Genomic DNA, 55,422 nt, shown 5'->3' on the forward strand with positions numbered 1-55,422 from the left:
TCTTCGTTGCGACCGAAGTACAGCGATACGCCACGGTGCGAGCAGAACTCACTGATCAGGCAGCGCCATCGACGCGGAGTTGATCAATAAGCTGCACACGAGCAGCTTCACCGACTCGGCCCACAACGTGGTCTTCATCGGCGGTCCTGGGACCGGCAAGACGCACTTGGCTACAGCCCTGGGTGTTCAAGCCGTGCACCGCCACGGCAAGCGGGTGCGCTTCCACTCCACGGTGGAGCTGGTCAACGCGCTGGAGATCGAGAAAGCCCAGGGCAGAGCCGGGCAGATCGCACACCGCCTGATGTACGTGGACATGCTCATCCTGGACGAGCTGGGCTACCTGCCGTTCAGCCAGTCGGGCGGTGCGCTGCTCTTCCACCTGCTCTCCAAGCTCTACGAGCACACCAGCGTGGTCATCACCACCAACCTCAGCTTCGGGGAGTGGAGCCAGGTCTTCGGCGATGCCAAGATGACCACTGCGCTGCTCGATCGCCTCACGCATCACTGCCACATCGTGGAGAATTCCCTTTTTCGCGTGCGCCCGTGCGTGCGCGCGCGTTTTTTTATTTAAGGGTGTCCACCAACACACCTCGATGGCTCGCTACCGCAACATTTTTGAAGCACGCGCAGCGGGCCCAGGCCCTGAGACAGTTTCAGCCCCGCCTACCCCCACCGCCAGCGAGTCTGAGGCCCCTGCAGTGCAGGGGCTTTTTTGTTGGGCGAACGCGTGAGGCCTGGCGCTGAGTTGCGCAGGGCTTGAGCGTTTGTCCCGGCGCTCAAAAGTACCGGAGCGGAGAGGTGCTCGATCCGGACGAAGCGGCAAGCAGCGTCAGCTTTTCATGGGGGGTGCCGTGAACCCGACGCATTGACTTGCAGGGCGTTAGACAGGCCCTCAACGCCGGCACAGCTTCACCGGCCCCAGCCCCTGGCAGCCCCGGCGCTGGGTTTCCACGCTGCACTTCAGGTCGTAGGCCGAACCCTTCCACGCCCACACCGGCTCGCAGAAGCCCGCCGTGCCGATGCGCAGGTCCCGCCAGCCCTGGCTTCGTGTCGGCAATGGCGTGACGCTCGCGCCGGGAAAACCCAGTTGCTGCGCATAGCGGCCCTGCGCGTCTTTCACGAACAGGAACACCGAGGAGCCGGTGTGGCCCGAGGTGCAGCCATTGCCCGCGATCACCAGCACCTCGGGCACGCCGTCGCTGTTGAGATCCAGCACCTGGGTCTCGTGCGCGATCTCGCCGCAATCGGGCGCGATCAAGGCCTTGCCGCCCGGGGCGATCCGGTAGTCGAGCAGGCGGAAGATGGCCTGCTGATCGGCCTCGGGCAGCCGGCTGGCCGCGTCGCCGAACAACAGGCGCGGCCCCGCCGGCTGGGCCCAGGCCGCCGCAGCGGTGGTGAACCACAGCGCGGCCAGCCAGCGCGAGCGCCATGCCACGAAGCGCTCCTCAGAGCTTGGGTGCCGCACCGCGCGACAACCGCGCCTTCACGGCCTCTTGCCGTTGCTGCTCCACCCAGTCCCTGGCCTTCTGGTGCGTGCCGGCCCAGGCGCCGTAGTCCACCAGCCGCACCGTGAGGTTGTGCACCGGCTCGCCGGCCATGCTGGCGGCGGCGGCCAGCCCGCAGGTCGAGGGGTCTCGCGGCACATAGCCCTTGTCCTGGCCGCGTTTGAGGCCGCTCAGGATGTCGGATGCTTCGCCCACCCCGATCACCGTGGTGTTGGGCGTGCTGCGCCAGCACATGGGTTTGCCGGGCTCCCCCCAAACGAAGTTGGTGGTGGTGTTGCTCTTGCCGCTGGTGGTGGGCGAGCCGTAGCGCTGCGCCAGCTGGGCACCGAGCTGGGCCTGCGTGGGAGGAGACTTCAGGCTCACCTGACGCGTCATGCCGAGCACACGCGACGCGCTGGGCGGCGGTGCGAAGTAGAGCCGGAAATCCTCGCGGCCTTGCGCGTCGTCGAAGGTCACCCACAGCTCGTACAGAAAGGGCGGCGTGTTGAGCTGTTGCACGCCGTCGCTGTAGTTGTAGGTCATGTTGCGCTTCTGCACGCGCATGCCGGGGCGGTGTGCGGTGAGCGCGGCCATCGCTTCGGCTTCGCTCATGCCCGGGCGCAGGCCCACGATGTCAAACGACGGTTGGGCCGCGGCGGGCTGGCACAGCGCGGCGGCCATGGCGAGCAGCCCGGCCGAAGCGCGCCGGAAAACGGCGTAACGCATATCGACTGTCCTCGGTTGTGATGGGCCCATGCTAGGTCGCGCGGGCATGCGAGGCACCTCCCAAATGGGAGGTGCGCCCATGGGCGGTGCGAGGCGCGCGGCGATGCCGGGCGGGGTCACGACCTCAGTGCATCTGCAGCGGCCAGGCCGACTGCGTGACCCGCACCAGCAGCGCGATCAGTTCGCTCTGTCGCGTGGACCCGGTTTTCTGGAACAGGATCTTCAGGTACCAGCGCGCGGTGGCATAGCTCATGCGCGCGCGCGAAGCGGCTTCGCGCAGCCCTCCCCCGTCCATCAGCGACAGCGCCAGCCGCGCTTCGGCCCCGGTGAGTCCGAACAGCGCGGCCAGCGTCTCGCGCGCCTGTGCGACCGGCGGCGCCAGCGGTTCCGACAGGCTCACGAGGACGGCCGCCTGCGGCGACACGAACACGCTGCGCGTGCTGCGCAGGGGCGTCATCTGCAGCACCAGCCCCTGAACCACGAGCGCGGCCGGCTGGAGCGGTTCGGCCCAGGTGCTGCCGGCCGTGCAGGCGTTCAGCAGGGCATCGAGACGCGCCTGGTCTTGCGGCTCGCGCGCGGCGAGCCGGCCGCCGCGCAAACAGAAGCCCTTGCCGCGCGCGAGCAGCCGCAGCGCCGCCTGGTTGGCCTGCAGCAAGGCCCCTTGCGCGTCGAGCACGGCCATGCCCTGCTCGATCCGATCGAGGGCCGTCGTGCTGTCGCTGCAACGCTGCGTCAGCGTGTCGAGCTTCACCACCATGCGCATGGCGCGCTCCATGTGCCTCGCGAGCCGATCGAGGCGGCGCTGCTCGGCGAGGCCGAAGCTGCCGCGACCGGGCTCGCGCAACAGGCTGAAGTTGAGCACCAGGCCCTCCTGCACCCACGGCGTGATGCCCATGGTGTGCGCGAGGCCCTGCGGCCGCAGCCACTCGTTGAAGTAGGTCGAGCGCCGCAAGGCCGCCGGGTCACCCAGGTGAGCGAGCATGCGTTCCTCGGTGCGGACCACGCCTGGCCGGTGCAGCTCGGGCGTTTTCAGGCAGGGGTTGTCGGGCAGGTAGAAACTGGCCGAGAAGCGCTTGATGTGTGCCCGATCGACGCCTTCGATGCGAACGGGCCGCAGAGCGCGCGCGCGCAGGTCCAGGCAGTACAAGGCTTCCACCCGCGAATGGAACAGGGCACGCAGCGCCCGCATGGCATCGTCCCAGGCGGCTGGGTCGATCACGGCGTCGTACAGGGCCTCGGTGGCCCGGTGCATGAGGACATCGGGTCGGGACATGCCGGCGTTTTAGCCGATATCGGCACTCGGCCGGCGCGTCCGACGGGCGCCGCAGGACCGCTCAGCCGGCTCGGCCGGATGCCGCCAGTTGCTCGCGCAACTGCGCCTTGAGGATCTTGCCGGCCGCGTTCTTGGGCAGCTCCGCGGCCTGCAGGTAGCGCTTGGGTCGCTTAAAGCGCGCGATGTGCTCGATGCAGAGTTGGTCCAGTTCCTGCGCCGTGGCGGCCTCGCCGTCGCGGCAGCTGTAGACGGCCACCACCGATTCGCCCCAATCGGCGTCCGGCATGCCGAGCACGCACACCTCGCGGATTGCGGGGTGGCGCAGCAACACCTCCTCGACCTCGCGCGGGTAGATGTTGGTGCCGCCACTGATGATCACGTCCTTGCTGCGGTCCTTCAGCGTCAGCAGGCCGTCCGCGTCGAAGGCGCCGACGTCGCCCGTGTACAGCCAGCCGTCCCTGAGGGTCTTGCGGGTCGCGTCTGGCAGGTTCCAGTACCCCAGCATGACCGTGGGCGCGCGCACCACGATCTCGCCCGTCTCGCCCACCGGCAGGGCCTCGCCGCGGTCGTCCAGGATGCGGATCTGCACGCCGGTCTGCGCGTAGCCGCAGGACGCCAGGCGCGCCTGCAGCCGGGGGTGGCCGCGCTCGTGCTGCGAGCGCGTCAGCGAGCTGATGGTCATGGGCGTTTCGCCCTGGCCGTAGATCTGCGCCAGGCGTTCGCCAAAACGGTCCATGGCCTGCACGCAATCGGCCACGTACATCGGCCCGCCGCCATAGACGAGCGTCTGCAGGCCGGGCAGGTCGGTGGCCGCCGACAGCGTGAGCCGGGTGACCATGGTCGGCGCGGCGAACATCGACACGCCCCGGTGCACGGCCATCAGGCGGTCGATCTCGTCGACCTCGAAGCCGCGCGACTCGGGGCAGATGTGCAGCGAGCCGTGCAGCACGTGCGGCAGGATGTACAGGCCCGAGCCGTGCGACATGGGCGCGGCGTGCAGGATGGCGCGGCCCATGCCTTCGGGCTCGACGTCGTTGGTGTAGGCGCTGGCCATCGCCAGCAGGTTGGCGTGGCTGAGCATGGCGCCCTTGGGCCGTCCGGTGGTGCCGCTGGTGTAGAACAGCCAGGCCAGGGCGTCCGGTGCCACCGGCTCGGGCGCCATCGGGGGCGCGCCCAGCAGGCGCTGGTAGTCGGCACCTCCGACCGCGATCCCGGGCGTGCGCGGCACCAGGCCGAGCGCGTCCAGCGCGTCCTGGTGGCCCGGGTCGTGGAACAGCGCGCGCGCCTGGCAGTCGTCCAGGATGAAAGCCAGCTCGCGCGCGTGCAGCTTCACGTTGACCGGCACGACCACCAGACCACGCGCCCAGCAGCCGAACATCAGGGCCAGCCACTCGGGCTGGTTCTTCATGAAGATCACCACCCGGTCGCCGGGCCGGCAGCCCAGGCGGGCCAGCCCGGCCGACACGTCCAGGGCACGCTCGAGCAGATCGCCGTAGCGCGCCACGACCCGTTCGCCCAGGGCCACGGCCGGGGCCTGGGGCCGCTGCGTGGCGGTGCGCCACAACAGGCCGAAAACACCGTGATTGAAATGCATGGGAACCCTTTCAGCGCCGCGGCATCGGCTGGTAAGTCTGCCAGCCGGAGCCCGCCAGCCAGCCGCAGTCCACCACCAGGGTGGTGCCCGTGACCGCGGCGGCCTGGTCGGACAGCAGGAAGCGCACGCTCGCGGCGATCTCCTGGGGGGTCGCGAAGCGGCCCATGGGCACTTGCGACAGGATGGCGTCCGCGTCGCGCAGGCCGGCGTCGATCTTGTCCTGCAGCGCCTGCGTCAGCGTGAAGCCGGGCGCCACGGCGTTGATGCGCACACCGTGCGGCGCGTAGGCCACGGACAGCGAGGCCGTCAGGTTCTCCAGCGCCGCCTTGGCGGGACCGTAGGCCAGCAGCGGCGTGGCGCGCTGCGCGGTGACCGAGGACACGGTGACGATGGCGCCGCGCCCGGCCACCCTCATGCGCTCGCCCCACAGGCGGCAGCAGTGGTAGCTGCCGTGGTAGTTGATGCGCCAGACCCGCTCGTGCACGGCCAGGTCCAGCGTTTCGATGCCGTGCATGGGCTGCAGCACGCCGGCGGCCAGCACCATGTGCTCGACCCGCACGCCGCGCGCGTCGAGATCGGCGGCAATGGCCTCCAGCGCGGCCGCGTCGGACACATCGACCTCGCGCGTCTCGACCGCCACGCCCAGCGGGGACAGGCGCGAGCGCGCCGCCGCCAGGCCGGCTGCGTCCACGTCCAGCAGCACCAGGGCGCTGCCTTCTTGCGCTAGCGCCTGCGCGCAGGCCAGGCCGATGCCGCTGGCACCGCCGGTGACGAGGGACCAGCGCCCCCCGAATGCTTGTGTCTCAGCCAATCCAGGCCCCTCCGTTGACGTCGATGACCTGGCCCTGCACGTAGCTGGCCGCCGGGCTCATCAGAAACGCGATGATCCGCGCCACCTCCACCGGCTCCGCGGCCCGCCCCAGCGGGATGCGCGAGGCGTCGTACGAGCGGCCCTCGATCATGGGGGTCAGCGTGACCCCGGGCGCGACGGCGTTGACGCTCACGCCGCGCGGCGCGGCGCGCTGCGCCAGCCAGCGCGCCGCGGTGTGCAGGGCGCCCTTGCTCGCCGCGTACTGCCCGCCGGCCAGCAGGCCGCCGTTGCGCGCCGCCATGGACCCCACGAGCACGATGCGCCCCCGGCCGCGCGCGGCCATGGCGTCGAGCATGCGCAGGCTCAGCCGCAGCGGGGCCGCCACGTTGATGCGGAACACGGCCTCGAAGCTCTCGTCCCATGCCGCGGACGCGGGGTCGAGCCCGGACTCGTCCGGGCACACCGCGCTGGTGATGGCCAGCGCATCGACGTCGCCGCACAGCGCCAGCAGGCGGTCCTGCTCCGAGGTGTCGGACAGGTCCATCGCCAGCCACCGGTGCGAGGCCGCCCCGCACAAGGCGTTTCGCAGGTCCTCGCCGGGCAGCTGCCGGTCGACCAGGGTCAGGCGCGCGCCGAGGGCCGCGCCGATGCGCGCGAGCGCCCAGCCGATGCCGCCCACGCCCAGGATCAGCGCGTGCTGTCCCCTCAGGTCGACGCCCAGCGCGTCGATGCCTTCTTCCGGGTTCATCGTGTCGTCTCCCTATCGAAACACCGCGTCGCGCAGCGTGAGCGAGATCTCCGGCACCGCCGAGATCAGCCCCAGGCAGAGGATGACCACGCCCACGAACGGCAGCAGCGGCTTGACGAGCTGGTCCAGGGGGATGCGCGCCACCGCGCAGGCGGCGAACAGGTTCACCCCCACCGGCGGCGTGATCATGCCCAGGGCCAGGTTCACGATGACGATCAGCCCGAAGTGCACCGGGTCGATGCCGAAGAAAACCGCCACCGGGGCCAGGATCGGCGCCAGCACGATGATGGCCGCCCCGGTCTCGACGAACATGCCGATCAGGAACAGCGCGAGGTTGACGCCCAGCAGGAAGTTCATCGGCGTCTTGAGCGTTTCCTGCAGGTAGTGGCCCAGGGTCTCCGGGATACCAGCGTAGTTCACGAGGTAGGAGAACAGGCCCGCGTTCATGATGATGAACATGATCACCGAGGTGGTGACCGCCGACTGGCGCAGCACGCGCGGCAGCGCGCGCCAGCTCAGCCCCTTGTAGACGAACAGGCCCACGAGCACGGCGTAGACCACCGCCACCGCCGAGGCCTCGGTGGGCGTGAAGATGCCGCCGTAGATGCCGCCCAGGATGATCACCGGCATCATCAGCGCCCAGAACGCGTTGCGCCCGGCCACCCAGAGGGCCAGCCGGCCCTCGCCGTCGCGCTTGCCCATGCCCGTCACGCGCGCCCAGATGAGCACGTAGAGCATCAGCGCCCCCGCGATGAGCACGCCCGGGCCGATGCCGGCGACGAACATCTCGCCGATCGAGACCTCGGCCGCGACGCCGTACAGGATCATGGGCACCGACGGCGGCACGATCACCCCCAGCTCCGCCGAGGTGGCCTGCAGCGACGCCGCCCAGTTCGTGGGATAGCCCATGCGCACCAGGGCCGGGATGAGGATGGAGCCGACGGCGAACGTGGTGGCCACGGACGAGCCCGACACCGCCGCGAAGATCAGGCAGGTGAGCACGCAGCTGAGCGCCAGGCCGCCCTGGATGCCGCCCACCAGCGCGCGGGCGAACTCCACCAGGCGCTGCGAGATGCCGCCCTCTTCCATCAGCTTGCCGGCCAGGACGAAGAAGGGCACCGCCAGCAGCGGAAACTTGTCGAGGCTGGAGAACATCTCCTTGGGCACCACCACCAGCGGCAGGCTGCCCGACATCAGCACGCCGCCCAGGCTGGCCAGGCCGATCGACACGGCCACGCTGACGCTGAGCGCGAAGCACAGCAGCATCGTGCCGAACATCATTCCTGGCATGCCATGCCTCCAAACTCGCGCCGGCCCGGCGTGTCTTGCGACGGGGCGATGAACTGGGCGACCAGGGCGATGGCGGCGAAGGCCGCGCCCACCGGAATGGCCGCGTAGGCCCAGGTCATGGACAGCTCCACGCTGGCGAAGCTCTGAAAGCGAACCCGCCAGGCCATGTCGGTACCGATCCAGGCGACCGTCACCAGGAACACCAGCGAGAGCAGGAACACGCTCGATCGCACGAAGGCCCGCAGCCAGGCCGCCCGCACGCGGTTGATGACATCGACGCAGATGTGCGCGCCGTAGCGAAAGCCGATGGACAGCCCGATCGCCACCAGCCAGATCATGGCCCGCCGCAGGAACTCCTCCGACCAGGGCGAGGGTTCATGCAGCACGAAGCGCGTGGCCACCTGGAAGAAACCCAGCAGGGCCATCGCACCCATCAACACAGTGAGCGCGAGCGCGCACAGGCGCTCGCACCCATTGGCAAACCCCAGGTAGGCGCGACGCACGTTCGGGCTCACTGCACGCGCTGGATGGCCGCGATGTCGGGGCCGAACTGGGACTCGAACTTCTTGAAGGTCGGCGCCAGCGCCTTGCGGAACTCGGCCGTGTCCGGGCGCGTGATGCTCATGCCTTCTTTCTCCAGCAGGGCCACGGCGGTCTGCGCCTCGCGGGTCACGCGCTCACGCTGCGCCGCCGCGCCGGCCTTGGCGGCGTTGAGGAACAGCTGCCGGTCGGCGGCGTTGAGCTTGGCCCACAGCGCCGGGCTGGCGATGAGCAGGGTCGGCGAATACACGTGCGAGGTGAGCGCCAGGTGCTTCTGCACCTGCCACAGCTTGGCCGTCACCAGGATGGACAGCGGGTTCTCCTGTCCGTCGATGGTGCCCTGCTGGAGCGCGGTGTAAACCTCCGGCCAGGCCATCGGCGTGGGCAGCGCGCCCAAGGCGCGGAAGCTCTCCACGTGCACCCGGTTTTCCATCGTGCGCAGCTTGATGTTGGCCAGGTCGCCCGGCGCGCGGATCTCGCGCCGCGAGGTCGTCAGGTGGCGAAAGCCGTTCTCGCCCCAGGCCATGGCGATCAGGCCCTTGGCCGGGAAGGCGGCGAGCAGCTTCTGGCCCACCGCGCCGTCGAGGGCGGCGCGGGCGTGTTCGGTGTCGCGGAACAGGAAGGGCACGTCCAGCACGCGGATGTCGGGCACGAAGTTGCCCACCGTGCCACTCGACACGAAGGCGACGTCGAGCGAGCCGATCTGCGCGGACTCGACCATCTCACGCTCGTTGCCCAGGGTCGCGTTGGGGGCCTGGCTGCACTTGAAGCGGTTCGCAGACCCCTTCTCCAGCGTGTCGCAGAACGCATCGGCGCCAGCGCCATAGTGGCTGTCGCGGGACACCGCGTAGCCGATCTTGACGATCTGCTGGGCGTGGGCGGCGGCGCCGGCCAGCGTGGCGCCGGCCACGGCGATCGCCGCCGCGAGGGTGCGGAAGGTGCTCATGTTGTGTCTCCTGGTTGTCGGTTGAATCGGGATCAGTTCTTGTAGGACGGGTCAAGGCGGTCGAGCTTGCGCAGCAGGGCCGGCCATTCGCGGTTGGCGTCGCTGCTGAAGTCCTCCTGCCATTGCTGGTCGGTCAGCGCGCACACCTGCGGCTCGGGCACCAGCAGGCGCTGGCCGGTCGACTGGGCCGTGATCTGGGCCTGCGCCGCCTTCTCGAGGTAGTACATCTCGACGAAGGCGCCCCCCACCGTCTTGCCCACGGTCAGGGTGCCGTGGTTGCGCAGCACCAGCGCGCGGTGCTGGCCCAGGGCCGCGACGATGCGCTCGCGCTCCCCCGTCGACAGGGCGATGCCTTCGTAGTCGTGGTAGCCGATGCGCCCGTAGAAGCGCAGCGCGTGCTGACTCAGCGGCTGCAGGCCGTCGGGCAGCATGGACAGGGCCATGCCGTGAATGGTGTGCAGGTGCATGACGCTGCCCATGTCTTCGCGCGCCTGGTGGACACCCCCATGAATGACGAAGCCGGCGGCGTTGGGGCGATAGGGTGTGTCGCCGATGACATTGCCGTCGTAGTCGATCTTCACCAGCGAGGAGGCCGTGATCTCGTCGAAGGCCAGCCCCAGCGGGTTGACGAGGAAGTGCCCCGACGTGCCCGGCACACGCGCCGAGATGTGGGTGTAGATGAGGTCGTCCCAGCCATGCATCGCGCACAGGCGGTAGGCTGCGGCGAGGTCCACGCGCACCGCCCACTCTTCGGCGGTGATGCCCACGGGGTCGGGCCGCCGGTTCGCGTCGAGTTCGAAGCTGCGAAAGCTGGTCTGGCCGGCCTGCGCGGCCTGTTCGGCGGATTGCTGCATGATGGGGAGCGTCTCCTTTTTATAAACTGAACGTTCAGTATATTAACATCGCGACACCATGTCTACTCGAACGCCTTCCGACAATTCAGTGGCTGAAAGCAAGAGACCGCGCGGGCGCACGCGCAGCAAGGAGGCCGAAGAGGCGGTGCTGGATGCCGCCTATGCCCTGCTGTCGGAGCACGGCCTGCAGGCCACGACGGTCGATGCCATCGCGGCCCGGTCGAAGGTGAGCAAGGCCACCATCTACAAGTGGTGGCCCAACCGCGCCGCGATCATCATGTCGGCCTTCCGGCGCGAGTCGCTGGTGGCGATCCCCTATCCCGATCGGCTGTCGCTGGACGTGGTGATCGACCGGCTGCTCAACATGAGCGAGCAGTTCCGAGGCCCCCTGGGGCGCATGATGGCCGCGCTGATCGCGGAAGGGCAGTCCGACCCGGCGCTGGCCGAGGCGTTTCGCGAAGGCTATATCCGGGCCCGGCGCGAGGAAGGTGTTCGCATCGTCAAGTCCAGCATCGCCGATGGCACCGTGCGCAACGCCGACCCGGAGGTCATCCTGGACGTGCTCTATGCCCCGCTGTACTACCGCCTGCTCGTGGGCCACCAGACCCTGACGCCGAAGTTCGTGCGCGAGTACCTCGACCTCGCCATGCACGGCGTGCTGAGCGAGAACGTCAAGCTCGACGCGGTCCGGGCCAAGAAGCCGGCGAAACCACCAAAAAAGGGCCAGGACACGAAGGCGCCCGCCGCGCGCGCGGGCACCCGCTCCTCCTAGGCGGGGGCCCGGCTGCCTTGCGCCTCCCTCACCAGGCCCACGAACTTGCGCGCCAGCACGCGCGGTGAATCGCGGCCGTCCGGGTTGAACCACAGGGTCGCCCAGTTGAGCGCGCCCATGAGCATCAGGCGCAGGGCGCGCCGGTCGGTCCCCGCCGGCAGGGGCAGCTGCGCCACGACCTGGCGAAAGACCTGCTCGTAGCTGTCCCGCAGCTCCCGCAAGCGGTCCGCGGCCTGCGGAATGTCATCGGGCAACACACGGATCAGGACCTGGGCGTAGTCGCTGTCGCGCAAGACGGTCTCCAGGTGCGCCTTGCACATCGCCTCCAGGCGGTCCCAGGGATCGGTCTCCTTCGCCACGGCTTCGGTGGCCGCCTTTTCCAGTTCGATCACGCCGGCCTGGTACACCGCGAGCAGCAGGTCTTCCTTGGAAGGGAAGTGGTAGTAGAGCGAGCCCGGCAGCATCTTGATTTCGACGGCGATGTCCCGCATGGACGTCGCGGCGTACCCGCGGCGGGCAAAGAGGCGCGCCGCGGCATCCAGCAGCTCCGGCAGTCGGTTGTCGGATCGGGGCGATCGGGCCGGTTTGGTGCTGGACATAGAGGCAGTCGTCGGTGGGATGGGTTGGGGAAAAACACGCCTTGAGGCCGGTCCGCCGGTGGGGCCCTCAATCGAGGGTCTGCCGGTAGCGCGCGAGCGCGACCACGGCCGCCACCAGCAGAAAGGCCAGCATGGGCCACAGCTCGGGCAACACGTCCGCCAGCGTGCTGCCCTTGAGCAGGATACCGCGCACGATGCGCAGGAAGTGCGTCAGCGGCAGCACCTCGCCGATGGCCTGCGCCCAGACCGGCATGCCCCGGAACGGGAACATGAAGCCCGACAGCAGCATCGAGGGCAGGAAGAAGAAGAAGGTCATCTGCACCGCCTGCAGCTGGTTGCGGGCGATGGTCGAGAACGTGAAGCCCACGCCGAGGTTGGCCACGATGAACACCCCGATCATGGCCAGCAGCAGCCAGACGCTGCCCACCATCGGCACCTCGAACAGCACGAAGGCCGCGCCCAGGATCACGCCGAGCTGCAGGTAGCCGATCAGCACGTAGGGCAGGATCTTGCCCAGCATCACCTCCGCCGGCCGCACCGGCGTGGCCAGCAGGCTCTCCATGGTGCCGCGCTCGCGCTCGCGGGTCATGGCCAGGGAGGTCAGCATCACCATGGTCATGGTCAGGATGGTGCCGATCAGGCCCGGCACGATGTTGTAGCGCGACAGCCCCTCCGGGTTGTAGCGGCGGTGCACGCGCAGATCGAACGGCGGCGCGGCCGCCTGCAGGCCGCGCAAGGGGCCCACGAGGTCGTGCTCCAGCGCCCGCGGCACCAACTGCGACAGCGCCGCGATGGCGTTGGCCGCCGCCGACGGGTCGGTGGCGTCCACCGAGACCAGCAGCGCGGGCGTCTCGCCGCGCAGCAGCCGGCGCGAGAAGTCGGCCGGGATCGCCACCACGAACTGCACCTCGCCCAGGGCGATCAGGCGCTCGGCCTCGGCCTCGCCGGCCGGCTGGTGGGTGATGCGGAAGTAGCCCGTGTTCTCGATCGCGCTCACGATGGGTTGGGCCAGCGCGCCCCGGTCGGCGTTCACCAGGGCGGTGGGCAGGCCCTTGGGGTCGGTGTTGATGGCGTAGCCGAACAGCACCAGCTGCAGCACCGGAACACCGACCGCCATGGCGAAGGTCAGGCGGTCGCGCAGCATCTGCTGGAACTCCTTGACGAACACGGCCAGCGTGCGCGCCCAGGAAAGGCCGTTCATGCGCGCCCCATCAGGTTGATGAACACGTCCTCCAGGCTGGCCTCGATGCGCTGCACGCCGAAGCCCTGCTGCTCGAGCGCCCGCAGGCGGGGCTCCACGGGTGCCGCGTCGCGCGCACTCAGGTGCAAGGCATTGCCGAACGCGGCCACGCCGAGCACGCCGGGCCAGGCGCGCAGCGGCGCGGCGAGCGCGCCCACCCCCTCCCCTTTCAGCGACCACACCACCAGCCCGGCCGCGTCCAGAATCTGGCGCTCGCTGCCGCGCGCCAACACGCGGCCGTCGACGATGTAGACCAGCTCGTGGCAGCGCTCGGCCTCGTCCATGTAGTGCGTGGACACGAGCACGGTGATGCCCTGGTCCGCCAGGTCGTGGATCTGGTCCCAGAACTCGCGCCGCGCCTTGGGGTCGACGCCAGCCGTCGGCTCGTCGAGCAGCAGCAGGCGCGGCTCGTGGATCAGGCAGGCGGCGAGCGACAGACGCTGCTTCCAGCCGCCGGACAAGGCGCCGGCCAGTTGCCCCTGGCGCGCGGCCAGTCCCAGCCGTTCCAGCGTGCGCGCCACCACCTCGCGCCGCCGCGGCAGTTCGTACAGGCGCGCGACGAAGTCCAGGTTTTCGCGGATCGACAGGTCCTCGTACAACCCGAAGCGCTGCGGCATGTAGCCCACCTGGCGTTTGATCCGCGCCGCCTGCTCGCGCAGGTCCAGGCCCAGGCAGGTGCCGCTGCCCGCGTCCGGGCGCAGCAGGCCGCACAGCAGGCGGATCGTCGTGGTCTTGCCGCTGCCGTTGGGGCCGAGGAAGCCGCAGATGCGCCCAGCGGCCAGCTGCAGCTGCACGCCATCGACCACCTTGCGTCCGCCGTAGGCCTTGGTCAGGCCACTGACGTCGATGGCCAGCGCGCTCATGGCGTGCCCGCGGCGGGGCGCTCGACGTCGACCGGCTGCCCCGGGTGCAGGCGCACCGCGTCGGCGGACTCGGGCCGGGCCTCGACCATGAACACCAGCCGCGCGCGCTGCGCGTTTGAATAGATCACCGGCGGCGTGTACTCCGCCTGCGCGGCGATGTGCGAGACACGGACCTGCAGCGGCGCGCCACAGCCGTCGCAGCGCGCCGCCAGGGACTGGCCGAGGCGGATGCCGGACAGCTCCGCCTCGGGCACGAAGAAGCGCAGCTTGATGTTCCCCGGCGGCAGCAGCGCCAGCACCGGCTGGCCGGCCGGCACGAACTCGCCGGGGCGAAAGAAGACGTCGTTCACCACGCCGGCCGCCGGCGCGAACCGCCGCGTCTTCTCCAGCTGGCGCTCGAGCAGGCGCAGGGCGCCGCCCGCCGCCGCCACGTTGGCGCGGCTGGCTTGCTGCTCGTCGCCGCGCGCGGGCAGCTGGGCGACCCGCAGCGCGGCCGACAACTCGTCGACCCGCGCGGCCGCCGCGCGCTGCCGCGTGCTGGCGTCGTCGACCTGGGCCAGCGACACGAAGCCCTGCGCCAGTAGGCGCTGCTGGCGCTCGACCTCGCGCTGGGCCAGCGCGAGCGCCACCTGGGCCTGCGCCAGCTGCGCCCGGATCACCGCCTGCTCGTCGGCGCGGCGCCCCTTCTCCAGATTGGCCTGTTGCGCCTGGGCGGCCTGCAGCCGCGCGGCGGCCTCGTCCCGGGCCGCGGTTTCGCTGGCCGCATCCAGCTCGAACAGCGGCGCCCCGCGCGCCACGGTGTCGCTGGCGCGCACCTCGAGGGACTCGAGGGTGCCCGCCAGCGGCGCGGCCACGTAGACGAAATCCCCCACCGCATAGCCGGACCAGGTGGCGGGCGGCTCGGGCGAACAGGCCGCGAGCGCCAGCGCGGCGGCGGCGCAAAGTCCGCGGGCGACGGGGGGTGCGCTGGCACGGCAGAACATGGCGCCAGCTTAGAGGAAATGGCCGCCGGTGTCCCCCGGCTGGCCATGACCTGGATCAAGCCGGCGCGCTGCCGGCGACCGCCTCAATCCACCTTGAGCTTGACCGCCTGGAAGATGCGCGTGAGGCGCTGGGCCTCGGCGCTGTAGAACTTCTGCGCCTGGGCCAGGGGCATGGCGCGCTTGAGCGCCACGCCGCCCGCCTCGCGTGTGTAGTTCTCGAATTCAGGTCCCTGCAGGGCGGTGTCGACCGCGCGGTGCAGCGTGGCCACCACCTCGGCCGGCACCTGGCGCGGCAGGAAGACACCGGTCCACACGGTGTAGACGAAGTCCTTCAGGCCATCCCCGTCGCCCAGGCGCGGCACGCCGGCCACCGGCTCGGCCGCGGCGTTGGCGATCAGGCGCAGCGAGCCCTGCTCGATCAGCTTGGCCGTGCTGCCGGCCATGGGCAGGAAGGCGATGTCGACCTGTCCGCCGAGCAGGTCATTGAGCGCCGGCGCCAGCCCCTTGTAGGGCACGTGCAGCAGCTGTCCGCCCGTGAGCGACTTGAAGTGCTCGCCCATGAGGTGGTAGAGCGTGCCGCTGCCCGGCGTGGCATAGCTCAGCGCCTTGGCCGACGGGTTCTTCATGTGCTCCAGCAGCTGTTGCACCGAGCGGATGTTCAGGCTGGGCCGCACCACCAGCGCAATGTTGGTGTACGACAGCTGCGACACCAGGACCAGGTCCTCGGGCTTGTGGCGCACGTTGGGCATGGTCAGGGGCGGCAGGATGGGCTCGGCCACCGTGGCCAGCAGCACCGAGTGGCCGTCGGGCGGCGCCGACAGCACCTTGCCCACGCCGAGCGCGCCGCCCACGCCGGCGAAGTTCTCGACGATCACCACCTCGCCCAGCGCTTTCTGCACCAGGGGCTGCATGACGCGCGCCACCATGTCGGCGGGACCGCCCGCGGGGAAGGGCACCACCAGCGACACGCGGCGCGCGGGGTAGCTGGCCTGCGCGAAGGCCAGGGGGGCGATGGGACTCAGGGCCGAGGCCGCGGCGGCGGCCAGCAAAGTGCGGCGATGGAACGTCATGGGCTTGTCTCCGGTGAGGGGGATGGGAATCAGGCAGCGGCCTTGTCGGCGCGCGCGCCGCGGCCCTGCCGGGCCTGGTCGATGCGGTACAGGCGGGTGGCGTTGCCGCCCATGATGAGTTCGATGGCGTGGTCCGGAATCTCCGGCATGCCCAGCGCCTTGGCGTGTTCGTTGATGCCCTGCACGGTCTTGTGGAAGGTCCACATGAAGGGGTTCTCCGAGCCGTAGAGCAGCCGCTCCCAGGGATTCACGCAGCCGAAGTCGTGGATCAGCTGGTAGACGGTGCGCGGGTGGTAGAAGCCCAGCGCGCTGAGGTCGGCGTGGAAGTTGGGGTTGCGCGCGACCACGCCCATGGCCTCGGCCGCGTAGGGGTAGCCCAGGTGGCAGATCACCACCTTCATGTCGGGGAAGCGCTGGCCGACCTCGTCGAGCAGCCAGGGCTGCTGCAGTTTCATGTCGGCGCCGCACACGGGCGTGAAACCCATGTGGAAATGCACCGGCACGCCCAGCGCCGTGGCCGCTTCGTACAGCGGGTCGCAGGCCTTGTCGCGCGGATCGAAATGCGCGTAGGTGGGGTAGAGCTTGATGCCGCGGAAGTCGAGGTCGCGCACGCAGCGCTCCAGCTCGTCGGCCGCGCCCCAGGGGTCGACGATGGGGTCGGCGCTGCAGATGCCGATGAGGCGGCCGTTGGAGGCCGCCACCTGCTTGGCCACGAAGTCATTGGGCACGTCGTAGGGGCGGTGCTCGGGCTTGAGCACGCGGTTCCAGTTGCCCGCGAGCACGCAGCAGACGTCGATGCCGACCTCGTCCATCACGTGCACCAGCATCTCGCCGTCGCGCCGCTCGGACTTCACCTCGGTGCTGTGGTAGCGGAAGCCCCGCTCGCTCCAGTTCTTGCGCAGCTGCTTGTACACGTGCTCGGACACGTGCACGCCGGGCTGGCCCAGGTGGATGTGGTTGTCGACGACGAACATGCGGTCTCCTGTCTCTTGGTGGTCTGTGACGGGAGTCGAATGGTAGACGTCGAATAGTTTGATGTCAAACTAATAGACATCGAATCAACAGAGGGCGCGTGCTATCCTGCCGCCCCGCATGGCCGCTCCCCCCGACACCCCCTCGCCCGCCCTGGGCAACCTCGACGCCTACCTGGGCTACCACCTGCGCCGGGCGCACAACCGCTCGCTCAAGCGCATCGACCAGGCGCTGGCCAAGCTGCAGCTCACCACCGCCATGTACGGCGTGCTGGAGCTGCTGAGCTGCAATGCGGAGTTGTCGCAGGGGCGGCTGGCCAAGGCGGTAGGACTGACCAACCCGTCCATGGTGCCGCTGGTGGACAAGCTGGCCGAGCGCGGCCTGGTGGAGCGCTGCCGCCACGAGCACGACCGCCGCAGCGTGCACCTCAAGCTCACGTCCGAGGGGCGGCGCTTCTGGACGCGCGCCGCGCGCGTGGTGCGCGAGCACGAGAACCACCTGCGCAGCGGCCTGTCGGACAGCGACGTGGCGGAGCTGATCCGCCTGCTGGGCAAGGTCGGGGAGTAAGAAGCCGCGGGCGCGCGCCGGCGCCCGGGCGGGCTCAGGCCTCGCCGGCCCCCAGGCGGAACACCGAGACCGTCGACACCAGTTCGTCCGCCTGCTGGCGCAGGCTGTTGGCGGCCGCGGCCATCTGCTCCACCAAGGCGGCGTTCTGCTGCGTGGTCTGGTCCAGCTGCACCACCGCCTCGCCCACCTGGCCCACGCCAGCGCTCTGTTCGCCGCTGGCGGTGCTGATGTCGGACATGAGCCGCGACACCTTCTGGATGGAAGCGATCACCTCGCGCATCGTCTGGCCGGCCTCGTTCACGAGCACGGTGCCCTGGTCCACGCTGTCCACGCTGCTGCCGATCAGGGCCTTGATTTCGTGCGCGGCCTGGGCCGAGCGCGTGGCCAGGTGGCGCACCTCGCTGGCCACCACCGCGAAGCCGCGGCCCTGCTCGCCCGCGCGCGCCGCTTCCACGGCAGCGTTCAGCGCCAGGATGTTGGTCTGGAAGGCGATGCCGTCGATGACGCCGATGATGTCGGCGATCTTGCGCGAGCCGGCGTTGATGTCGCCCATGGTGTCCACCACCCGCTGCACGGCCGCGCCGCCCTGCTCGGCCAGCTCGCTGGCCGAGCGCGCGAGCTGATCGGCCTCGCGCGCGTGCCCCGCGTTCTGGCCGACCGCCGTGCCCAGCTGTTCCATGGACGCGGCCGTCTCTTCCAGCGCGCTGGCCTGGCCTTCCGTGCGGCCCGAGAGGTCCTGGTTGCCCTGCGAAATCTCCGAGCTGGCCGTGGCCACCGCCTCGGCGCCCTGGCGCACGCGCGCCACCACGCCCGCGAGGTCGCGCTGCATGCGCGCCAGCTGGGCCATCAGGCTGTGCTGATCGCCCGGGCGCACGGGCACGGGCTGGCCCAGATCGCCGCGCGCCACGCGCTCGCTGACCGCCACGGCCTCGGCCGGCTCACCGCCGAGCGGGCGCAGCACCAGCCGCTGCAGGGCCCAGAGCAGGCCCAGCGAGACCAGCGCGACCGAGACGGCGCCCAGCGTCCCGGCGGTGACGCGCAAGGCGTTCACCTCGGCCAGGATGCGGTCCTGCGGCACGGTGGCGGCAAAGGCCCAGAGCGAGCGGTCCTTGCCCACTTGCACCGGCACGTAGATGCGCGTGACCTCGGTGTCCAGGCGCGGGTCTTCGTGGTTGACCCGCACCACCCGGCCATCGCGCAGGGAGGCGTTCAGCGGCTCGCGCTCGTCGGCCGCCGTCAGCTCGCGCCCCACGTTGGCGGGATCCCGGTCGCCCACGAACAGGCCGCCCGCGGACAGCAGGCTGGCGTAGCCGGTGTCGTAGACGCGGATCGCGCCCACCTTGTCCTGCAGGCTGGACAGCGCCACATCGATGCCCGCCACGCCGACCAGGCGGCCGCCCATCACGATGGGCACGGACGTGGTGGTGATCAGCACCTCCTTGCCCGCCACGGTGTACTTGTACGGCTCGATCAGCGTCTCCTGGCCGCTGCGCTTGGGCAGCTGGTAGTAGTCACCGGCGCCGGGCTTGTCGTAGTCCACCAGGACCTCCACCGACGCCACGCCGCTGCCGCGGTTCCAGTAAGGGATGTAGCGACCCGAGGCGTCGTGCCCGGGCTTGCCCGCGAACTCCGCGTCGCGGCCATCGAAGGCGTCGGGCTCCCAAGCAGTCCACACGCCCAGGAACTGCGGCGATCCCTCCAGCACGCTCTTGAGCAAGGCGTCGGCCTGCGCGCGGTCGGCGCGACCGCTCGCCTTCAAGCCAGCCAGCGACTGCGCCAGGGTGCGCGCGGCCGTCATGGTGGCGTTGAGCTCGGCGCCGATCTGCGCCGCGTTGCGCGTCGCGAGTTCCTCGGCGTACATGAGCGCCGTCTTCTCCTGCAGCTGGCCCGCCTGGCGCGTCAGCGATACCACCGTGGCCGCGAAACCGGCCAGCACGACGCCCACCACCATCAGCAGCAGCTTGGTGCGCAGGCTCAGGGAGGCGAGCCAGGGGCCCGGGGAAGGGGACTGGGAAGACAACACGCGCGATTCCTTTCGTCGGCCGACATGACCGCCAGGGAATCTCCCACGTCCGCCGCCCCGTGAAGCCGGGAACAGCGCGGCGAAGCGGCGCTTATTCCGCCGCCAGCCGCTCCAGCCCGCCGAGGTAGGGTCGCAGCGCGGCCGGCACGGTGATGCTGCCGTCGGCGTTCTGGTGGTTCTCCAGCACCGCCACCAGCGCGCGGCCCACCGCCAGGCCAGAGCCGTTGAGCGTGTGCACCAGCTCGTTCTTGCCCTGCGCGGTCTTGAAGCGCGCCTGCATGCGCCGCGCCTGGAAGGCCTCGCAGTTGGAGCAGCTCGAGATCTCGCGGTAGGTGTCCTGCGCCGGCACCCAGACCTCCAGGTCGTAGGTCTTGGCGGCGCCAAAGCCCATGTCACCCGTGCACAGCGCGACCACACGGTAGGGCAGCTCCAGCTTCTGCAGGATGGCCTCGGCGTGGCCCACCATCTGCTCCAGCGCCGCGTAGCTCTGGTCGGGGTGGGTGATCTGCACCATCTCGACCTTGTCGAACTGGTGCTGGCGGATCATGCCGCGCGTGTCGCGGCCCGCGCTGCCGGCCTCCGAACGGAAGCAGGGGCTGTGCGCGGTCAGCTTGATGGGCAGATCCGACTCGGCCAGCACGCGCTCGCGCACGGTGTTGGTGAGGGAAATCTCCGAGGTGGAGATGAGGTACTGCTCGGCCGCGGCTTCATCGCCCCCACCCGCTGCGGCATCACCGGGGCCCCTCCCCCGGTAGACCCAGAACATGTCGTCCTTGAACTTGGGCAGTTGGCCCGTGCCCTCCAGCGCCTCGCGGTTGACGATGTAGGGCGTGTAGCACTCGGTGTAGCCGTGCTCCAGGGTCTGCACGTCCAGCATGAACTGGGCGAGCGCGCGGTGCAGGCGCGCGATCGGGCCGCGCAGGAAGCTGAAGCGCGAGCCCGAGAGCAGGGCGCCGGTCTCGAAGTCCAGCCCCAGCGGCGCGCCCAGGTCGACGTGGTCGCGCACCGGGAAGTCAAAGGCGCGCGGCCCCTTGCCGCCAGGGCTCCAGCGGCGCACCTCCACGTTGCCCGACTCGTCGCCGCCCACCGGCACGCTCTCGTGCGGCAGGTTGGGCACGGCCATCAGCAGGGCCTGCAGCTCGGCCTGGATCACGTCCAGCCGCGCGGCGCCGGCCTCCAGCTCGGCCTTGATGGTGCCGACCTGGGCCATGGCCGCCTCGGCCTCGGCGTGCTGGCCCTTGCCCTTGAGCATGCCGATCTGTTTGGACACGCTGTTGCGCTGGGCCTGCAGCTCCTCGGTGCGGGTCTGCAAGGTCTTGCGCTCGCCTTCGAGGGCCTGGTAGGCCGCGACGTCGAGGTAGGGCTGGGGCTGCTTGCGCGTCTCGAGCCGGGCCACGGTGGCGGGCAGGTCCTTGCGCAGTTGAACGATGTCGAGCATGGAAAAGGGGCGGTGGAAGGAATCAGGGGGCGCTGGTGCCGCCGAGCTTGAGGCCCTTGGGCAGCGGGAACTTGACGGTCTCCGACAGGCCGTCCATGGAGCGCACGGATATGGCGCCGAAGGCCTTGATGCGGTCGACCACCTGGCGCACCAGGATCTCGGGCGCCGAGGCGCCGGCCGTGAGGCCCACGCGCGCGCGGCCCTCGAACCACTCGGGGCGCAACTCGTCGGCGCTGTCCACCATGTGGGCCGGCGTGCCGCGCTTGAGCGCGACCTCGCGCAGGCGGTTGCTGTTGGAGCTGGTGGGGCTGCCCACCACGATGACCACGTCGACCTGGGCGCTGAGCAGCTTCACCGCGTCCTGCCGGTTCTGCGTGGCGTAGCAGATGTCCTGCTGCTTGGGCTCGCGCACCTGGGGAAAGCGCGCCTTCACGGCGGCCAGGATCTCGGCCGCGTCGTCCACCGACAGCGTGGTCTGCGTCACCACCGCGAGCTTGTCGCCCAGCGCCGGGCTCAGGCGCGCCACGTCGGCCACGTCTTCCACCAGGTGGATGCCGCTGTCGAGCTGGCCCATGGTGCCTTCCACCTCGGGGTGCCCTTTGTGGCCGATCATGATGAACTCGTAGCCCTCGCGGTGCAGCTTGGCCACTTCCACGTGCACCTTGGTCACCAGCGGGCAGGTGGCGTCGAAAACCTGGAACCCGCGCTGCGCGGCCTCGTTCTGCACCGCCTTGCTCACGCCATGGGCCGAAAACACCAGGGTGGCGCCCGGCGGCACGTCGGCCAGGTCCTCGATGAAGATCGCGCCCTTGGACTTGAGGTCGTTGACGACGTAGGTGTTGTGCACGATCTCGTGGCGCACGTAGATGGGCGCGCCGAACTTGGCCAGCGCGCGCTCGACGATCTCGATCGCGCGGTCGACCCCGGCGCAGAAGCCCCGCGGCTCGGCCAAAACGATGTCTTGCAGCGACGCCATCACAGCACCCCGATCAGTTGCACCTCGAAGCGCACGGGCTGGCCGGCGAGCGGGTGGTTGAAATCGAACAGCACCGCGCCGTCCTCGCGCACCTCGCGCACGGCCCCGGCATAGGTGCCGGTGCCGTCGGGCGTGGGGAACTGCACCACGTCGCCCACGGCGTAGCGCTCCAGCGGATCGCCCAGCTGGTCGAGCAGCTTGCGCGCCACCCACTGCTGCATCTCGGGCTGGCGCTCGCCAAAGGCCTCGCCAGGCGCCAGGTCGATGACGGTGCGCGTGCCCTCCTCCAGGCCGATGAGGCGCTGTTCGATGGCCGGCGACAGCTCGCCCTGGCCCAGGCTCAGCGTGGCGGGCTGGCCATGGAAGGTATCGATGATGACCTGGCCGCCCGCATCGCTCATGCGGTAGTGCAGGGTCAGGAAGGAGCCGGGCTGGACGTGGGACATGGCGGGGGTGGCGATGCACCCGGGGGGATGGGGTGAAACGCGTATTGTAAAAAGCGCCGGCCACCCAGGGAGCCAAGGCATGCAAGTCCATCCGGGGGTCGGGCTCAAGGCCCTGCCCAGCGACGCGCGACCGCGCGAAAAACTGCTCGCGCGCGGCGCGAACGCCCTCAGCGACACCGAGCTGCTGGCCGTGCTGTTGCGCACCGGCCTGGCCGGCAAGCACGTGCTGCAGCTCGCCCAGGAGCTGCTGGACACCTGCGGCGGCATCGCGGGCCTGGTGGCCACCGACGCCGCGGCGCTCGGCCGGATCAAGGGGCTGGGGCCGTCCAAGCGCGCGCTCATCGCGGCCGTGATGGAGATCGCGCGCCGCGCCCTGGCCCAGCCGCTGAAGACCCGCGAACTGCTCAACGACCCGGCGGCGGCTGGCGATTTCCTTCGCCTGCAGCTCGGCGACCGCCCGCACGAGGTCTTCGCCGTGCTGCTGCTCGACAGCCAGCACCGCCTGATCGCCTTCGAGGAGCTGTTTCGCGGCACGCTCAACCAGGCCAGCGTGTTCCCGCGCGAGGTGGTGCTGCGCGCCCTGCACCACCAGGCCGCCGCCGTGGTGCTGGCCCACAACCACCCCAGCGGCGTGGCCGAGCCCTCGGCGGCCGACGTGGCGCTCACCCGCAGCCTGTGCGACGCGCTGGCCCTGGTGGGCGTGCGGGTGCTCGACCACATCGTGGTCACGCGCGAGCGCGCCGCCTCCCTGGCCCAGCTCGGGCTTCTCTGAGCCCCGCGCCACGCGCCCGCGGCCCGGCCCGACAATGCGGGCCATGAAGGTGAACGCCCTCAGCGAGCTCCAGTCCATCCGCCACGCGCTGGCCGAGCGCCGCGCGCGCGAGGCCGCCGAGCGCGAAGCCGAGCGCCTGACCGCCGCGCGGCGCGAGCGCGAGCGCCGCCTGTTCGAACTCGCCGTGGGCCCCGTCGAACGCCTGCCCGCGCACGGCCGCGCCGAGCCCGCCCGCCGCCCGCCCGAGCCCCGGCCCCTGCAGCGCGAGCGCGACGAGGCCGCCGTGATGCGCGAGGCCCTGTCCGACGAGTTCGACGTCGAAACCCTGCTGCACACCGACGAACTGCTGAGCTACCGCCGCCCCGGCCTGGGGCTGGACGTGGCGCGCAAGCTGCGCGAGGGCCGCTGGGCGATCCAGCGCGAGATCGACCTGCACGGCCTGCGCACCGACGAGGCGCGCGAAGCCCTCGGCCGCTTCGTGCGCGAGAGCCACCAGCAGGGCCTGCGCTGCGTGCGCGTGGTGCACGGCAAGGGCCTGGGCTCGCCAGGCCGCGCGCCGGTGCTCAAGGGCCGGGTGCTGCGCTGGCTGGTGCAGAAGAAGGAAGTGCTGGCCTTCGTGCAGGCCCGCCCGGCCGACGGCGGCGCGGGCGCCCTGGTGGTGCTGCTGCGCCCGGCGTGACGCCCTGCACGCCCGCCGCCCCGCGTGGCGCCGCCGGCCGGCCCGGACGAGACCGCTGTCACCGGCGCACGGCATGATCCGCGCCATGCCGGTTTCCTCCCACCCCCTGCGCCCCGATCGCCGCCACTGGCTGCTGGCCACCGGCGCCGCCCTCGCGGGCTGCGCCGCGCCAGGGCCCTCGCCCGGACCCGACGACGGGGGCGTCGACGGATCGGCCTGGGCCCGCGCCTGCTCGTTCGACGGCCTGGCGCCCGCCGGCCCCTGGACGCACCGCCGCTACGGCAACCGCCGCCCCACCGACTACCGCGCCACTGAGCACGGTGGCCGCCCGGCCGTGCACGCGCGCAGCGCCGCGGGCAACAGCCTCATGCGCCTGCCCCTGAAGGCGGCGGACTTGCCACCGGGCGCGCGGCTGCGGTTCTCGTGGTGGGCCGACGCGCTGCTGGAGCAGGCCGACATGAAAGACCCGCAGGCCGATGATGCCGTCGCCCGCGTGATGCTGAGCTTCGACGGCGACCGCCAGACCTGGAGCCGGCGCGACCACATGCTCTCGGAGCTGGCGCAACTGATGACCGGCGAGCCCCTGCCCTACGCCACCCTCATGTACGTGTGGGACAGCCGCTACCCCGTGGGCACGGTGATCGAGAACCCGCACACGCGGCGCATCCGCAAACTGGTGGTGCAGCAGGGACCGCGGCAACTGGGGCGCTGGGTGGAGCACGAGCGCGATGTGCGGGCCGACTACCTCGCGGCCTTCGAGCGCCCGCCCGGCCCGCTCACGGCCCTCGGCCTGATGACCGACGCCAACAACCTGGCCACCACGGCCGAGGCCTGGTACGGCCCGCTGGTGCTGCGCGACGCCGCGCCCACCACGCGCTGAGGCTGGTCTCAGCCCGGGCTGTTGCGCATCCAGTCGGCGGTCTGGAAGAAGCTGCGTTTCAGGCGCTCGCGCAGCTCGGCGTCGACCCCGGTCTCGCCCATGGCCTGGTCCATGCAGGCCAGCCACTGGTCGCGCTCCAGGATGCCGATGGCGAACGGCAGGTGGCGCATGCGCAGGCGCGGGTGGCCGAAGCGCGAGACGTAGTGGTCCGGCCCGCCGAGCCAGCCGCACAGGAACCAGAACAGCTTGTCGCGCGCGCTGTCCAGCGTGCTGCCGTGCGCGGCGCGCAGCGCGCGGTAGCCGGGCTCCAGGTCCATCAGGTCGTAGAAGCGGTCGACCAGGGCGCGCACGCGCGCCTCGCCGCCGATCCATTCGAACGGGGTGGCGAATTTCGCCGGTTCTTCGGGTTGCAGGAGTGGATCGCTCATGTCTTCAGGTCGCCGCGCGGCGCAGGGTTTCGACCACCGGCGTGCGCAGGATGGCGCGCAGCCCCCACCAACCCGCCGCCAGCGCCAGCACCGCGCCGGCGAGCGCGCCGCCCAGCGGCACCCAGAGCGAAGCCGTCCAGGTGAACTCGAAGGCATAGCGCGCGAGCGCCCAGCCCACGGCCACCGCCACCACCGAGGCCAGGAAGCCGGCCAGCAGGCCCACACCCAGCAGCTCGATGCGCTGCACTTGGCGCAGCAGGCCCGAGCCCGCGCCCACCGCGCGCAGGATGGCGAACTCGCGTTCGCGTTCGCCGCGCGTGGCCGTGACGGCCGCCAGCAGCACCACCAGCCCGGCCGCGAGCGTGAAGGCGAAGAGGAACTCGATGGCCGCGATCACCTGGCCCAGCACGCGCTGCACCTGGGCGATGGCCTGGCTCATGTCGACGTTGGTGATGTTGGGGAATTCGTGCACCAGGGCGTTGTCGAAGCCGCGCGACTCGGGCGCGCGAAAGGCGCTGATGTAGGTGACCGGGACGTCGTTCATCTCGGCCACCGGAAAGAGCACGAAGAAGTTGACCCGCATGGAGCCCCAGTCCACATGGCGCAGGCTGGTGATGCGGCGTTGCACCAGCTGCCCGGCGATGTCAAAACCCAGGGTGTCGCCCAGCTTCAGGCCCAGCTCGTCCGCCAGGCCCTCCTCCACACTCAGGCCGTCGGCCTCCTCGGGCGTCCAGCGGCCGGCCACGATGGGGTTGTTCTCGGGCCGCTCGGCGGTGTGCGAGAGGTTGAACTCGCGTTCGACCAGGCGCTGCGCGCGCTCGGCCTCGAAGTCCTCCGGCTGCACGGCCTTGCCATTGATGTTGACCAGGCGGCCCCGAATCATGGGGAACCAGTCGTACCGGTCCACGCCCGCGCCGCGCAGCGCCTGCTGGAAGGCCTGGGCCTGCTCGGGCTGCACGTTGATGACGAAGCGGTTCGGCGCGTCGGGCGGCGTGGCTTGGCGCCAGCTGTCGATGAGGTCGGTGCGCAGCAGCACCAGCAGCACCAGCGACAGCAGGCCCACGGCCAGCGCGCTGATCTGCACCACCGCATAGACCGGGCGCGCCGAGAGCTGGCGCGTGGCCATCACCAGGGCGCGCGGCGCGGTGGCCTCGTTCACGCTGGCCCGCAGCACGCGCACCGCGAGGAAGCTGGCGCCCGCGAACAGCAGCACGGCGGCCGCGAAGCCGCCCACCGCGATGCCACCGAGCAGCAGGTCGCGGCTGGCCGCCAGCAGCAGGGCCGCGAAGCCGAGCACGCCCAGGCCCAGCACGCCCAGCGTGGCCGGCTTGAGCTGGCCCACGTCGCGGCGGATCACGCGCAGCGGCGGCACCTTGGCCAGCTGCAGCACCGGCGGCAGGCCGAAGGCCAGCAGCAGCGTCAGGCCCATGCCCAGGCCCAGCAGCACCGGCACCGGGCCGGGCGGTGGCAGGCTGGATTCCACCAGGCCCGCCAGCAGCCACACGAAGACGTGGTGCACGGCCCAGCCCAGCAGCACGCCCAGCGCGCTGGCCAGCAAGCCGACGGCGGCGAACTCCACCGTGTAGGCGCGCGCCATGTTGCCCTGCGACAGGCCCAGCACGCGCAGCATGGCGCAGTCGTCCAGGTGGCGCTGGGCGAAGCCGCGCGCGGCGATGGCCACGGCCACGGCGCACAGCAGCGCGGCCAGCAGGGCCACGAGGTTGAGGAACTTCTCGGCCCGGCCCAAGGTGCGCTGCATCTCGGGCCGGCCGCCCTCCAGCGACTCCAGCCGCACGCCGCGCACGCCCGGGCGTTCGAGCGCTTCCTTCGCCCAGCGGCTGAACGCGGCCACGGCGGCGTCGGGCCCGGCCACGGCGAGTCGGTAGCTCACGCGGCTGGCGGGCTGCACCAGGCCGGTGGCGGGCAGGTCGTCGTTGCGGATCATCACGCGCGGCGCGAAGCTCATGAAGCCGCTGCCCCGGTCGGGTTCCACCGTGAGCACCCGCTCGATGGTGAAGCGCGCATCGCCCAGCAGCAGCGGCTGGCCCACGCGCAGGTCGAGCTGCACCAGCAGCGCCGCGTCCACCCAGGCGGTGCCACGCGCGGGAATGCCGGGGGCGACCACGTCGGGCGCGTCCGGCGATTCGGACACGCGCACCGTGCCGCGCAGCGGGTAGCCCTCGCCCACCGACTTGAGCGCCACCAGCCGGGCGGCGCCGCCCTGCTCGTCGGGCGCGCGGCCCATGGTGGGAAAGCCCAGGCTCAGCGTGTGGCGCAGGCCCAGGGCCTCGGCGCGCGCCGCGAAGGCCGGATCGGCCGGCTGGTCGGACACCACCACGGCGTCGCCGCCGATCAGGGCGCGCGCGTCGCGCGCCAGGCCGCCCTGCAGGCGGTCGGCGAAGAAGCCCACGGCGGTGAGCGCGGCCACCGCCAGCGTCACGGCGACCACCAGCAGGCGCAGCTCGCCCGCGCGCCAGTCGCGCAGCAGCGAGGTCCAGCCGATGCGCCAGAAGGAAGGGGCTTGGGGATTCATGGCCGCGACCCTATCGCAAACGGAATAACAAAGCTGTCATCCGGACACCGGCAGGCCAGCCCCGAAAACCGGGGATGCCACGGATCCGGCTCCGCCGGTCCGTCGGCATCGCCCCCTCGGGGGGAGGCGCGCAGCGCCGCAGGGGCGCCTACTTCGTGCCGAAGATGCGGTCGCCGGCGTCGCCGAGGCCCGGCACGATGTAGCCGTGGTCGTTCAGGCCGCGGTCGATCGCGGGCGTGTAGACCGGCACGTCGGGGTGGGCGTCGTGGAAGGTCTTGAGGCCTTCGGGGCAGGTGACCAGGCAGACGAAGCGGATGGAGCGCGGGTGCGTCTTCTTGAGCCGGTCCACCGCGGCCACGGCCGAGTTGCCCGTGGCCAGCATCGGGTCGAGCACGATCACGTCGCGCTCGTGCATGTCCTGCGGCATCTTGAAGTAGTACTCCACGGCCTGCAGCGTGGCCGGGTCGCGGTAGAGGCCGATGTGGCCCACGCGCGCGCCCGGGATCACCTGCAGCATGCCGTCGAGGAAGCCATTGCCCGCGCGCAGGATGGAGGCCAGCACGATCTTCTTGCCGTCGATCACGCGCGACTTCATGGGCTCCAGCGGGGTCTCGATGTCGATTTCCTGCATGGGCATGTCGCGCGTGAGCTCGTAGGCCAGCAGCGCGCTGAGCTCGTGCACGAGCTCGCGAAAGCTCTTGGTGCTGGTGTCCTTGCGGCGCATCAGCGTGAGCTTGTGCTGCACCAGCGGGTGGGTGATGACGTGGACGTCGCGGGGCATGGCAGGGTCGGTCGGCGTGAAAGAGACGGATCGCCGGGGGGTATCGGCGCGGCCGTCGAGTGTAGGGCCTGGCCAGCGCCGCGCCCAGGCGCCTGCGGCCCGGCGGGGCTACCGGTCCGCGCCGGGCGGGCGCAGGTAGCGCGCGTCCGACCAGGTGGCCAGCCACTGCGGCACGAAGGCCACGAACACCGCGCACACCATGCCGGTCAGGAATGCATCGCCCCAGGCCATGAGCCAGACGGCCACCAGCGACCCGTCGTGGCCCAGGGGCTGAAGCCAGCGCATGAGGGCGCCGGCGACGAACACCGACACCGCCGTGCCCAGGAAGCCGCGCCCGAGCGTGTAGACGAAGGGGTTCGCCGGCAGCCAGCGGCGCAGGGCCGCGCCCAGGACCAGCGCCAGGGTGGCGGGCACCACGCCCAGCCACCAGAGCTGGATCAGCGCCAGCTGCGGCCCCTCGGTGCCCAGCCCCCACACCAGCAGCGCCACCACGGCCAGCAGGGGCACCGCGAGCGGCCAGCCCAGCACCAGCACGAGCAGGCTGGCCCCGGACAACTGCACCCGAAGGCCCGCGGGCATGGACTGCGGCGTGAGCCAAAGCAAGGGCAGCAGGACCAGCGCCGCCAGCGCCGGTGTGAGCAAGGGGCCCTTGAGCAGCCGCCAGGGGCGCAACCAGAGCGCGCACAGCAGCGCCAGCGCCGTGCCGATGGTTTCGATGCGAAGCCCCTCCATGCAACCCCGTGCGCCGACAGGCCGGGCTGGGTGGCGGCGCCGCTCAGCCCATGCCGGGCAGCTTGGGCATGCCTTTCATGCCGCCCATGCGCTTCATCATCTTCATGAGGCCGCCGCCCTTCATCTTCTTCATCATGCCCTGCATCTGCTCGAACTCTTTGAGCAGGCGGTTGACCTCCTGCACGTGCACGCCCGCCCCGGCGGCGATGCGGCGCTTGCGCGTGGCCTTGATGATCTCGGGCTTGCGGCGCTCGGCGGGGGTCATGCTGCAGATGATCCCCTCCTTGCGGCGGATGTCCTTCTCGGCGCGCGAGAGGTCGGCGGTGCCGGCCTTGGCCGCCATCTGCGCGGGCAGCTTGTCGATCAGGTTGGACAGGCCGCCCATCTGCTTCATCTGGCGCAGTTGGCCCAGGAAGTCGTCGAGGTCGAAGCCCTCGCCGCTCTTGACCTTGGCCGCCAGCTTCTGGGCCGAGGCCATGTCGACGCCGGCCGTGACCTGCTCGACCAGGGCCACGATGTCGCCCATGCCCAGCACGCGCTGCGCGTGGCGGTCGGCGTCGAACACCTCCAGGCCGTCGATCTTTTCCGACACGCCCGCGAACTTGATCGGCGCGCCCGTGATGGCGCGCACCGACAGGGCCGCGCCGCCGCGCGAGTCGCCGTCGAGCTTGGTGAGCACGATGCCGGTGAGCGGCAGGGCTTCCTTGAAGGCCTTGGCGGTGTTGACCGCGTCCTGGCCCTGCATGGCATCCACCACGAACAGGGTTTCCACCGGGTTCAGCACCGCGTGCAGCTCGCGGATCTCGCGCATCAGCGCCTCGTCGATGGCCAGCCGGCCGGCCGTGTCGACCAGCAGCACGTCGAAGTGGTGGCGCCGCGCGTGGTCGAGCGCGGCGCGCGCGATGTCGGCGGGTTTCTGGTCGGGCGTGCTCGGGAACCACTCGGCGCCGGCCTGGGCCGTCACGGTCTTGAGCTGCTCGATGGCGGCCGGGCGGTAGACGTCGCCCGACACCGTGAGCACCTTCTTCTTGCGCTTCTCGATCAGGTGGCGCGCCAGCTTGGCCGTGGTGGTGGTCTTGCCCGCGCCCTGCAGGCCGGCCATCAGGATGACGGCGGGCGGCTGCGCCGCCAGGTTGATGTCGGCCACGCCCTCGCCCATGGTGGCGGCCAGCTCGCGGTTGACGATGCCCACCAGGGCCTGGCCGGGGGTGAGCGAGCCCACCACGTCCTGGCCGAGCGCCTTGTCCTTCACGCGCGCGATGAAGTCGCGCACCACCGGCAGCGCCACGTCGGCCTCGAGCAGGGCCATGCGCACCTCGCGCAGCATGTCGCTCACGTTGCTCTCGGTGATGCGGGCCTGGCCACGCATCTCCTTGACGATGCGTGACAGGCGGTCGGACAGGGCTGAGGCCATGGCTGCGGTGGGAGGGTGTGGAGGGCGCCGACGGAGCGCCACGGTGGACCCGTCGAACGGGTGGCCGGGCAAGGAAGGGGCCCGGGTGGCGCCGTTAAGATGTGCGGCTGATTTTAGCCCTCGGCACCTCCCGTGTTGGCCCGTGGCCATGAACCTGTTTCCCCAACTGGCTTCCAACCTGCCGGCCGCCGTGCTGTCCACGCTGGCCGCGCTGGCGTACGCGCTGGTGGCCTGGGCGCACCCCCGGCTGGGCAGTTTGCAGGCGCGCGCCCTGCTCGCCATCACCTGGGGCCTGCACCTGCTCGCGCTGCTGGCCGGCCTGCTCAGCGAGCCGGTGCGCTTCGGCTTCGCGCCGGCGCTGTCGGTCACGCTGTGGCTGGTGCTCACCGTCTACCTGGTCGAAAGCCGCCTGTACCCGCAATTGCGGGCGCGCTGGGCGCTGGCGCTGATGGGGGCGGCGGTCATGCTGCTGGTGATCGTCTTCCCCGGCGCCGAGCACCCCACCCTGCCCTCGGTGTGGATGCCGCTGCACTGGGCCCTGGGCATCGCGGCCTATGGACTCATCGCCGCCGCCGTGGTGCACGCCTGGCTGATGCAGCGCGCCGAGCGCGCCATGCGCAGCGGCGTGGCCAGCGACACCACCATGCCGCTGCTCACGCTGGAGCGACTCACCTTCCGCTTCGTGGCCGCCGGCTTCCTGCTGCTCAGCCTCACGCTGCTGGCCGGCTGGCACTTCTCCGAACTCCTCAACCAGCGCATGGTGTGGAACCACAAGACCGTGTTTTCCCTGCTCGCCTGGGCCACCATGGGCGTGCTGCTGTGGGGCCGCTGGCGGCTGGGCTGGCGCGGTCGCACCGCCGTGCGCACCCTCTATGTGGGCGCGGGCTTCCTGCTGCTGGCCTACGTGGGCTCGCGCTTCGTGCTCGAGGTGCTGCTGCTTCGCCCATGAGGCCCCGCCGATGAAATACCTGCTCGTGCTCGCCGTCGTCGTCGTGGCGTTCTACGTCTGGCGCAACAACCGCCGCGTCGAGCGCCAGGAGCGCGAGGCCGCCGCGCCGCCGCGCCCCGCCCGCGCAACGGGCCAGCCGATCGCCATGGTGGCCTGCCGCGCCTGCGGCACCCACCTACCGCAGAACGAGGCCGTCACCGGCCGCCAAGGCAGCTACTGCAGCGCCGAGCACCGGCAGCGCATCGAGGGCCCGCCGGCCTGAGGACCCCGCATGCCACGCGACGACAGCTCCAGTTTCGCCCCGTCCTGGTACTCGGCCCACGAAAGCCCGGCCCTGCAGCGCGCCCGGGCCTTCGAGCGCCTGTGGCGCGCCTTCATGCGGGCGCGCGTGTTCGTGGCGCTGGTCCTGCTCGCGCTGCAGCTGTTCCTGCTGCTGACCGCCGACGGCAGCGCCACGGTCTGGCCAACGGCCCTGACCTCCACTTACCTGCTGGCCACCGTGGCCGTGATGCTGATGTGGACGCCGGCCGAGCACGGCCGCGCGCCCACGGTGCAGTGGCTCATCACCGTCGGGGTGGACGTGGCGGTGGTGGCCGCGCTGCAGTACTTCCAGTCCGGCAGCAGCATCAACTTCACCCCGCTGTTCGCGCTGCCCGTGCTCACGGCGGCCATCCTGGGCCCCATGGTGCTGGGACTGGGCACCGCGGCCGGCGCCACCCTGCTGCTGCTGGCCGATGCCTGGCTGCACGGGACCGGCCCGGGCCAGCTCGACACCGCCCGCTTCCTGCAGGCCGGCCTGGCGGGCACCGGCTTCTTCCTGGTCGCCGTGCTGGCCCACCAGCTGGCCAGCCGCCTGGCGCGTGAAGAAGCGGTCTCGGCCAGCAGCCAGGCCGCCGCGCGTGCGCAGGCCGCCGTCAACGAGGTGGTCATCGAAAGCCTGGGCGTGGGCGTGCTGGTGGTGGACGCACACGGCGTGGTGCGCAACGCCAATCCCGCCGCGCGCGGCATGCTCATGGGCGACAACTACCCCGAGGGTGCGCGCTTGCTGCTGTCGGCGCGGCCGAGCTGGTCGCACCTGGCGGCCCTGGTGGAGGAGAGCTTCGCCGTCGACGCCGCGCTGGAGACCGAGACCACCATCGAACACGGCGAGCGCCCCAGCCAGCGCCTGCACGCGCGCACCAAGCTCACGCCCGCCGTGGGCGAGCGCGGCTCGTTGTGCGTGCTGTTCCTGGAAGACCTGCGCGAGGTCGAGGCGCGCGTGCGCACCGAGAAGCTCGCCTCCATGGGCCGCATGTCCGCCGCCGTGGCGCACGAGATCCGCAACCCGCTGTCGGCCATTACCCAGGCCAACGCCCTGCTCGACGAAGAGGTGCGCGACCCCGCGCACAAGCGCCTCACCACAATGATCGAGCAGAACGCGCAGCGGCTCTCGCGCATCGTCGACGACATCCTCAACGTCGCGCGACCCCAGCCCAGCCGCGCCGACGGCCACGTACCGCCCCTGCCGCTCGATTCGATGGTGCGCCAGGTGACCGCCGAGTGGATGCGCCAGAACAGCGTGACGCAGACCCTGGGCGTGCACCTGCACGCCTCGCAGGGCCTGGTGTCCTTCGACCCCGAGCACCTGCGCCGACTGCTCGTGAACCTGCTCGACAACGCCCAGCGACATGCCAGCGGCAAGCCGGCCTCCATCCGCATCATCACCCAGCCCAGCGGGGGCGAGCACCTGCGCCTGTCCATCTGGAGCGACAGCGGCCCGCTGGAGGCCACGGTGCTCAAGCACCTGTTCGAGCCCTTCTTTTCGTCCGAGAGCCGCTCCAGCGGCCTGGGCCTGTACATCTGCCGCGAGCTCTGCGAACGCTACGGCGCCCAGATCGCCTACCAGCGCGCCCGCCTGGACCAGCGCGAGGGCAATGAGTTCTACGTGCTCATGCCGGCGGTGCGCGGCGCGGCCATGGCCGCGCCGCCCGCGCGCGACGGCGGGCAACAGCAGAGCCTGTCCTATCCCTCGCAAGCCGCTCAGGACCATGAGCACACCATCGTCGATCCGCTGCGCTCGGGCCACCCGCCCCTGGCCGCCAGCTGATCCCGCCGCCGCGCATGTCCGTCGCCGCGAGCGCCTCCATCCTGGTCGTCGATGACGAGCCCGACCTGCGCACGCTCTATGAGCTGACGCTGCTGCGCGAGGGCCACGCCGTCACCACCGCCGCCGACCTGGCGCAGGCGCGCGAGTGCCTGGCCCAGCAGCGCTACGACGTGCTGATCACCGACATGCAGCTGCCCGACGGCCTGGGCCTGACGCTGCTGCGCGACATCGCCGACAGCCCGCGCACCGAGAAGTGCATCGTCATCACCGCCTTCGGCTCGGCCGAGAATGCGGTCGAGTCGCTCAAGGCCGGCGCCTTCGACTACCTCACCAAGCCGGTCGATCTGCGGCAATTGCGCAGCGCCGTCGGCTCGGCCCTGCGCAGCCAGCGCGCGCCTCTGGCGACCGCCAGCGAGCGCCCGGCCACCAGCAACGAGCCCACGCGCAGCGCGCCGCCGCCGCCCAGCGGGGTGCGCGCGCTCGCGCGCCTGGTGGGCCAGGCGCCCAGCATCGTGCAGACCAAGGCGCGCATCGAGAAGGTCGCCACCAGCATGGCGCCGGTGCTCATCCTGGGCGAGTCGGGCACCGGCAAGGAGCTCGTGGCGCGCGCCGTGCACGAATGCAGCCACCGCGCCAGCGGTCCCTTCGTGGCGGTGAACTGCGGCGCCATCCCCGAAAACCTCATCGAGGCCGAGTTCTTCGGCGCCCGCAAGGGTGCCTATACCGGCGCCAGCGCCGATCGCGAAGGCTATTTCCAGGCCGCGCACGGCGGCACCCTGTTCCTCGACGAGATCGGCGACCTGCCGCTGTCCATGCAGGCCAAGCTGCTGCGCGCCATCCAGGAACGCCGGGTGCGATCGCTCGGCGCGGTGCAGGAAGACGTGGTCGACGTGCGCCTGGTCAGCGCCACCCACCGCGACCTGCCCGCGCTGGTTCAGGCCGGCCAGTTCCGCCAGGACCTGTACTACCGCCTCAACGTGATCGGCCTGCGCACGCCCGCCCTGCGCGACCGGCCCGAGGACCTGCCCCTGCTCGCGCAGGCCCTGCTGGAGCGCTTGTGCGCCGAGGCTGGCCAGGCCGTGCCCGAGCTCTCGCCAGCCGCACTGGCCTGGCTGCAGGCGCGCGAGTTGCCGGGCAACGTGCGCGAGCTCGAGAACCTGCTGCAGCGCGCGCTCGCGCTGGCCAGCGGCCCCGTGCTGCAACCCGCCGACTTCGGTGAAACCGGCGACACGGAACCCGCCACGCTGCCCGACCCGCTGCCCGACGCTCCAGTGCCGGCCGGCGGGCCCTACCGCTTCGTTCCCCTGGCGCCGGCCGCTTCCGCCGACGAGCCCGCCCTGCCCAGCGACCTGCAGAGCTACCTCGACGAGCAGGAGCGCCAGGTGCTGCTCAAAGCCCTGCAGGAATGCGGCTACAACCGCACCGCGGCGGCGGCACGGCTGGGCCTGAACCTGCGGCAGATCCGCTACCGCATCCAGCGCCTGGGCATCGTGGTCCCCGGCGCGACCGGTCATGGCGACACCGACGCCACCGACTGAGCCCCGCTGGCACGGCGGCTGGTGGCGCGGCGCACGGCGGATCGATTCGCCCAACCATGGCGCGCGGCCGCGCGGCACGGCCGTCGACCTGATCGTGCTGCACTCCATCAGCTTGCCGCCCGGCGTGTACGGGGGCGACGAGGTCGAGCGCCTGTTCACCAACCGGCTCGACTGGGACGCGCACCCTTATTTCCAGTCCATCCGCGGCATCGAGGTCTCATCGCATTTCTTCGTGCGCCGCGACGGGCGGGTGCTCCAGTTCGTCTCCACCGTGCGCCGCGCCTGGCACGCCGGCGCCTCGCACTGGCGGGGCCGCGACAACTGCAACGACTTCTCCGTCGGCATCGAGCTCGAAGGCCTGGAGGGCGAGGCCTTCGAGGCCGCGCAGTACGAGGCGCTGGCGCGCTTGTGCCGTGCGCTGCGCACACGCCACCCCATCGAGCAAATGGCCGGGCACGAGCACATCGCCCCGGGCCGCAAGCGCGACCCCGGGCCGGGTTTTGACTGGCCCCGGCTGCGACAGCTCGTCGGGTGGGACCCCTCGTGTTTTCCCGAGGCTACAGGCTGAGGGTATCGGGGTATTTCCCGCGCCCCCTGCGCGCGCCATCGGACACCAGAGACGGCACGCGGCCTGCGGCCCCGAATCGCCTTGCACCCCGCATGAACACTGCGCTTTTCGCGCGAAACGCAGGCGCGGCCAATGCTGCGCGCGCCCCCTCGCGCGGCAGCTGGTTCCCTGAGGGCATCCATCGGCCGCGATGGATTCACAAACACTATCGGTAGTGCCTTGTTGCCCCCCTACACACCAGATATAGTGTGCCCCCGGATACCCCCCGACCCTGAAAACCGCGCCGCTGCGAGCCCACCCGGCGCCAGGCACCAGGGGCGGACCGACCCGATCACCGAGAACAAATCCTGAATCGAGAGGAACCATGCTGAGCGCAGCCACCCCCCAGTCCCCCGCCGCCAACGTCCCGACATCCGCGCCCGGCGTCTCGCCCTCCACCGCCACGGCCTCCATGTCCGCCTACGCCCAGTACCAGATCATCCGGCGCAATGGCGCCGTGGTGCCCTTCGAGCCCAGCAAGATCGCCGTGGCCATGATGAAGGCCTTCCTGGCGGTGCACGGCACGCAGGGCGCGGCCTCGGCCAGCGTGCGCGAAACGGTGGACCAGCTGACGCAGGTCGTGGTGCGCGCCCTCATGCGTTCGCGTCCGGGCGGCGGCACCTTCCACATCGAGGACGTGCAGGACCAGGCCGAACTCGGCCTGATGCGCAGCGGCCACCATGAAGTCGCGCGCGCCTACGTGCTCTACCGCGAGCGCCGCGCCGCCGAGCGCGCCACCCAGGCCGCCACCGCGCGCGCCGCCGAGCCCCAGCTGCACGTGCTCGATGGCGGCCAGCGCGTGCCGCTGGACATCGACGCCCTCACCCGCCTGATCACCGACGCCTGCGCCGGCCTGGGCGCCGACGTCAAGGCCGACCCCATCGTCGCCGAGACCAAGCGCAATTTGTACGACGGCGTGCCCATGGACGAGGTCTACAAGGCCGCCATCCTGGCCGCGCGCACGCTGATCGAAAAGGACCCCGACTACACCTACGCCACCGCGCGCCTGCTGCTGCACACCATCGTCAAGGAGATCCTGGGCCAGGAAGTGCCGCGGGCGCAGATGGCCCAGCGCTACGCCGACTACTTCCCCGAGTTCATCCAGCGCGGTGTCAACGCCGAGCTGCTCAATCCGGACCTGCTGAACTTCGACCTCGCCCGCCTGGGCGCCGCGCTCAAGCCCGAGCGCGACCTGCAGTTCGACTACCTCGGCCTGCAGACCCTGTACGACCGCTACTTCCTGCACGTGCGCAAGACGCGCATCGAGCTGCCGCAGGCCTTCTTCATGCGCGTGGCCATGGGCCTGTCGCTCAACGAGATCGACCGCGAAGCCCGCGCGATCGAGTTCTACGAGATCCTCTCGACCTTCGACTTCATGAGCAGCACGCCCACGCTGTTCAACAGCGGCACGCTGCGCTCGCAGCTGTCCAGCTGCTACCTCACCACCGTGCCCGACGACCTCGACGGCATCTACGAGTCCATCAAGGAAAACGCCCTGCTGTCCAAGTTCGCTGGCGGCCTGGGCAACGACTGGACCCGCGTGCGCGCCCTGGGCAGCCACATCAAGGGCACCAACGGCGAATCGCAAGGCGTCGTGCCTTTCCTGAAGGTCGTCAACGACACCGCCGTGGCCGTGAACCAGGGCGGCAAGCGCAAGGGCGCGGTCTGCACCTACCTGGAGACCTGGCACCTCGACATCGAGGAATTCCTGGAGCTGCGCAAGAACACCGGCGACGACCGCCGCCGCACCCACGACATGAACACCGCGAACTGGATTCCGGACCTGTTCATGAAGCGCGTGCTGGAAAAGGGCGAGTGGAGCCTGTTCTCCCCCTCCAACACCCCCGACCTGCACGACAAGTTCGGCACCGACTTCGAGAAGGCCTACGTGGCCTACGAGGAAAAGGCCGCGCGCGGCGAGATCAAGCCCTACAAGAAGGTGCCCGCCACCGACCTGTGGCGCAAGATGCTCTCGATGCTGTTCGAGACCGGCCACCCCTGGATCACCTTCAAGGACGCCTGCAACGTGCGCAGCCCGCAGCAGCACGCCGGCGTGGTGCACAGCTCCAACCTCTGCACCGAGATCACGCTCAACACCAGCGACACCGAGACCGCCGTCTGCAACCTCGGCTCGGTCAACCTGCTGCGCCACCTGAAGGACGGCGCGATCGACCACGACAAGCTGCGCAAGACCATCGCCACGGCCATGCGCATGCTCGACAACGTGATCGACATCAACTACTACGCGGTCAAGAAGGCGCGCGACTCCAACCTGCGCCACCGCCCGGTGGGCCTGGGCGTCATGGGCTTCCAGGACGCGCTGTACGAACTGCGCATCCCCTACGCCTCGAACGAGGCGGTGGAATTCGCCGACCGCTCCATGGAAGCCGTCTGCTACTACGCCTACTGGGCTTCCACCGAACTGTCTCGCGAGCGCGGCCGCTACAGCAGCTTCAAAGGCTCGCTGTGGGACAAGGGCATCCTGCCGCCCGACACCCTGGATCTGCTGGCCCGCGAGCGCGGCGGCTACGTCGACGTCGACCGCTCCAGCAGCCTCGACTGGGACGCGCTGCGCCAGAAGATCGCCCGCGACGGCATGCGCAACTCCAACTGCGTGGCCATCGCCCCCACCGCCACCATCTCCAACATCATCGGCGTGGACGCCTCCATCGAGCCCTGCTTCGGCAACCTCTCGGTCAAGTCCAACCTGTCCGGCGAGTTCACCGTCATCAACGGCTACCTGGTCAAGGACCTCAAGCGCCTGGGCCTGTGGGACGACGTGATGGTCATGGACCTCAAGCACTTCGACGGCTCGCTGCGTCCCATCGACCGCGTGCCGCAGGAGGTCAAGGCCCTGTACGCCACCGCCTTCGAGGTCGAACCGGTGTGGCTGGTGGAAGCCGCTGCGCGCCGCCAGAAGTGGATCGACCAGGCGCAAAGCCTGAACATCTACATGGCCGGCGCCTCGGGCAAGAAGCTCGACGAGACCTACAAGCTCGCCTGGCTGCGAGGCCTCAAGACCACCTATTACCTGCGCACCACCTCGGCCACGCAGGTGGAGAAATCCACCGGTCGCACGGGCCAGCTCAATGCCGTGTCGGTGACGCCGAGCGCGCCGATGGCCGCGAGCGCCAGCGCCGCTGAAGCCGCGAGCGAACCCGCCACCGATGTGAAGTTCTGCGCCATCGACGACCCGGGTTGCGAGGCCTGTCAGTGATTCGGATTGCGCGCAATCGAAGCCTGAAGCGGTGCGAAACGTCGAATCATTCGATGCAACACCGCAACAGAATTCGTGAGCGCGTGGCCTGATTGCTTTGCAATTCGCACAGACACTTTGATAATTCGCTGAATCGGACCGATCCTTATGTTGACCTGGGAAGAACCCGCAACGCCATCTTCGACGTCGACGCACAGCCCCCGCCCTTCCGGCCAGCCGGGCTTGCAAGTCTCATCCTTCGGTGAGGCACCTACCTCCGTCGCCAGCGCTACCGCCTTTGCCGCGGCCGCCGCGCAGTCCCCGTCGCAGGAAGCCCAGCGCGCCAAGCAGGCCGCGCCGCAGCGCCGCATCAACGTGGCCGACAAGCGCATCATCAACGGCCAGACCGACGTCAACCAGCTCGTTCCCTTCAAGTACAAGTGGGCCTGGGAAAAGTACCTGGCCACCTGCGCCAACCACTGGATGCCGCAGGAAGTGAACATGAGCCGCGACATCGCGCTCTGGAAAGACCCGAACGGCCTCACCGAGGACGAGCGCCGCATCGTCAAGCGCAACCTGGGCTTCTTCGTCACCGCCGACTCGCTGGCCGCCAACAACATCGTGCTGGGCACCTACCGCCACATCACAGCGCCCGAGTGCCGCCAGTTCCTGCTGCGCCAGGCCTTCGAGGAAGCGATCCACACGCACGCCTACCAGTACATCGTGGAATCGCTGGGCCTGGACGAGGCCGAGATCTTCAACGCCTACAACGAGGTGCAGTCGATCCGCGACAAGGACGAGTTCCTGATCCCCTTCATCGAGGCGATCATGGACCCGAACTTCCACACCGGCACGCCCGAGAACGACCAGACGCTGCTCAAGAGCCTCATCGTTTTCGCCTGCCTCATGGAAGGCATGTTCTTCTACGTTGGCTTCACCCAGATCCTGGCGCTGGGCCGGCAGAACAAGATGACCGGCGCCGCCGAGCAGTACCAGTACATCCTGCGCGACGAGTCGATGCACTGCAATTTCGGCATCGACCTGATCAACGCGATCAAGATGGAGAACCCGCTGCTTTGGACGGCCGAATTCAAGGCCGAGGTCAAGGAGCTGTTCCTCAAGGCCGTCGAGCTCGAATACCGCTACGCCGAGGACACCATGCCGCGCGGCGTGCTGGGCCTCAATGCCTCCATGTTCAAGGGCTATCTGCGCTACATCGCCAACCGGCGCGCCACGCAGATCGGCCTGGAGCCCCTGTTCCCGAACGAAGAGAACCCGTTCCCCTGGATGAGCGAGATGATCGACCTCAAGAAGGAACGCAACTTCTTCGAAACGCGGGTGATCGAGTACCAATCGGGCGGAGCGTTGTCCTGGGACTGATGTCCCGGCCGGACGCTTCGCGCATTGCCAGAAAACAAGAAGACGAATTGAATCATCAGGACAGCCGCAGGGCGCGCAGACGCCCGCACTGGCCTGACCCCCGGATTCAGCGACCTGGGGTCTGTTGTGGATGCATCCACCTGACCGCAGTACGTTGAATCGCTTCACCGGCCATCCGACCGGCTGAAGTGCTCTTTGCAACTTGATCAAGGAGAAAGCAATGGCAACTGCGAAGAAGGCCCCGGCCAAGAAGGCTGCGGCGAAGAAGGCGCCGGCGAAGAAGAAAGTCGCCGCCAAGAAAGCCCCGGCGAAGAAAGTCGTGGCGAAGAAGGCTCCGGCGAAGAAAGTCGCGGCGAAGAAGGCGCCGGCGAAGAAGAAAGTCGCCGCCAAGAAAGCCCCGGCGAAGAAAGTCGCGGCGAAGAAGGCGCCGGCGAAGAAGAAAGTCGCCGCCAAGAAAGCCCCGGCGAAGAAAGTCGCGGCGAAGAAGGCTCCGGCGAAGAAAGCCGTTGCCAAGAAAGCGCCGGCGAAGAAAGCCGCTGCGAAGAAGGCGCCCGCGAAGAAAGCGGCAGCCAAGAAGGCCCCTGCGAAAAAGGCTGCCCCTGCGAAGAAGGCGGCCCCCGCAAAAAAAGCTGAGCCGGCCAAGAAGCCGGCTGCCCCTGCCCCCGCGGCCGCTCCCGCCGCTCAGACCAAGCTCAACCCTCAAGCCGCCTGGCCGTTCCCGACGTCCAGCAAGCCCTGAGACAGCCTTGAGTTGATCTGAAGGCCCGGTGCGAAAGCACCGGGCTTTTTTTATTGCCGGCCCGCGGTCAGGCTTTGAGCGCGGCGTCCACCGTGTAGTTTTGCGGACCGCGCACCGCGATCTTGAGCGCCCCCAGGCGGTTGCCCAGTTCGGCGCAGCGCGCCAGCGGCCAGCCCTGCGAAAGGCCGTGCAGCAGGGCCGCGCGGAAGGCGTCGCCGCAGCCCGTGGGGTCGACCACGGCCTCGGCCTTCACACCCGGCACGCGCGTGGCCACGCCACCTTCCCACACGTCGCAGCCCTGGTCGGCGAGCGTGACCACCAGGCCACGCACGCGCTGGGAGATGTCCGCCAGCGACAGGCCGGTGCGGTCGCAGAGCATGCGGCCTTCGTAGTCGTTCACGGCCACCCAGCTCGCCTGGTCGATGAAGCGCAGCAGCTCTTCGCCATTGAACATGGGCAGGCCCTGGCCCGGATCGAACACGAAGGGCACGCCCGCGGCCTTGAGCTGCGCGGCGTGGGAGAGCATGGCCTCGCGGCCGTCGGGCGCGATGATGCCCAGCGCCAGGTCCTGGCGAGCGGGCACGGGCGTGTCGTGCGCGAAGGACATCGCGCCCGGGTGGAACGCGGTGATCTGGTTGTTGTCGCGGTCGGTCATGATCATGGCCTGCGCCGTGTAGGCGTCGGCCACGGTGCTCACGTGGGTGGTGTCCACGCCGAGTTCGCGCATGCGCGCGAGGTAGTCGGCGCCATCGCTGCCGAGCGCAGCGAGCGGGGCCACCTCGGCGCCCAGTTGCCGCAGCCCGTAGGCGATGTTGCCCGCGCAACCGCCGAAGTCGCGCCGCAGACCGGGCACCAGGAAAGACACGTTCAGGATGTGCAGCTGGTCGGGCAGGATCTGGTCGGCGAACCGGCCCTCGAAGGTCATGATGGTGTCGAAGGCCAGCGAGCCGCAAACGAGGATGGGCATGGTGTCGGAGGGTGGGTTTCAGGGATAGAAGACCAGGGCACGGTAACCCGCGGTGGGCACGCCCTCGCCGAGCGAAATCGAGAGGCGGAAGCTGACCGACAGGCGCCCACCGGGCGGCAGGGCGGCGGTCTCGACGGGCCAGTCCTGCGGCAGGAAGACCCGGCGCGAGATGACGAGCCCGTTGGGGTCGGTCAAGGTCAGTTCGAGCGCGGGCAGCGCCACCTCCAACGGCGACTGGTTGTGCAGCACGAGGTCGAACGAGTGGAAGTTGCCCAGGCGGCGCACCAGTTCGGCGCTGTCGATCACGATGGCGTCGATGCGGCGCACCGGCGCCAGGTCGCAGCCCAGCCAGCCGCAGGCCTGCACGATCAAGGGCTTGAGCGCGGGCTGGGCCGCCACCAGGCGGTGGCGCTGCTGGATGGCCCATTGGCCCCCGAGCAGCGCGGCCAGCAGCAGCGCCAGCAGCACCAGCGACACGCGCACGCCAGGCGACGACCAGAACGCGCGCCGGCGCGCCTGGCGCACGAAGCCGGGCTCGGCGTCGGGCGCGTCGGCATCGGCTGGGGGACGGCTGTCCATCCGCGCCTCGCTGGCGGGCGCGGGAGGGGCTGGCGCGGCGGGCGACGCATCGCTGTCGCCATCGGCCGGTGGGGCTTCGGGCACCAGGGGCGCCCGGGACGAATGCGCGAAGCGCTCGAGCTCGGCGTGGAAGTCGGACTCCGGCCCCTCGCGCGATTCGACGGCGAGCGTCTGCAGCACGCTGGGCACCGCCAGCGCATCGGGGGGCTGGATGGAGTCGGGCCAATCGGCGGGTGTGCGCCGCTCGACACCGTCTTCATCCTCGCGCGAATCCCGCGGGCGGGGCGCCGGTGCGGCGCTCGGCGGGGCGACCACGGGCGGCTCGGCGGCGGGCGACACCGACGGCGCCGCGGCGGCGGCATCCAGCGGGCCATCTCCGAACCAAGCCTTCGGGTCGTCATCGTCAGGCACCGAAGGCGTGTCGACCGGCGCCGGCGTGGGTGCAGCCGGCACCGGCTCAGCCGTGGGCGGCGGCGCGGCGCTCAAAGGTCCCGGCGCGGGCGGCGGCACAGCGACCGGCGCCACGCCCGCAGCGGGCGCCCAAGCCTCCAGGTGGATGGTGGCGTCGAACACGTCGGAGCAATGCCCGCAGCGCACCCAGCCATCCGAAATTTTGAGTTGATCGGCCACCACGCGGAACACGGTGCCGCAAGCCGGACAGCGGGTGGTGAAACTCATGGGACCCGATTATCGCGGGCCGCGCCGGGCGGACCTCAAGGCTTGCGCGCGGTCATGAGGATCCAGCCATCCTCTTCGTCGCTGACCTCCAGCGCGAGCCAGGGCGCGTAGGCCTCGCGCAGCTCGTCGGCTTGGCGCGCGAGGATGCCCGCGAGCACCAGGTGCCCGCCGGTGCGCACATGCGCGCAGAGCAGCGGTGCCAGCACCTTGAGCGGCGTGGCCAGGATGTTGGCGAGCACCAGGTCGTGCTCGCCCTTCGCGACGTCGGGCAAGCCGGCCTGCAGCGCCACACGGTTCGCCTCGGCGTTCAGGCGCGTGGACTCCACCGCGGCCGGGTCGATGTCCACCGCCAGGATCTCGCGCGCGCCGTGCTTGGCCGCACCGATGGCCAGGATGCCGGAGCCGCAGCCGTAGTCGAGCACGCGCGGCCCCACGGGCGCGTGCGTGGCCGTCCAGCGCAAGCACATGCGCGTGGTGGGGTGGGTGCCGGTGCCGAAGGCCAGGCCCGGATCGAGCCGGATCACCTCGCGCGCCTGGGCCGGCGGCTCGTGCCACGACGGCACGATCCAGAACGTGGGCGTGATCTCCACCGCCTCGAACTGCGACTGTGTCAGGCGCACCCAGTCCTGCTCGGGCACGGCCCGCACGCCCTGCACGCGGCAGCCGTCGAAGAAGTCCTGCGCGGTCAGCAGCACGGCGGCTTCGCGCGCCCCGGCCTCATCGGGGAACAGCGCCACCACGCGCGAACGCTGCCAGCCCTCCTTGGGCGGTGGCATGCCGGGCTCGCCGAACAGGGCCTGCTCGGCCTCGGTCATGGCATCGGCGTCTTCCACCGACACGCTGAGCGCGTCGAGCGCGTCCAGCGCCTCGCCCACGGCTTCGATGGCCGCCTCGGGCACCACCAGTACCAGCTCGAAGGGCGTGGTCGCGCCGGGCCGTTCAGCGCTCACGTTGCGAGAGCCACTCTTCAAGGTAATGGATGTTGGTGCCGCCAGCCACGAAGTTGGCGTCCACCATCAACTCACGGTGCAGCGGGATGTTGGTCTTGATGCCCTCGACCACCGTCTCGGCCAGCGCGGTGCGCATGCGGGCCAGCGCCTGCTCGCGCGTGTCGCCGTGCACGATGATCTTGCCGATCATGGAGTCGTAGTTGGGCGGCACGAAGTAGTTGGCGTAGACGTGCGAATCCACGCGCACCCCGGGGCCGCCCGGCGGGTGCCACATGGTGATGCGGCCCGGCGAGGGCGTGAACTTGTACGGATCCTCGGCGTTCACGCGGCACTCGATGGCGTGGCCCTTGAGCTGCACCTGGCGCTGCGTGAACGGCAGCTTTTCACCCGCGGCCACCGCGATCTGCGTGCGCACGATGTCGATGCCGGTGATCCATTCGGTCACCGGGTGCTCCACCTGCACGCGCGTGTTCATCTCGATGAAATAGAACTCGCCGTTCTCGAACAGGAACTCGAACGTGCCCGCGCCGCGGTAGCCGATCTTCTTGCAGGCCGCCGCGCAGCGCTCGCCGATCTTCTCGATCAGGCGGCGCGGGATGCCCGGCGCCGGCGCCTCCTCGATGACCTTCTGGTGGCGCCGCTGCATGGAGCAGTCGCGCTCGCCCAGGTAGACGGCGTTGCGGTGCTGGTCGGCCAGCACCTGGATTTCGATGTGCCGCGGGTTCTGGAGGAATTTCTCCATGTAGACCTCGGCATTGCCGAAAGCGGCGCCGGCCTCGGCCTTGGTGGTCTGCACCGCGTGCAGCAGCGCGGCCTCGGTGTGCACCACGCGCATGCCACGACCACCACCGCCGCCCGCGGCCTTGATGATCACCGGGTAGCCCACCGCCTTGGCGGTGCGCTTGATCACCACCGGGTCGTCGGGCAGCGCGCCGTCGGAGCCAGGCACGCAGGGCACGCCGGCGCGGATCATGGCCTGCTTGGCCGACACCTTGTCGCCCATGAGGCGGATGGAGTCGGGCGTGGGGCCGATGAAGGTGAAGCCGCTGCGCTCCACGCGCTCGGCGAAGTCGGCGTTCTCGCTCAGGAAGCCGTAGCCCGGGTGGATGGCTTCGGCGTCCGTCACCTCGGCGGCCGAGATGATGGCGGGCATGTTCAGGTAGCTCTGCCCCGATTGCGCCGGGCCGATGCACACCGCCTCGTCGGCCAGCTTGACGTACTTGGCGTCGCGGTCGGCCTCGGAATAGACCATCACCGCCTTGATGCCCATCTCGCGGCAGGCGCGCTGGATGCGCAGCGCGATCTCGCCCCGGTTGGCGATCAGGATCTTCTTGAACATGGGTGCGCGGCCCTCACTCGATCGCGAACAGCGGCTGGCCGTATTCGACGGCCTGGCCGTTCTGGACCAGGATCTGGGTGACGGTGCCGCTCTTGTCGGCCTCGATCTCGTTGAGGATCTTCATCGCCTCGACGATGCAGATGGTGTCGCCCTCCTTTACCGTGTCGCCGACCTCGACGAACGGCTTGGCGCCCGGGGCCGAGGCGCGGTAGAACGTGCCGACCATGGGGGACTTGACCGTGTGACCGGCGGGCTGCGCGGGCGCGGCCGGCGCAGCGGCAGGCGAAGCCACCTCCACCACCTGGGCCGGGGCTGCGGGGGCCTGCATGGGCGGCATGCTGTAGGTGATGGGGGCGGGCATCACGGCCGGGGTGGCCTTGACGATGCGGACTTTGCCTTCCGCTTCGGTGATCTCGAGCTCCGACACGTTCGATTCCGACACCAGATCGATCAGCGTCTTGAGTTTTCGCAAATCCATGATTTCTCCAACGAAGTTCGGCGAAATTGGTACTAAATGCTCTCTATTTCACAGAATAGAGATGCCCAAGCCGCCAAAGGGTGGGGCAGTGTACACGAAGGGCCGAACCGCGCCCGTTCGGCCATCCTGCCGAAATTCACTGAAGATGGCCGCGCTTGATGCGCGTTGAGCGCGTCAGACCGATCCGGCCCATGCCCTCAGGTCGGCCTCGTGGACCTGGCCGATCTTGCGGTGAACGGCGCGGCCGTCCGGCCCGAACACCACCGTGAACGGCAAGGCGCCGGTGGCGTTGCCCAGCGAACGGCTGAGCTCGGTGCCGGCGAAGCCGGTCATGCCCACGGGAAAGCGCAGCGGCAGGCGCTGCAGGAACTGGCGCACCGGCTCTGCCCGGTCCACCGCCAGGGCCAGGAACTGCCAGCCTTTGGGTGCCTGCTTTTCGTGGAAGGCGTTGAGCAGCGGCAGCTCTTCCACGCAGGGCGGGCACCAGGTGGCCCAGAAGTTCACCAGCAGCGGACTGCCGCGCCAGTTGGCCACGGCCAGTGAACCGCCCTCGGGCGTTTCAAAGGCGGTCTGCCAGAAAGCGGTCTCGGCGCCGTCGAGCACCGGGGTCGGGCTCAGGCGGCGGTCGGCCCACCAGGCGCCGGCGCCGGCCGCGGCCAGGGCCACGCCCCCTGCCAGCCAGTGGCGGCGTTGCATCTTCATGGCCATCAGGCGCCCTCCCCCGCCTCGGCGATCAGGCGCTCGCGCAGCGCGGTGGCGTCGCCGCGCGGTTTGCGGCCCTGGCTGTCGGGCTTGAGCGCGCCGCGCAGGCCATCCAGGTCGTGCACCAGCAGGTGCAGGAGCACCCACTGGCCCAGCGCCTCGCTGCGGGTGCGCACGGTCAGGGCGTCGACGGCTTCGCCGCGCCAGCCGCTGGCCGTGCCGGGGTGGTAGTCCACCTTGTGGTCGATCAAGGCCCATTCGGCCTGCTTGGGGTCGTCGCAGAAAAGGTGCATGTGGAGGTCGCTGTGGCGCGTGGCCGTGCCGTGCCAGGCGGCGCCGCCCAGGTGGGGGCGGAAGGCCTGGAGTCGATCCATCCAGACCAGCGCCAGTTCCCGCAGCGCGCGCAGCTCGGCCGGCTGGGTGTCGGCGCAGAACACGGCGATGTGCTCGCGCACGGCCGCTTCCAGCGTGTCGTTGTCGGGCAGCGGGGTTCGGGCGGGCAGGCCCAGCTGGCGGATGGCGGCGCGCTTGGCCGCGGCGTAGTCCTGGCCTTCGTCGACCACCAGGCGCGCGGCCACGGCGGCGATCTCGGCGGCGGTGTCGTCTCGCGAGAGCATCCGGGGATTGTGCCCCGTGGGCAAAACCTAGAATCCGCGGATGCATATTCACATCCTGGGCATCTGCGGCACCTTCATGGGCGGTGTCGCGGCCCTGGCCCGCGAGGCGGGCCACCGCGTGACCGGCTGCGACGCCGGCGTCTACCCCCCCATGAGCGACCAGCTGCGCGCGCTGGGCATCGACCTCATCGAAGGCTTCGGCGCCGACCAGATGGCGCTGAACCCCGACATCTGGGTGGTGGGCAACGTGGTGAGCCGCGCGCGCCTGCCGGACGGCACCCCCAAGTTCCCGCTGATGGAGGCCATCCTGGAGGCCGGCGCGCCCTACACCAGCGGACCGCAGTGGCTGGCCGAGCACGTGCTGCAGGGCCGCCACGTGCTGGCCGTGGCCGGCACGCACGGCAAGACCACCACCACCTCGATGCTGGCCTGGGTGCTGGAGGCCTGCGGGCACAAGCCCGGCTTCCTGGTGGGCGGCGTGCCAATGAACTTCGGCGTGTCAGCGCGGCTGGGCGAAGGCCAGGCCGATCCCGCCGCAGGGCCGTCCCAGGGCGGGATCGGCCTTCCCGCGGGGCAGCGGCGCAGCGTGAGGGCCCCGTTCGTCATCGAAGCCGACGAGTACGACACCGCCTTCTTCGACAAGCGCAGCAAGTTCGTGCACTACCGCCCGCGCACGGCCATCCTCAACAACCTCGAATTCGACCACGCCGACATCTTCGACGACCTCAAGGCCATCGAGCGGCAGTTCCACCACCTGGTGCGCACCGTGCCGGGCAGCGGCCGCGTGGTGGTCAACGGCCTGGAGGACAGCCTGGAGCGCGTGCTGCACCAAGGATGCTGGAGCGAGCTGCGCAGCTTCGGCGCCGCCGTGAGCGACTTCACCGCGCAGGGCGAGCCGCACGATTTCGCCGTGCTGTACCGCGGCCAGGCGGTTGGCCACGTGCGTTGGGCGCTCAGTGGCGTGCACAACCAGCTCAACGCGCTCGCCGCCATCGCCGCGGCCGATCACCTCGGCGTGCCGCCGGCCGAGGCCGCGCAGGCGCTGGCCCACTTTCAGAACGTGCGCCGCCGCATGGAGGTGCGCGGCGCCGTGGCGCGCGCGGGCGGGGACATCACGGTCTACGACGACTTCGCGCACCACCCCACGGCCATCCGCACCACCCTCGACGGCCTGGCGCGCCGACTGGGCCAGCCGCGCGGGCGCATCCTGGCGGTGTTCGAGCCGCGCAGCAACACCATGAAGCTGGGCACCATGAAATCGCAGCTGCCCTGGAGCCTGGAAAACGCCGACCTGGCCTTCTGCCATTCGGGCGGGCTCGACTGGGACGCTGCCGAAGCGCTGGCCCCCATGGGCGCGCGCGCCCAGGTCGGCGCGAACATCGAGACGGTCGTGAACCAGGTGGTGCGGGCCGCCCAGGCCGGCGACCACATCGTGTGCATGAGCAACGGCGGCTTCGGCGGCATCCACGAGCGCCTGCTCAAGGCGCTCGCCGGCTGATGCCCGCGCGTCGGACTCAGTAGCTCAGCGACTGCGCCGGCACATCCACCGTGACCAGCGGCTTGGCCAGCGCCGCGCTGGCCGCGCGCGCGAAGGCCAGGGCCCAGTCGCGGTGCGCCGCGTCCTGGAAACGCGGCTGGCCAGCGGCCTGCGCGATGCACAGGATCTTGTCGGCCGTGAGCACCTTGCCCGTGGGGCGGATCGGCTCGCAGCCCATCCGCGTGAACTGCTCGTCCAGCCAGTGCCGCGCCTGGTCGTGCGGCATGGGCTGCACCTCTTCCAGGTCGATGCGGTAGGTGGCTGGCTCGCCCCAGGTGATGATGACTTGGCTGCGCATGTGGGTCTCCGCAAGGCGTGTTGTCAGGCCATTGTGCCGCGCGCCGGGGCGCGGCACGGCGCAAACCCCTGGGCGGCTCAGCCCGCGCGGCGCCGCGCGGCCTGCACCGACTGCGACAGGATCTCCAGCGCCTGCACCGAATCGTCCCAGCCCAGGCAGGCGTCGGTGATGCTCTGGCCGTACTGCAGCGCCGCGGGGTCGTCCTTGCCGGGGGTGAACTTCTGCGCGCCGGCCTCGATGTGGCTTTCGATCATCACGCCGAAGATGGACCGGGAGCCGCCCGCGATCTGCGCGCCCACGTCGCGCGCCACGTCGAGCTGCTTCTCGTGCTGCTTGCTGCTGTTGGCGTGGCTGAAATCGATCATGAGGCGAGGCACCTGCTTGGCCGCCTCCAGGTCCTTCACGGCGGCGGCCACGCTGACGGCGTCGTAGTTGGGCGCCTTGCCGCCGCGCAGGATCACGTGGCAGTCCCGGTTGCCCTTGGTCTGCACGACGGCGACCTGGCCGTTCTTGTGCACCGACAGGAAATGGTGGCCGCGGCCCGCCGCCTGGATGGCGTCGGTCGCGATCTTGATGTTGCCGTCGGTGCCGTTCTTGAAACCGATGGGCGCCGACAGGCCCGAGGCCAGTTCGCGGTGCACCTGGCTCTCGGTGGTGCGCGCGCCGATGGCGCCCCAGCTGATGAGGTCGCCGATGTACTGCGGCGAAATCACGTCAAGGAACTCGCTGCCCGCCGGCAGGCCCTGGCGGTTGATCTCGATCAGCAGCTGGCGCGCGATGCGCAGGCCCTCGTCGATGCGGTAGCTCTCGTCCAGGTAGGGGTCGTTGATCAGGCCCTTCCAACCCACCGTGGTGCGCGGCTTCTCGAAGTACACGCGCATCACGACTTCCAGCGTATCGGCGTGCTGCTCGCGCAGCTTCTTCAGGCGCCGCGCGTAGTCCAGGGCAGCGCCGGGGTCGTGGATGGAGCACGGGCCGATGACCACGAGCAGCCGGTCGTCCTTGCCGTGCAGGATGCGGTGGATGCGCTGGCGCGTCTGGCTGATGAGGTCTTCCGTCGCCGTGCCGGCGATGGGGAAGAAGCGGATGAGGTGTTCGGGCGGGGGAAGCACGGTGATCTTCTGGATGCGTTGGTCGTCGGTCTCGCTGGTCTTGTCGAGCGGACGCGCATACCAGGCGTCGCTGGCGGCGGAAGTGGCTTTGGCGTTCATCACGGGCTCCTGGGTGGGTCTAGAGAAAATGGATGGGGCGAAAAAAAACCGCCGGGCTTGAGGCTCCGGCGGTTGTTGTTCGAGATGCTTGGCGCGCTTACGACTTCGCCTCTCGTCCGCCGGGGACAGAGAACCAAAAGTAAAAAGCAAAGTAAACGGCGCGCGAAGGCATGGCACGCAATGTAGCACAGGGCCTGAGGCGCTCGCCCCTCAGCCCGCCCAGCCGCTGGTTTTGAGCAACACCCCCAACGCGCCGCAGGCCGCGATCACCGGGATGACGCCGAGCTTGAAACGCACCAGCGCCAGGGCCGCGAGCGCGGCGATCGCCAGCGCGGCGGCATCGACCGGTCCGCCAGGCAAGGGCCGGGCGATATGGGCCAGGAAGAACACGCCGAGGCTGGCGATCACACCCACCACCGCCGCCGTGATGCCGGTAAGCGGCGCGGTGAAATGCACCTGCCCATGCGTGCTTTCCACCAGCGGGCCGCCCGCGAGAATGAAAACGAACGAGGGCAGGAAGGTGAACCAGGTGACCACCGCCGCCGCCAGCGCCGCGCCCCAGAAGCGCGCATCGGGGCCCAGCACCTCGGTGTGCCAGCCGCCCAGGAAACCGACGAAGGCCACCACCATGATCAGCGGCCCCGGCGTGGTTTCACCCAGGGCCAGGCCATCGATCATCTGCGGCCCGCTGAGCCAGCCGTGCTGCACCACGGCACCCTGGTAGACGTAGGGCAGCACCGCGTAGGCGCCGCCAAAGGTGAGCAGCGCGGCCTTGGAGAAGAACAGGCCCATGGCGCCCAGCACGCCCTGCGCGCCCTGCCACGCGAGCAGCGCCGCCATGGGCAGCGCCCACAGAAGCGCGCCCACCAGCAGCACGCGCGCCAAGCGGCCCCGCGAGAAGCGCGCGTGCGCCGGCGGGGGGGTGTGGTCGTCGATGAGCGCCACAGGCGGCGCGGGCGCCGGTGCCGCCGAGGCCGCGGCCTGGGCGCCGGCGGGCAGGAACTGCGAGGGCGCGAAGCGCCCGCCCAGCCAGCCCAGCGCCAGCGCCGACAGCACCACCAGCGGAAACGGCAGCTGGAAGACGGCGATGGCGGCGAAGCTGCCGACCGCCATGGCCCACAGCCAGGGCGCGCGGCGCGGCGAGCGCAGCACCTTGCCGCCGATGCGCCAGACCGCCTGCACCACGATGGCCGCCACGGCGGGCTTGATGCCATAGAGCAGGCCCGCCACCCAGCCCACCTGGCCATACACCAGGTAGGCCCAGCTCAGGGCGATGAGCAGCAGCAGAGAGGGCAGCACGAACAGCGCGCCCGCCGCGATGCCACCCCAGGTGCGGTGCAGCAGCCAGCCGATGTAGGTGGCCAGTTGCTGGGCCTCTGGGCCGGGCAGCAGCATGCAGTAGTTGAGCGCGTGCAGGAAGCGCCGCTCGCTGATCCAGCGCCGCTGCTCCACGAGTTCGCGGTGCATCACCGCGATTTGCCCCGCCGGGCCGCCGAAGCTGATGAAGCCGAGCTTGAGCCAGAAGCGCAGGGCCTCGCCAAACGGCACCGGCCCTGGCGCGCCCGCGCTCAAGCCGTGCCGCCGACCGTGAGGGCCTCGATGCGCAGCGTGGGTTGGCCCACGCCCACGGGCACGCTCTGGCCTTCCTTGCCGCAGGTGCCCACGCCGCTGTCGAGCTTCATGTCGTTGCCGATCATGCTCACGCGCGTGAGCGCGTCCGGGCCGTTGCCCACCAGGGTGGCGCCCTTCACGGGGTACTGGATCTTGCCGTTTTCGACCCAGAAGGCCTGGCTGGCCGAGAACACGAACTTGCCGCTGGTGATGTCCACCTGGCCGCCGCCGAAGTTGGTGGCGTACAGGCCCTTCTTGATGCTGGCGACGATCTCGTCGGGGTGCTTGTCGCCGCCGAGCATGTAGGTGTTGGTCATGCGCGGCATGGGCGTGTGGGCGTAGCTCTCGCGCCGGCCGTTGCCGGTGGGCTTGACGCCCATCAGGCGTGCGTTCATGGCGTCCTGGATGTAGCCGCGCAGGATGCCGTCTTCGATGAGCACGTTGCGCTGCGACACATGGCCTTCGTCGTCGACGTTGAGCGAGCCGCGGCGATCGGCGATGGTGCCGTCGTCGAGAACGGTGACGCCCTTGGCGGCCACGCGCTGGCCAATGCGGCCGGCAAACGCGCTGCTGCCCTTGCGGTTGAAGTCGCCTTCCAGGCCGTGGCCCACGGCCTCGTGCAGCAGGATGCCGGGCCAGCCGCTGCCCAGCACCACCACCATCTCGCCCGCGGGCGCGGGGCGCGATTCGAGGTTGGTCAGCGCCTGCTCCACCGCCTCGTCCACGTAGGACTGCACCATGGCGTCGTCGAAGTAGGCCAGGCCGAAGCGGCCACCGCCGCCCGAATTGCCCATCTCGCGCCGGCCGTTCTGTTCGGCGATGACGGTGACCGACAGGCGGATCAGCGGGCGCACGTCGGCCGCCAGCGTGCCGTCGGCGCGCGCCACCAGCACCACGTCGTGCTCGGCGGCCAGGCCGGCCATCACCTGGGCCACGCGGGGGTCCTTGGCCTTCGCCAGGCGCTCCACTTTTTCAAGCAGCGCCACCTTGGCGGTGCTGTCCAGCGAAGCGATGGGGTCCACGCCAGCGTAGAGCGAGCGCGAGGGGGCGACCTTGGGCGCCGCCACCTTGACCTTCTTCGTCTGGCCCTGGCCCGAGATGCTGCGCACGGTGCGCGCGGCGTCGAGCAGCGAGTCCCAGGACAGGTCGTCGGAGTAGGCGAAGGCGGTCTTCTCGCCGCTGACGGCGCGCACGCCCACGCCCTGCTCGATGTGGAAGCTGCCGGTCTTGACGATGCCCTCCTCCAGGCTCCAGCCCTCGTTGCGCGTGGCCTGGAAATAGAGATCGGCATCGTCCACCCCGTGCGAGCGGATCTCCGCCAGCGCCTGGTGCAGGTGGGCGGTGGTGAGGCCGAAGGGTTCGAGCAGCAGTTGCTCGGCGGTGGCCAGTCGGGCCAGGGTGGGTTCGCGGGCGATCATCCGGGCATTGTAGGAACCGCCCGCCCGCCTGTGGGCCTCAGGGCTTTGGTTCCGTCGGAGGGTTCGGCGGGGGCCATCCCGCCGGGTGCTCGCGCATCCAGTCGAGCAGCGCGCCGTCGTCCTGGCCGGCCATGCCCTGCGCCAGCGCGGCGGCGAAGACCGCGGCGGCCTGCGGGCCAAGGACGCCCTCATGGCCGGTGGACCGACCGGCCGCCACCGCCAGGCGGGTGTCCTTGGCCAGCAGGCTCATGTGGGCGCGCGGTGCCGTGTCGCCAGCCAGCCGGCGGCGCAGGCGGTCGGAGCCGATCCAGCTCTGGCCGCTGGAGCGCTCGATCACGTCCAGCGTGCGCGAGAGGTCCAGCCCCAGGCGCTGGGCCAGGGCCAGGGCCTCGGCCGCGCCCGCCAGGTTGATGCCCGCCAGCAGGTTGTTCACCAGCTTGGTGCGCGCCCCGTCGCCCACGCGGGCGCCGACGCGGAACTGGCTGTCGGACAGGTCGGCCAGCAGGCCCGCGTGGCGCTGCAGGGTGGCCTCGGGGCCGGCGAGCATCAGGCTCATGGTGCCGGCGCGCGCCCGGGCCGGGCCGCCGGACATGGGAGCGTCGATGGTGTCCACGCCCTGGGACGCCAGCCGCGCCGCGATGGCTTCGGTGTCCTCGGGGGCGATGGTGGGGCACAGCAGCAGGGTCTGGCCCGGCCGCAGCGCGGCGGCGGCACCCTGCTCACCCCAGAGCACCTCGCGGCACTGCGCGGCGTCCACCACCACCAGGGCCAGCATGCCGCCGTCGGCCAGGCGCTCGGTGGCGGCGCGCGCGCTGGCGCAGACCGTGGCGCCGGCCGCGCGGGCGCGTTCGGCGCAGGCGGGGTCGACGTCGCGCACCACCACGGCCCAGCCGCGCTCGCGCAGGCGCTCGACCATGGCACCGCCCATCAGGCCGGCGCCGATGACGGCCACGGGGTGATCGCCGCTGCGCTCCGGTGCGCCGGTCATGAGGGCACCAGTCGCTTGGCGCGCGAAATGGCCAGCAGCATGCCCAGGCCCACGCCCATGGTCACCATGGCGGTGCCGCCGTAGCTGACGAACGGCAGCGGCACGCCCACCACGGGCAGGATGCCGCTGACCATGCCCATGTTCACGAAGGCGTAGACGAAGATGTTGAGCGTGAGCGCACCCGCCAGCAGGCGGGAGAACAGCGTGGGCGCCTCGGCCGCGATGACCAGCCCGCGGCCGATGAGCGCGGTGAAACCGGCCAGCAGCACCAGCACGCCCACCAGGCCGAACTCCTCGGAGAAGGCGGCGTAGATGAAGTCGGTGGTGCGCTCGGGAATGAACTCCAGGTGGGTCTGCGTGCCCTGCATGAAGCCTTTGCCCCAGACGCCGCCCGAGCCGATGGCGATCATGCCCTGGATGATGTGAAAGCCCTTGCCCAGCGGGTCGGTGGTCGGGTCCAGCAGGGTGCACACGCGCTGGCGCTGGTACTCGTGCAGCACCTGCCAATCCACGCCGGGCGCGCACCAGGACGATTCATTGAAGATCAGCACCACCACGCCGATGCCCAGCAGCACCACGGGCGGGACGATCAGCTTCCAGCTCAGGCCGGCGAAGAAGATGACGGCCAGGCCGGAGGCCAGCACCAGCAGCGTGGTGCCCAGGTCGGGCTGGAGCAGGATCAGGCCGATGGGCACGGCCAGCAGCCCGCCCGCGACCACGAAGTCCATGGGCTTGAGCTGGCCTTCGCGGCGGTGGAACCACCAGGCCAGCATCATGGGCATGGCGATCTTCATGATCTCGCTGGGCTGGATCACCGTCACGCCGATGTCGAGCCAGCGCTGGGCACCCTTGCGCATGATGCCGGCGAACTCCACCCCCAGCAGCAGGGCCACGCCCACCAGGTAGAGCGGCAGCGCCAGGCTCATCAGGCGCTGCGGCGGGATTTGCGAGCACACCAGCATGACGGTGGCGCCGATCAGCATGTTGCGGCCGTGCTGGGAAAAGCGCGAGCCGTGGTCGAAGCCCACCGAGTACATGGTGACCAGGCCCAGGGCGGCCATGAAACAGATGATGGCGATGAGCGGCCAGTCGAAGCCCCGCATGAAGGGGATCGCGCGCT

The 55,422-nt window shown here is 70.4% G+C and carries 52 protein-coding genes and 2 pseudogenes (2 of these 54 only partly in view); 15 read left to right on the forward strand and 39 right to left on the reverse strand.

Annotated features, from left to right (window positions below; genetic code table 11):
• A pseudogene (locus BHU06_RS23165) lies at positions 1-59 on the reverse strand (hypothetical protein); its annotated part reaches 19 nt to the left of the window's first position; the annotation flags it as partial.
• Between the two features lie 20 nt (positions 60-79).
• On the opposite strand from BHU06_RS23165, the pseudogene istB reads away from it, so the two are divergent.
• Positions 80-571: pseudogene (istB, locus tag BHU06_RS10035) on the forward strand (IS21-like element helper ATPase IstB); the annotation flags it as partial.
• Positions 572-892: 321 nt separating this feature from the next.
• On the opposite strand, the gene BHU06_RS10040 reads toward istB, so the two are convergent.
• From BHU06_RS10040 to BHU06_RS10085, 10 genes are all read right to left on the reverse strand, one after another.
• Positions 893-1,435, reverse strand: coding sequence for a hypothetical protein (locus BHU06_RS10040; protein WP_070399026.1), 543 nt, complete (start codon positions 1,433-1,435; stop codon positions 893-895).
• Between the two features lie 10 nt (positions 1,436-1,445).
• Positions 1,446-2,210, reverse strand: coding sequence for a hypothetical protein (locus tag BHU06_RS10045; RefSeq protein ID WP_070399027.1), 765 nt, complete (start codon positions 2,208-2,210; stop codon positions 1,446-1,448).
• A 124-nt stretch (positions 2,211-2,334) separates the two neighbouring features.
• Positions 2,335-3,483, reverse strand: a complete 1,149-nt coding sequence (locus tag BHU06_RS10050; RefSeq protein WP_139147037.1) for a helix-turn-helix transcriptional regulator — start codon at positions 3,481-3,483, stop codon at positions 2,335-2,337.
• Between the two features lie 61 nt (positions 3,484-3,544).
• Complete coding sequence (locus BHU06_RS10055) at positions 3,545-5,077, reverse strand: class I adenylate-forming enzyme family protein (protein ID WP_070399029.1); 1,533 nt, start codon at positions 5,075-5,077, stop codon at positions 3,545-3,547.
• Between the two features lie 10 nt (positions 5,078-5,087).
• Positions 5,088-5,888 (reverse strand): SDR family NAD(P)-dependent oxidoreductase, encoded by an 801-nt coding sequence (locus BHU06_RS10060; protein WP_070399030.1) that lies wholly within the window; start codon positions 5,886-5,888, stop codon positions 5,088-5,090.
• The gene (locus BHU06_RS10065) at positions 5,881-6,636 is read right to left on the reverse strand and encodes an SDR family NAD(P)-dependent oxidoreductase (RefSeq protein ID WP_070399031.1); all 756 of its coding nucleotides are present in this window, start codon (positions 6,634-6,636) and stop codon (positions 5,881-5,883) included. Before BHU06_RS10065 ends, BHU06_RS10060 begins: the two co-directional genes overlap by 8 nt.
• A 12-nt stretch (positions 6,637-6,648) precedes the next feature.
• Positions 6,649-7,926, reverse strand: coding sequence for a TRAP transporter large permease (locus tag BHU06_RS10070; RefSeq protein ID WP_070399032.1), 1,278 nt, complete (start codon positions 7,924-7,926; stop codon positions 6,649-6,651).
• Positions 7,914-8,429 (reverse strand): TRAP transporter small permease, encoded by a 516-nt coding sequence (locus BHU06_RS10075; RefSeq protein ID WP_139147038.1) that lies wholly within the window; start codon positions 8,427-8,429, stop codon positions 7,914-7,916. The genes BHU06_RS10070 and BHU06_RS10075 overlap by 13 nt, the downstream gene beginning before the upstream one ends.
• A gap of 8 nt (positions 8,430-8,437) precedes the next feature.
• The gene (locus BHU06_RS10080) at positions 8,438-9,412 is read right to left on the reverse strand and encodes a TRAP transporter substrate-binding protein (RefSeq protein WP_070399033.1); all 975 of its coding nucleotides are present in this window, start codon (positions 9,410-9,412) and stop codon (positions 8,438-8,440) included.
• Positions 9,413-9,444: 32 nt separating this feature from the next.
• Entirely contained in the window at positions 9,445-10,266 is an 822-nt protein-coding gene (locus tag BHU06_RS10085; protein WP_083293148.1) for a class II aldolase/adducin family protein, read from the reverse strand.
• A gap of 88 nt (positions 10,267-10,354) precedes the next feature.
• Here BHU06_RS10085 and BHU06_RS10090 point away from each other — a divergent pair, with 88 nt between their 5' ends.
• On the forward strand, positions 10,355-11,038 hold the full coding sequence (locus BHU06_RS10090) for a TetR/AcrR family transcriptional regulator (RefSeq protein WP_070399034.1): 684 nt from the start codon (positions 10,355-10,357) through the stop codon (positions 11,036-11,038).
• Here BHU06_RS10090 and BHU06_RS10095 read toward each other — a convergent pair.
• The 6 genes from BHU06_RS10095 to BHU06_RS10120 all read right to left on the reverse strand — a co-directional run bounded on the left by BHU06_RS10095 (position 11,035) and on the right by BHU06_RS10120 (position 16,767).
• A complete protein-coding gene (locus BHU06_RS10095; protein WP_070399035.1) occupies positions 11,035-11,637 on the reverse strand; it encodes a TetR/AcrR family transcriptional regulator in 603 nt (200 codons plus the stop codon). The two genes, BHU06_RS10090 and BHU06_RS10095, sit on opposite strands and share 4 nt — an antisense overlap.
• Positions 11,638-11,704: 67 nt before the next feature.
• A complete protein-coding gene (locus BHU06_RS10100; protein ID WP_070399036.1) occupies positions 11,705-12,838 on the reverse strand; it encodes an ABC transporter permease in 1,134 nt (377 codons plus the stop codon).
• Positions 12,835-13,740 carry an ABC transporter ATP-binding protein gene (locus tag BHU06_RS10105; RefSeq protein ID WP_070399037.1) on the reverse strand — a complete coding sequence of 302 codons (906 nt, stop codon included), beginning with the start codon at positions 13,738-13,740 and terminating at the stop codon, positions 12,835-12,837. Before BHU06_RS10105 ends, BHU06_RS10100 begins: the two co-directional genes overlap by 4 nt.
• The gene (locus tag BHU06_RS10110; RefSeq protein ID WP_070399038.1) at positions 13,737-14,723 is read right to left on the reverse strand and encodes an HlyD family secretion protein; all 987 of its coding nucleotides are present in this window, start codon (positions 14,721-14,723) and stop codon (positions 13,737-13,739) included. Before BHU06_RS10110 ends, BHU06_RS10105 begins: the two co-directional genes overlap by 4 nt.
• A gap of 83 nt (positions 14,724-14,806) precedes the next feature.
• Positions 14,807-15,793 carry a tripartite tricarboxylate transporter substrate binding protein gene (locus BHU06_RS10115; protein ID WP_070399039.1) on the reverse strand — a complete coding sequence of 329 codons (987 nt, stop codon included), beginning with the start codon at positions 15,791-15,793 and terminating at the stop codon, positions 14,807-14,809.
• 29 nt (positions 15,794-15,822) lie between these two features.
• Positions 15,823-16,767 carry an amidohydrolase family protein gene (locus tag BHU06_RS10120; protein ID WP_070399040.1) on the reverse strand — a complete coding sequence of 315 codons (945 nt, stop codon included), beginning with the start codon at positions 16,765-16,767 and terminating at the stop codon, positions 15,823-15,825.
• Between the two features lie 118 nt (positions 16,768-16,885).
• Between BHU06_RS10120 and BHU06_RS10125 the strand changes: the two genes are divergently transcribed.
• A complete protein-coding gene (locus BHU06_RS10125; RefSeq protein ID WP_070399041.1) occupies positions 16,886-17,332 on the forward strand; it encodes a MarR family winged helix-turn-helix transcriptional regulator in 447 nt (148 codons plus the stop codon).
• 34 nt (positions 17,333-17,366) lie between these two features.
• Here the strand turns inward: BHU06_RS10125 and BHU06_RS23110 are convergent, their stop codons facing one another.
• The 4 genes from BHU06_RS23110 to BHU06_RS10145 all read right to left on the reverse strand — a co-directional run bounded on the left by BHU06_RS23110 (position 17,367) and on the right by BHU06_RS10145 (position 22,215).
• Positions 17,367-19,352, reverse strand: a complete 1,986-nt coding sequence (locus BHU06_RS23110; RefSeq protein ID WP_083293150.1) for a methyl-accepting chemotaxis protein — start codon at positions 19,350-19,352, stop codon at positions 17,367-17,369.
• A 94-nt stretch (positions 19,353-19,446) separates the two neighbouring features.
• On the reverse strand, positions 19,447-20,793 hold the full coding sequence (gene serS / locus BHU06_RS10135) for a serine--tRNA ligase (RefSeq protein WP_070399042.1): 1,347 nt from the start codon (positions 20,791-20,793) through the stop codon (positions 19,447-19,449).
• 22 nt (positions 20,794-20,815) lie between these two features.
• Positions 20,816-21,769 carry a 4-hydroxy-3-methylbut-2-enyl diphosphate reductase gene (gene ispH, locus BHU06_RS10140; protein ID WP_070399043.1) on the reverse strand — a complete coding sequence of 318 codons (954 nt, stop codon included), beginning with the start codon at positions 21,767-21,769 and terminating at the stop codon, positions 20,816-20,818.
• On the reverse strand, positions 21,769-22,215 hold the full coding sequence (locus BHU06_RS10145; RefSeq protein WP_070399044.1) for a peptidylprolyl isomerase: 447 nt from the start codon (positions 22,213-22,215) through the stop codon (positions 21,769-21,771). Before BHU06_RS10145 ends, ispH begins: the two co-directional genes overlap by 1 nt.
• A gap of 79 nt (positions 22,216-22,294) precedes the next feature.
• Here BHU06_RS10145 and radC point away from each other — a divergent pair, with 79 nt between their 5' ends.
• From radC to BHU06_RS10160, 3 genes are all read left to right on the forward strand, one after another.
• Positions 22,295-22,987 (forward strand): DNA repair protein RadC, encoded by a 693-nt coding sequence (radC, locus tag BHU06_RS10150; protein ID WP_070399045.1) that lies wholly within the window; start codon positions 22,295-22,297, stop codon positions 22,985-22,987.
• Between the two features lie 34 nt (positions 22,988-23,021).
• The gene (locus BHU06_RS10155) at positions 23,022-23,666 is read left to right on the forward strand and encodes a Smr/MutS family protein (RefSeq protein WP_070399046.1); all 645 of its coding nucleotides are present in this window, start codon (positions 23,022-23,024) and stop codon (positions 23,664-23,666) included.
• Positions 23,667-23,751: 85 nt separating this feature from the next.
• Positions 23,752-24,546 carry a DUF3047 domain-containing protein gene (locus BHU06_RS10160; protein ID WP_070399226.1) on the forward strand — a complete coding sequence of 265 codons (795 nt, stop codon included), beginning with the start codon at positions 23,752-23,754 and terminating at the stop codon, positions 24,544-24,546.
• 8 nt (positions 24,547-24,554) lie between these two features.
• Here BHU06_RS10160 and BHU06_RS10165 read toward each other — a convergent pair whose 3' ends face one another.
• The 5 genes from BHU06_RS10165 to ffh all read right to left on the reverse strand — a co-directional run bounded on the left by BHU06_RS10165 (position 24,555) and on the right by ffh (position 30,434).
• The gene (locus tag BHU06_RS10165; protein ID WP_070399047.1) at positions 24,555-24,974 is read right to left on the reverse strand and encodes a group II truncated hemoglobin; all 420 of its coding nucleotides are present in this window, start codon (positions 24,972-24,974) and stop codon (positions 24,555-24,557) included.
• Positions 24,975-24,978: 4 nt separating this feature from the next.
• Positions 24,979-27,507: an ABC transporter permease gene (locus BHU06_RS10170; RefSeq protein ID WP_070399048.1), complete on the reverse strand. Its 2,529-nt coding sequence runs from the start codon at positions 27,505-27,507 to the stop codon at positions 24,979-24,981.
• A gap of 148 nt (positions 27,508-27,655) precedes the next feature.
• Complete coding sequence (gene upp, locus BHU06_RS10175; RefSeq protein WP_070399049.1) at positions 27,656-28,288, reverse strand: uracil phosphoribosyltransferase; 633 nt, start codon at positions 28,286-28,288, stop codon at positions 27,656-27,658.
• 108 nt (positions 28,289-28,396) lie between these two features.
• Positions 28,397-29,020 carry a hypothetical protein gene (locus tag BHU06_RS10180; protein ID WP_070399050.1) on the reverse strand — a complete coding sequence of 208 codons (624 nt, stop codon included), beginning with the start codon at positions 29,018-29,020 and terminating at the stop codon, positions 28,397-28,399.
• Between the two features lie 43 nt (positions 29,021-29,063).
• Entirely contained in the window at positions 29,064-30,434 is a 1,371-nt protein-coding gene (ffh, locus tag BHU06_RS10185) for a signal recognition particle protein (RefSeq protein ID WP_070399051.1), read from the reverse strand.
• 148 nt (positions 30,435-30,582) lie between these two features.
• Here ffh and ccsA point away from each other — a divergent pair, with 148 nt between their 5' ends.
• The 8 genes from ccsA (at position 30,583) to BHU06_RS10225 (ending at position 40,929) form a co-directional block, all read left to right on the forward strand.
• Complete coding sequence (ccsA, locus tag BHU06_RS10190) at positions 30,583-31,383, forward strand: inner membrane protein YpjD (RefSeq protein ID WP_070399052.1); 801 nt, start codon at positions 30,583-30,585, stop codon at positions 31,381-31,383.
• A gap of 10 nt (positions 31,384-31,393) precedes the next feature.
• A complete protein-coding gene (locus BHU06_RS10195) occupies positions 31,394-31,645 on the forward strand; it encodes a PP0621 family protein (protein WP_070399053.1) in 252 nt (83 codons plus the stop codon).
• Between the two features lie 9 nt (positions 31,646-31,654).
• Positions 31,655-33,469 carry a PAS domain-containing sensor histidine kinase gene (locus BHU06_RS10200; protein WP_070399054.1) on the forward strand — a complete coding sequence of 605 codons (1,815 nt, stop codon included), beginning with the start codon at positions 31,655-31,657 and terminating at the stop codon, positions 33,467-33,469.
• 14 nt (positions 33,470-33,483) lie between these two features.
• Entirely contained in the window at positions 33,484-35,007 is a 1,524-nt protein-coding gene (locus BHU06_RS10205; RefSeq protein WP_070399055.1) for a sigma-54 dependent transcriptional regulator, read from the forward strand.
• Positions 34,982-35,575 (forward strand): 1,6-anhydro-N-acetylmuramyl-L-alanine amidase AmpD, encoded by a 594-nt coding sequence (gene ampD, locus BHU06_RS10210; protein ID WP_070399056.1) that lies wholly within the window; start codon positions 34,982-34,984, stop codon positions 35,573-35,575. The genes BHU06_RS10205 and ampD overlap by 26 nt, the downstream gene beginning before the upstream one ends.
• Before the next feature lie 364 nt (positions 35,576-35,939).
• Positions 35,940-38,831 (forward strand): ribonucleoside-diphosphate reductase subunit alpha, encoded by a 2,892-nt coding sequence (locus tag BHU06_RS10215; protein ID WP_070399057.1) that lies wholly within the window; start codon positions 35,940-35,942, stop codon positions 38,829-38,831.
• 147 nt (positions 38,832-38,978) lie between these two features.
• Positions 38,979-40,190: a ribonucleotide-diphosphate reductase subunit beta gene (locus tag BHU06_RS10220; RefSeq protein WP_070399058.1), complete on the forward strand. Its 1,212-nt coding sequence runs from the start codon at positions 38,979-38,981 to the stop codon at positions 40,188-40,190.
• A gap of 220 nt (positions 40,191-40,410) precedes the next feature.
• Positions 40,411-40,929: a histone H1-like DNA-binding protein gene (locus BHU06_RS10225; RefSeq protein ID WP_083293152.1), complete on the forward strand. Its 519-nt coding sequence runs from the start codon at positions 40,411-40,413 to the stop codon at positions 40,927-40,929.
• A gap of 67 nt (positions 40,930-40,996) precedes the next feature.
• On the opposite strand, the gene BHU06_RS10230 is transcribed toward BHU06_RS10225, so the two are convergent.
• The 7 genes from BHU06_RS10230 to BHU06_RS10260 all read right to left on the reverse strand — a co-directional run bounded on the left by BHU06_RS10230 (position 40,997) and on the right by BHU06_RS10260 (position 47,239).
• Positions 40,997-41,896: a carbohydrate kinase family protein gene (locus tag BHU06_RS10230; RefSeq protein ID WP_070399060.1), complete on the reverse strand. Its 900-nt coding sequence runs from the start codon at positions 41,894-41,896 to the stop codon at positions 40,997-40,999.
• 18 nt (positions 41,897-41,914) lie between these two features.
• The gene (locus BHU06_RS10235) at positions 41,915-43,153 is read right to left on the reverse strand and encodes a zinc-ribbon and DUF3426 domain-containing protein (RefSeq protein WP_070399061.1); all 1,239 of its coding nucleotides are present in this window, start codon (positions 43,151-43,153) and stop codon (positions 41,915-41,917) included.
• 35 nt (positions 43,154-43,188) lie between these two features.
• A complete protein-coding gene (gene prmA, locus BHU06_RS10240) occupies positions 43,189-44,103 on the reverse strand; it encodes a 50S ribosomal protein L11 methyltransferase (protein WP_070399062.1) in 915 nt (304 codons plus the stop codon).
• Complete coding sequence (gene accC / locus BHU06_RS10245) at positions 44,093-45,442, reverse strand: acetyl-CoA carboxylase biotin carboxylase subunit (protein ID WP_070399063.1); 1,350 nt, start codon at positions 45,440-45,442, stop codon at positions 44,093-44,095. The genes prmA and accC overlap by 11 nt, the downstream gene beginning before the upstream one ends.
• A gap of 13 nt (positions 45,443-45,455) precedes the next feature.
• Complete coding sequence (accB, locus tag BHU06_RS10250) at positions 45,456-45,920, reverse strand: acetyl-CoA carboxylase biotin carboxyl carrier protein (protein WP_070399064.1); 465 nt, start codon at positions 45,918-45,920, stop codon at positions 45,456-45,458.
• Between the two features lie 174 nt (positions 45,921-46,094).
• The gene (locus BHU06_RS10255) at positions 46,095-46,622 is read right to left on the reverse strand and encodes a TlpA disulfide reductase family protein (protein ID WP_070399227.1); all 528 of its coding nucleotides are present in this window, start codon (positions 46,620-46,622) and stop codon (positions 46,095-46,097) included.
• 5 nt (positions 46,623-46,627) lie between these two features.
• The gene (locus BHU06_RS10260; RefSeq protein WP_070399065.1) at positions 46,628-47,239 is read right to left on the reverse strand and encodes a hypothetical protein; all 612 of its coding nucleotides are present in this window, start codon (positions 47,237-47,239) and stop codon (positions 46,628-46,630) included.
• Positions 47,240-47,279: 40 nt separating this feature from the next.
• Here BHU06_RS10260 and mpl point away from each other — a divergent pair, with 40 nt between their 5' ends.
• Entirely contained in the window at positions 47,280-48,737 is a 1,458-nt protein-coding gene (gene mpl / locus BHU06_RS10265; protein WP_070399066.1) for a UDP-N-acetylmuramate:L-alanyl-gamma-D-glutamyl-meso-diaminopimelate ligase, read from the forward strand.
• Between the two features lie 16 nt (positions 48,738-48,753).
• Here mpl and BHU06_RS10270 read toward each other — a convergent pair whose 3' ends face one another.
• From BHU06_RS10270 to rodA, 6 genes are all read right to left on the reverse strand, one after another.
• Entirely contained in the window at positions 48,754-49,074 is a 321-nt protein-coding gene (locus BHU06_RS10270) for a hypothetical protein (protein WP_070399067.1), read from the reverse strand.
• 77 nt (positions 49,075-49,151) lie between these two features.
• A complete protein-coding gene (locus BHU06_RS10275) occupies positions 49,152-50,285 on the reverse strand; it encodes a 3-deoxy-7-phosphoheptulonate synthase (RefSeq protein WP_070399068.1) in 1,134 nt (377 codons plus the stop codon).
• A gap of 210 nt (positions 50,286-50,495) precedes the next feature.
• A complete protein-coding gene (gene chrA / locus BHU06_RS10280; RefSeq protein ID WP_070399069.1) occupies positions 50,496-51,857 on the reverse strand; it encodes a chromate efflux transporter in 1,362 nt (453 codons plus the stop codon).
• Positions 51,854-53,314 carry a metalloprotease TldD gene (tldD, locus tag BHU06_RS10285; RefSeq protein ID WP_070399070.1) on the reverse strand — a complete coding sequence of 487 codons (1,461 nt, stop codon included), beginning with the start codon at positions 53,312-53,314 and terminating at the stop codon, positions 51,854-51,856. Before tldD ends, chrA begins: the two co-directional genes overlap by 4 nt.
• A gap of 37 nt (positions 53,315-53,351) precedes the next feature.
• Complete coding sequence (locus BHU06_RS10290) at positions 53,352-54,302, reverse strand: NAD(P)-dependent oxidoreductase (RefSeq protein ID WP_070399071.1); 951 nt, start codon at positions 54,300-54,302, stop codon at positions 53,352-53,354.
• On the reverse strand, positions 54,299-55,422 hold the 3' portion of the coding sequence (gene rodA, locus BHU06_RS10295) for a rod shape-determining protein RodA (protein ID WP_070399072.1). It continues 34 nt past the right edge of the window; 1,124 of the gene's 1,158 nt are visible here — the last part of the coding sequence; the start codon falls outside the window, past its right edge; its stop codon occupies positions 54,299-54,301. Before rodA ends, BHU06_RS10290 begins: the two co-directional genes overlap by 4 nt.

The organism is Hydrogenophaga sp. PML113, from assembly GCF_001777155.1.
GTDB classification, from domain to species: Bacteria; Pseudomonadota; Gammaproteobacteria; order Burkholderiales; family Burkholderiaceae_C; genus Hydrogenophaga; species Hydrogenophaga borbori.

Excerpts from the sequence above, each read along its gene's own strand:
- BHU06_RS10045 (WP_070399027.1), bottom strand. The coding sequence starts at position 2,210 with ATGCGTTACGCCGTTTTCCGGCGCGCTTCGGCCGGGCTGCTCGCCATG.
- BHU06_RS10050 (WP_139147037.1), bottom strand. The coding sequence starts at position 3,483 with ATGTCCCGACCCGATGTCCTCATGCACCGGGCCACCGAGGCCCTGTAC.
- BHU06_RS10055 (WP_070399029.1), bottom strand. The coding sequence starts at position 5,077 with ATGCATTTCAATCACGGTGTTTTCGGCCTGTTGTGGCGCACCGCCACG.
- BHU06_RS10065 (WP_070399031.1), bottom strand. The coding sequence starts at position 6,636 with ATGAACCCGGAAGAAGGCATCGACGCGCTGGGCGTCGACCTGAGGGGA.
- BHU06_RS10070 (WP_070399032.1), bottom strand. The coding sequence starts at position 7,926 with ATGCCAGGAATGATGTTCGGCACGATGCTGCTGTGCTTCGCGCTCAGC.
- BHU06_RS10080 (WP_070399033.1), bottom strand. The coding sequence starts at position 9,412 with ATGAGCACCTTCCGCACCCTCGCGGCGGCGATCGCCGTGGCCGGCGCC.
- BHU06_RS10085 (WP_083293148.1), bottom strand. The coding sequence starts at position 10,266 with ATGCAGCAATCCGCCGAACAGGCCGCGCAGGCCGGCCAGACCAGCTTT.
- BHU06_RS10095 (WP_070399035.1), bottom strand. The coding sequence starts at position 11,637 with ATGTCCAGCACCAAACCGGCCCGATCGCCCCGATCCGACAACCGACTG.
- BHU06_RS10100 (WP_070399036.1), bottom strand. The coding sequence starts at position 12,838 with ATGAACGGCCTTTCCTGGGCGCGCACGCTGGCCGTGTTCGTCAAGGAG.
- BHU06_RS10105 (WP_070399037.1), bottom strand. The coding sequence starts at position 13,740 with ATGAGCGCGCTGGCCATCGACGTCAGTGGCCTGACCAAGGCCTACGGC.
- BHU06_RS10110 (WP_070399038.1), bottom strand. The coding sequence starts at position 14,723 with ATGTTCTGCCGTGCCAGCGCACCCCCCGTCGCCCGCGGACTTTGCGCC.
- BHU06_RS10115 (WP_070399039.1), bottom strand. The coding sequence starts at position 15,793 with ATGACGTTCCATCGCCGCACTTTGCTGGCCGCCGCCGCGGCCTCGGCC.
- BHU06_RS10120 (WP_070399040.1), bottom strand. The coding sequence starts at position 16,767 with ATGTTCGTCGTCGACAACCACATCCACCTGGGCCAGCCCGGCGTGCAC.
- BHU06_RS10125 (WP_070399041.1), top strand. The coding sequence starts at position 16,886 with ATGGCCGCTCCCCCCGACACCCCCTCGCCCGCCCTGGGCAACCTCGAC.
- serS (WP_070399042.1), bottom strand. The coding sequence starts at position 20,793 with ATGCTCGACATCGTTCAACTGCGCAAGGACCTGCCCGCCACCGTGGCC.
- ispH (WP_070399043.1), bottom strand. The coding sequence starts at position 21,769 with ATGGCGTCGCTGCAAGACATCGTTTTGGCCGAGCCGCGGGGCTTCTGC.
- BHU06_RS10145 (WP_070399044.1), bottom strand. The coding sequence starts at position 22,215 with ATGTCCCACGTCCAGCCCGGCTCCTTCCTGACCCTGCACTACCGCATG.
- radC (WP_070399045.1), top strand. The coding sequence starts at position 22,295 with ATGCAAGTCCATCCGGGGGTCGGGCTCAAGGCCCTGCCCAGCGACGCG.
- BHU06_RS10155 (WP_070399046.1), top strand. The coding sequence starts at position 23,022 with ATGCGGGCCATGAAGGTGAACGCCCTCAGCGAGCTCCAGTCCATCCGC.
- BHU06_RS10160 (WP_070399226.1), top strand. The coding sequence starts at position 23,752 with ATGCCGGTTTCCTCCCACCCCCTGCGCCCCGATCGCCGCCACTGGCTG.
- BHU06_RS10165 (WP_070399047.1), bottom strand. The coding sequence starts at position 24,974 with ATGAGCGATCCACTCCTGCAACCCGAAGAACCGGCGAAATTCGCCACC.
- BHU06_RS10170 (WP_070399048.1), bottom strand. The coding sequence starts at position 27,507 with ATGAATCCCCAAGCCCCTTCCTTCTGGCGCATCGGCTGGACCTCGCTG.
- upp (WP_070399049.1), bottom strand. The coding sequence starts at position 28,288 with ATGCCCCGCGACGTCCACGTCATCACCCACCCGCTGGTGCAGCACAAG.
- BHU06_RS10180 (WP_070399050.1), bottom strand. The coding sequence starts at position 29,020 with ATGGAGGGGCTTCGCATCGAAACCATCGGCACGGCGCTGGCGCTGCTG.
- ffh (WP_070399051.1), bottom strand. The coding sequence starts at position 30,434 with ATGGCCTCAGCCCTGTCCGACCGCCTGTCACGCATCGTCAAGGAGATG.
- ccsA (WP_070399052.1), top strand. The coding sequence starts at position 30,583 with ATGAACCTGTTTCCCCAACTGGCTTCCAACCTGCCGGCCGCCGTGCTG.
- BHU06_RS10195 (WP_070399053.1), top strand. The coding sequence starts at position 31,394 with ATGAAATACCTGCTCGTGCTCGCCGTCGTCGTCGTGGCGTTCTACGTC.
- BHU06_RS10200 (WP_070399054.1), top strand. The coding sequence starts at position 31,655 with ATGCCACGCGACGACAGCTCCAGTTTCGCCCCGTCCTGGTACTCGGCC.
- BHU06_RS10205 (WP_070399055.1), top strand. The coding sequence starts at position 33,484 with ATGTCCGTCGCCGCGAGCGCCTCCATCCTGGTCGTCGATGACGAGCCC.
- ampD (WP_070399056.1), top strand. The coding sequence starts at position 34,982 with ATGGCGACACCGACGCCACCGACTGAGCCCCGCTGGCACGGCGGCTGG.
- BHU06_RS10215 (WP_070399057.1), top strand. The coding sequence starts at position 35,940 with ATGCTGAGCGCAGCCACCCCCCAGTCCCCCGCCGCCAACGTCCCGACA.
- BHU06_RS10220 (WP_070399058.1), top strand. The coding sequence starts at position 38,979 with ATGTTGACCTGGGAAGAACCCGCAACGCCATCTTCGACGTCGACGCAC.
- BHU06_RS10225 (WP_083293152.1), top strand. The coding sequence starts at position 40,411 with ATGGCAACTGCGAAGAAGGCCCCGGCCAAGAAGGCTGCGGCGAAGAAG.
- BHU06_RS10230 (WP_070399060.1), bottom strand. The coding sequence starts at position 41,896 with ATGCCCATCCTCGTTTGCGGCTCGCTGGCCTTCGACACCATCATGACC.
- BHU06_RS10235 (WP_070399061.1), bottom strand. The coding sequence starts at position 43,153 with ATGAGTTTCACCACCCGCTGTCCGGCTTGCGGCACCGTGTTCCGCGTG.
- accC (WP_070399063.1), bottom strand. The coding sequence starts at position 45,442 with ATGTTCAAGAAGATCCTGATCGCCAACCGGGGCGAGATCGCGCTGCGC.
- accB (WP_070399064.1), bottom strand. The coding sequence starts at position 45,920 with ATGGATTTGCGAAAACTCAAGACGCTGATCGATCTGGTGTCGGAATCG.
- BHU06_RS10255 (WP_070399227.1), bottom strand. The coding sequence starts at position 46,622 with ATGAAGATGCAACGCCGCCACTGGCTGGCAGGGGGCGTGGCCCTGGCC.
- BHU06_RS10260 (WP_070399065.1), bottom strand. The coding sequence starts at position 47,239 with ATGCTCTCGCGAGACGACACCGCCGCCGAGATCGCCGCCGTGGCCGCG.
- mpl (WP_070399066.1), top strand. The coding sequence starts at position 47,280 with ATGCATATTCACATCCTGGGCATCTGCGGCACCTTCATGGGCGGTGTC.
- BHU06_RS10270 (WP_070399067.1), bottom strand. The coding sequence starts at position 49,074 with ATGCGCAGCCAAGTCATCATCACCTGGGGCGAGCCAGCCACCTACCGC.
- BHU06_RS10275 (WP_070399068.1), bottom strand. The coding sequence starts at position 50,285 with ATGAACGCCAAAGCCACTTCCGCCGCCAGCGACGCCTGGTATGCGCGT.
- tldD (WP_070399070.1), bottom strand. The coding sequence starts at position 53,314 with ATGATCGCCCGCGAACCCACCCTGGCCCGACTGGCCACCGCCGAGCAA.
- BHU06_RS10290 (WP_070399071.1), bottom strand. The coding sequence starts at position 54,302 with ATGACCGGCGCACCGGAGCGCAGCGGCGATCACCCCGTGGCCGTCATC.